Consider the following 57,671-nt stretch of genomic DNA (forward strand, 5'->3'; position numbering starts at 1 on the left):
TAAATCCGGTTTCATCCGGTTTGTAGTCAACCGGATTTCAGATTTGATCTTCTCTGACGATGCTACTTCCACTTTCGCGGCCAGCACGCGGAGAGTATTTCTGTTCGCCCAGCGCATTACGTGCTTTGCTTAGGTAGCGAGTGTATGTCGCAAAGGCGGGGAGGCTATAGTCTGCCAGACCGAGCGCATCTTCGCAGCCGTGTTCTTTTAGCCAATCGTATGCAGGTCGATCTTCCAACTGCTGTTCCTTTTTACTTTCAGCAAACTTGAAGGATGCATAGGCACTGCGAACAGCCGGGGTAAGCGAATCCAAAATTACTTCGCGTTGTGTGTCAGTCTCTTTGGGAGGATCCGCTGGAGGCACTTCAATCGACTCAACTGGCTCCTGCCTAGTAGTGATAGAACTAGAGTTGCCTTGCCGCTCTCTACGCAATCGCTCGACATTGTTTCTTGGGTGCGTTTCGCCCATCATCGTAATCAGTGCGGCAGCATCGTCACGCGACAGACCGCCCGAAACAAGCGTGCCAGCAATTGCTAAGGCGATACCGCGCGACATGGGATCTTGCTTGACCTCGTTACTCTCAGGCAGCCACGCTAACCACTGCGAAGCCCCGGCTAGCCTTCCCGTTTCCACCAGTCGATTGACGGCATCGACCACCCGGGCAGCGTCACGCGACCACAGCTCACCATCCAAAGCGTTCCAGGCCGCGTCGTAGGGCTGCACGATCGTTTCGTAGCGATCGTCCGATTCGCGCTCTTTCCGAGCCCTATCTTCGCTCCGTGCTTGCTGTTCGGCTGATAGGATTTGCAAAGCGTTGGAATGTTCGTTGGTAGGATGCCCGCCTATTTCGGCAAGCCAGCTACTAAGTAGATCGATGGCAACAATCGATGCTTGCCAGATATTCTCGATCCACGCATACCAAAAATTAGGCGGATTGCCGACGTGGTCAATCAACTCATTGAACATACCCCCGAGCGCGTCTGACGCTGGCGGGCTGTCATCCCAGTGAGCTAGGGGCAGTCTTTTGTTCAGGTGCCAGGTCTTACGTCCAATCACTAGCCCCGACGCGTTATCGGCTTGGAAACCTAACTCGAAAACTACGTTCGTCCATAAATCTTGGATTGGGCAACTCTGATAGCCGTACGGCCAAGTTTTCCAAATGCGTTTGCGTATCGTCTTAGGCAAGCTTTGAACAATCTGCCCTAGCTGATTGGAAGCATCCCAATACTCAGCCAAGCTTTCGGAATAGCTCACTTCAGAACTGCCAGGAAACTGAACGCCGTAAGGGTAGTATTCTCGCTGAGCACCGGGGTAATCAATCTGCGGCTGCCCCTGCGAGTCCAGCAATGGAACTCCGTTGGAGTCTTCTCGTAACTTGGCTTTCCAGGAGGGACCGCCGCCGACGGTGAGCATGTGCTTGCCTTGCGCCTTCGGTACTTCTGGCAGATAGGGCTTCGCTTTCGATCCCGTTTTCGTGCGATGAACAAGTAAGACTGAGATGCTACGGAATTTTTGTGCGGCAGCCTCCAAGCGTCGGCAATTCCTCAGTAGCGATGGAATCAATAGCGGATTGATTGCCGGTTCACCCTGGGAGTCATGCTCTGGAGAAACAACAGATTGGGTGGTTTCTGTCTGGTTTTCTTGCGTGTCACTAGCCGCCGTATTTGCTGGGGCGAGCCAATCGGCCAGTTCCAGCACACTTTCCCCGGTGGGTTCGCTGTTCAGTGATCGTAGAATGTCGTCGTGAGCAAAGCTGCCGTGTCCCAACTGCTTAGCGATCGCCATTACGAAACCATCATCGGCATAAAGTTCGCCACGAATCTGGGAGCTTTCAATAGCCTGTAGCACAAGCCGCTCTGCCCTATCGCGGTATCCGTTCCGCCGCTTGTCCCACTGCGTTTTCTTATTAAGCAACTCAATTTTCATAAATCCCGACGGCCAAACCGGCTCGTCTCGAAAGTCTTCAACCCACTGGCTGCCCACTTCGCGTAGCTGCTCAATCGGGTTGGCATCCGAGTCGAGCAATCCGTCCACGCTTGGTCCTAATGGTCCACTCTGACTGCTGAAGAACATCGCTGTATCGATGCATCGCTGGAATGTTTCAAGCGGAGCGTCACGCCTGAACATCGCTTCCGAGATATTGCCTTGGTGGCTGTTGATGAGGTTCTCACTGAACTTGCATTGCTGGACGACAAAACGCCAGAAAACGGCAACCAGCCCGTAACCCGCCTGCGGTGGCGAGACTATCGGCTTCGCACGTTTAAGAGTGTTGGTCAAATGAGCGTAGGCGGCTTGGTACGAAGTCTGTTCGTAGTTGCCCTGCTGCTGGCCTGCCCGCAGGACAGCCACAAGATCGTCCAAAGGGGACCGAATCGCACTAGCGATGAACAGCGGGGAAGGCTTTTCAGGCCACTCTGGTTCTTCGACAATCTCTATCTGATCTACGAACGACATCGAAACCGATTCCCGTAGCCGGTGTGCAAGAATCCCGAATTGAAAACAGCGGGGAAAGCGGTCGGGAAACCACGGTTCGGGCCGTCGCCCTATCCCCGTCGTCGTGTAGTGTACCGCTGTTTAGCAACGTGAGTCTAGCCAAGGCGTTCGAGGGCCGCCGTCGTCGCCCAAAACGATAGCTCTAATTCGCGGGATAGTGTGCGCAGCGTCGGCTATGGTCCGCACGCCAAGCACGTGTAGGAATCGACCCGCCCCCCCGTCGATGTCGCGCCAGAGAGTTGGTTCCCGCAGCACTTCAATGGGGTAGCGAGCCGTAGCTGGCCAGCGGAGGACCCTAATGCCATCTAGGTGGAACCTATTTGTCGTTTCGCATTCTTCTGTCCAGTCTGAATCCCTTGACCAGCCAGGAAGGACCCGCGATCGATGCAAACCGACATTCTATCCCAGAGAATGAGCAGGTGAGGGAAGTGACTAGCTAGCTCCCCAGTCGAACGGTTCCGCAGCGTTTGCCTCTGCAAACAGATACGCTTGCCGCAGTGCTTCGTATTCACTTTGAGCCCGCTTCTCGCAGATCTGCCCGTCACGTTCCAAGGTGCAACACCAGCCAGTTCGCCCGCGTTGGAGAATGACAGAGAAGCCTTGTTGCTCGATCATCTGTTGGAAGTCCATGCCCGCTAGAGTAGCGGCTGGAATCTCTCTGTCACGCTACCAGGCTATCTTGTGCCGTGCGCAAAAAACCTGCATCAACTCGCCAGGTCACGGGCCTATTATAATGAGGACCCTCCCCAGCGAGATTTGATATGTGAGGGGCGTTAGACTGCCAAAGCCCCGTGCGTAGCACGTTGGCCGGAAGGGACCCGACCGGTTCACGGGTTAAAGTACAGCTCATGGCAAAGCATCTCTAACTCTACTTCGTTCACGAGGTCGTCATCCACCACGGGGCCTAGGCGGGCCGTGTACCACGCATCCAGCACGCCACGGGCAAAGAACAGTAGCCGCTTGCCGTCTCGCTTCACGTGCTGCTCTGTCGCGTGTCGTCGCACTTCACGATCGAAGTAGTTGACGGTCACGTCCAGTACGCCGGCCATCGCTTGTTTGGTCAGCCACGCATCGGGCCGTGTGGGTTTCTTCGGATCTGCCATGTTCCTACTACTCGCTTGTCTTGTTGATGACCCTAAAAAATTCCCTGCGTAAGAAAACGCCTCGATCGCTACTGGCGTAGCCCCTGTGGGAGTACCCCCGGGAGAACCTAGATACCGGGGGGCTAACCCGTCTCGCTAACGGGTTCAGTAAGCAGTGCCGCCAATTGCTGCGTCTGTTCTGCTGTCAGTCGCTGCCGCAGTTCCGTACCGAATAGCCCCAACGCGGCGCGATTTGCGTCGCATTCTGCGTCGCCCTGTTGAGAATTGCCACTCTTTCCCGCGTTTTCCGAGAGTCGTTCGAGTCCGGTCTCGGCTACTTACTGTGTAACGACTTACGGCGATTTGACGGCATTTCAAATAGGTACTCCAAAACTCGCTCGGAACGAATTCGGAACAACCGGGCGTTCATGTGGCATTCGTATCGATGGTCTCTCGCTGTTGTGAAACCTAGGATTCTCTTGCTCAATCGCAGTGGTGCGTGCGGCGAGAGAATTCTACCATGGCAAGCGTTCACAAAGACCTGAAGTCGCCTAACTACAGCGTACGATTTCGCTATGATGGTCGAAATGTAAATCGAACTCTAGGCACGTCGGACAAAGGCAAGGCGGCTGGCATCTGTTCTCGTATCGAAGAAACGCTTCGCCTTCTTGAAAGCGGACGAATCAATGTTCCCCTTGGCGTCGAACCTCTGACTTTCATCTTCTCTGATGGAAAGGCCACCGAGAGAACTGCTACCAGGAAATCGCTGGGACTCACCGAGTTCTACAAAACCTACAAAGAACAGCTCCCAGAGGGACGCAAAGAGCCGACGACTTTAGAAGGGGAGGGAATCCACCTCAAACATCTTAAGCGACACCTGGGGCCTCACAGGAAAGTTCAGGCTATCTCGAAGGCGGACCTGCAAAACTATGTGACAAAGCGGCTCAAGGATAGACATCACGACAAGCCTATTCAGCCTGACACGGTTCGCAAGGAACTAGTGACATTCCGCATGCTTTGGAACTGGGGTGTGAACGAAGGACTTCTCATGGGAGTTTCGCCAACTAAGCACGTCGTGCTACCCCTCACTGATGAAAAGCCACCGTTCATGACCCGCACTGAAATCGAAGTTATTTTTTCTCGCGGCGGTCTCAGTAAGCGAGAAAAGATGCAGCTTTGGGAATCGGTGTATTTGGGAACCTCGGAGATCAACCAAGTTCTAGAGCATATTCGCAAGTCGGCTCGCTATCCGTTTATCTATGCGATGATGGTCTTTGTCGCCCATACTTCAGCTCGTCGTAGTGAAATGGTGCGTTCACAAATGGATGACATCGACTTCAATTCAAGAACGATTGCTATTCGGGAAAAAAAGAAAAGCCGAACGAAAGCCATGACTTACCGTCGCGTCGATATGAGCCCGCTGCTTTTCCAAGTCATGCAAGAATGGATTGAAAACCATCCCGGTGGACAACACACATTCTGCCAATTGCGTGGCTTTCATAAGGTGTCTCAGCTTACGGCAAGGCAAGCGCATTACCACTTAGAGAAAACGTTATCGAAGAGTGATTGGCAGTCGATTTCGGGATTTCATGTCTTTCGGCACTCGTTTGCTCCCAATCTCGCAGCAGCCGGAGTCGGTCAGCGTGTCATAGACGAGTTTATGGGGCATCAGATCGAAGAAATGCGACGCCGCTATCGACACCTGTTCCCAGCTCAGCGAAGGGCCGCAATAGAATCGATCTTCGGAAGCGACAGTGACGCTGTATCGTTCACGAAAGCAGGGTAGGGGAAACGCAGGACTAACAACTGTGTTTTGAATCTAGTGGTTTCAACTTTCTTGACTCTTTACTTGGATGGAAATTGCACTGTGTTTGCGTTGGAAATCGCTTGTCTCACTGCGTTTAAGGCCGAGTAGTATGGAAATCCTGCGGTGCTTGAATTGTATCCGCAGGTGAGTTGCGTGGCCAGTAACTGCCCCAATTCTGCCCCCAGTTTCTGAATGCACGAAAAGCAGAACAGTTCTCTGTGCTTGGCGTTTACGGCTGGTTTCTGCCACTCACGAAAACCCTTTCCAACGAGAATAGTCGAGTAGCTCAGAAATCTCCTGAACTACCAATTCGCAGGGCGCTGGCAGGAGGGTGAAATATTGCGACAAAGCTGCTCCAGTTGATGAGCAATCTGTTGGATCTGTTCGGCCGAGTAGACGGCTTGGCCTTTCAGGAAAAGACCCTCGGCTCGGAACGGATTGATCACCCGCACGTCGCACTGCCCCGTGCGCTGGATATACCAACCGGGATAAGCGAGTACCGGATTCACTTTGACTTGCCAGCCTACAGCACTGCTCAAGTAGTGGTAGAGCCAGCGTGCTTCACCTCGTACTTGGTCACCCGGGAGTGGAAATACACCGTTGGGAAAATGCAACTTCTCGGTTGTGAAGTCCACTTCGAGATTGGCCTTGCCCGCCCCTTTCTCAGGCTTACCTCGCATTTTTGTATTGATCGAGTAAACACCGGTCGGGCTCACGACCACATGATCGATATTTCCATGATCGCAGGGAAGATCGTGGTAGACCCGGCAACCGGTGAGCATGAGCTGGTTGAGTTCTTCACCAACGAACATCTCGCCATCCAGACCAATTTGCAACCGATGCACCTTACTTAGAACTAGATAAGAATTGTGACCCAAGAACGTCGCTGCAAGTAGCGTCAATAGTCCATAGCTCACATCGTGCCACCACGCGGCCGGCCCATCTGCTGGAGCGTTCACGAAATACATTGCTACCATCGCGAAGGGGAGTATCAGCAGCATGGCCAGGTACCCGCTCCAATCGAGTTCTAATTCGCTGAGTTTCAGACGTAGGCTATGGCCGGGTGGTCTTAACAAATCTCTTGTTAGAGGAGTAAACCTTCCGCTTTGTTGAATTGCCCGTTGACGCAGTTTCACAATCACAAAGATCAGAAAAAACGAGAGTAGCAAGCAGGCCAAGGGAAAGAAGACAGCTACAATGAATTGCTTGAGAAGTGGCATCGGTATGGCGCAGAGAAGTGGGCTCGGTTGTTGGGATCAGGTCAATCGAGAATTGCAATGATGGTTCGCACTGGGTGATTTACCCTTTTTCTGTCGAAACATATCTGCTCAATCTGCTCATGGTACGATTCACGAATGACATTATTACAGGTAATAAACAGATCGTCCACGACGGCCTGTTCTGAAGTCGCTGCCTTGGTGGGAAGCTCCAGTTTTGCAACGGGCGAACTTATCCTACCGGCGCAGGTGGAGATCACCGAGGCGTGTCAGTTCCGTTAGTCAACGCGAGTCAACAACATCAGACGAAAATCCATTACTTTTGATCCGGCAATCTCAAGAGCACGTAATTGAAGCGTGCCCTCGCCTTGCTTTAGTTGGATCTTGCCGAGGACCTTGCGATTGAAATTCTTCACATAAGATTCCTTCCGTTTGAAGCGATCGTGCTCCATGCCCATTAGCGGTGGATCATGAGGCTCTGTGATTTTCCCGGTGAGCACATTGCCACGAAAGCTCAGTTCTATGGTTGATCCGATGTCGGCTTTCGGGCAAGTGTAGAAGAGCTCTACGAGATAAGTTCCGGTTTCCCCCACTTCACAGTTCCACGTAATGGAATCGTCCAGGCTGGTCCAATTCTGAAAGTAGGAGTCGTTGGGAAAACGGTTGGAACGAGTAATATTTCCGTGACCGATACCATCTCGTGCTGGGATTTGCGTGAATATCGAATCCGAGTGGCCAATGACGAATGGACGGTCGTCAAATTCCTTGCCATAATTCACTAGCATCTCTGATCGGAATTTGTCGGCGACCTTTCTCATTGCATCAGCGATTTCTGGCACTTTGTTATTGACAGCCTTTGTCTGTCCGGGATCTTCCGCAATGTCATAGAGCCTGCCTTCGTGATCTAATCGGTGCCGTTGTGTTCTGACGGAAACCTTCCCCTTCCAATGATGCACCAGCGTCCTCTCTTTCCAGTCACTGGAATTACCGTAAAGCAGTGGTGCCAAGCTTACCCCGGCCAGCGGCATTTTTTCAGCGACCTCAACACCGGCCATCTCCGCCAGCGTCGGCATCAAATCTAATACTGAGCAAATCTGCGGAATCTTCGTGCCGGCTTCTATTCTTGCTGGCCAGCGCACAAAAAGCGGCGAACGCACACCGCCCTCATCGGTCGCGCCCTTGCGGCCGCGCATTCCGCCATTCCAGCGATCGCCATTTGGGCCATTGTCGCTTAAGTAGAGTACGATCGTATTGTGCGCCAGCCTCAGTTCGTCGATCTTTGCGAGCAAACGTCCAACATTCCAATCGATATTCTCACACATCGCCAGCGCCGCGCGAGTGTGATCCACCTTCTCGAATTCTCTCTTGGGGTGATCCTGCGTCAGTTCCAAATCCTTGAACTTATTCCACCAACGATCGGGGACCTGCATCGGAGAGTGCGGAGTGTTGTACGGTAGGTAGACAAAGAATGGCTCATCCTGATGCTGCTCGATATACTTCATAGCTCGCTCAGTAAAGTCATCGACAACAAAGCCGTTGCCCTCAATGATTTGTCCGTTATGTTCGAGAATCGGGCTGAAGTAGTTGCCCCAGTGGCCGGAGCAGAAGCCATAGAATTCATCAAATCCGCGTGCGTTAGGATGGTATGGGTATTGCATGCCGCTATGCCACTTGCCAAATGCCGCTGTCTTGTAACCAGCGCGTTTGAATAATTCGCCGATCATCATTTTGTCAGGGTTGACCCGTTCGCCGCCTGCTGAGGTGTCGTAGACGCCACAGCGGGTATGATGCTGCCCGGTGAGAAACTCGGCGCGTGTCGGCGAACAGACCGGGCTAACGTAGAAACGATCGAACCTCGCGCCTTCCTGCGCCATGCGGTCGATGTTTGAAGTACTGAGCGCCTTATTGCCGTGAATACTAAGGTCGCCCCACCCCTGGTCGTCGGTCAAGATCACAATAATGTTCGGCTTGTCTGCAGCCAGTACTGTGCCGTGGGCCAAGGCTCCGACCAGCAATATTGAGTACCATTTCATGAAACTCTTGCTCATTCTATATGTTCGTGCTTCTGACCTGCGAATCAGTCCCCTAAGGAACAATCTCCTGCGAGTCGTGTTGTCGAAATGGTTCTTAGTCCCGTTCGGCAAGGCAACCGTCCATTTGACATCCAACGGTGCTTTCATGTGCTTAGCCAGTGGCTGACTCACCTAATCAGATTGGCCTTGTGCTGATAGACGAACTACTCAGCAGCCTAGTACTGTTCCGTTTCCAACCTTGGCGATGATTTTCTCTACACGCTAGGCCGTAAGAGTTACTTTCTTAGTCGGCGGGTTAAAAGCTGTAGCCACTCGCAACCCGATTTAGTGCTGCTAATGAACTATCTTTTCAAGCTAGGACTAGAGGGAGTCTGCGAATGGTGAGGCTGTGGCCGTACGCGTGGCACGGTGGCTGCCGTCAGCACGCGCACTTGGTTGATTTGATCGGAACCGGCAGTCAGCCTAAGCGTTAACCGTTTGGAGTTCTGCGAAATCTGGCATGCGTGTTTAGTGATTGCATTTGGTAGGGCGATTCGTTGTGGGGGTGAATCAACCGACGAAAAGACAGGCTCCGCGAATGCGAGATAATCGCTCTCTTTGAGGCGTTCAGGCGACGAGAGGATTCCAACGATGGGGTCTTTGAAATCTAGGACTACCTCAATCGACATTTGCTCCGGCGAGTCAGGCGGGTCGAAATGCACGAGAAAGCTATGAGCAACTTGACCCGCTGGAAGCTTTTTCAAAGGGAATGCTCTCCTGTTTGCGTCATGGCCGGGCATACTCACTCCGTCCGATAGAATCGGCGTTTCGAGCGTGGCATATTGTCGCTCCACGAACACTGTTGCCCGATCAGCATGCTCAAATTGCCCCTCGACAATTTGGTAGCGATCTTCGTAGTCCACCTCTCCCAGACTATTGATTACAACTTCGCTAGGTTCCGCTGTCACTTCAACATCAGCCTCGACCTGTGCGTTTCGAATGGGGAAGATGCGAGATTCGAAGTCAGCGCCCTGTTTGCTTCGCTCGCAACTACTCAACCACTCGTCAAGGCGATCTCGAAGCACCTTGCGCTTTATTTGGGCTTCACGTGTCGGGCCTTCCCGTAGAAGGTCGCATTGCTCGGTAGGATCATCCAAGATGTCGTACAGTTCGTAACTCTCACCTTTGTCGGTTGAGATTAACTTGTGCTGATTATCCATTGCCATGCGGTGTGTTCGAAATGCAGAGCAAAACAGATAGTCTGGCGGACGTTCATCAGCTTCCTGATCGATTATCGGTAACAGAGACTTGCCATCGATCGGACGGTCATCGGGCATCGCAACTCCCCAAGCCTCAAGCATGGTCGGCAATAGATCGTTTGTAGTCCCCATGGCCATGCTTACGTAGCCGGAGGTCGTACGCCCTGTCCATTCCAGCAACGTCGGCACGCGGATACCGCCTTCATAGAGCGATCTCTTCTTGCCGCGGAGGCCGCCAGTTGAGCCGATCTTTGGATCCTGCGGACCATTGTCTGAGGTAAAAACAATCAGTGTTTGCCTATCGATCCCCAACTGCTTCACACGCTCGCGAATCTTTCCAATCTGCCGATCCATCTGGGTAATCGCTTCGCAGTAGCGTCGACGGGTCGGTGAAAGTCCCAATCCGTCGTAGCTCGCATCGGGCGTTTCCATCAACGGAATATGAGGCGTAGAAAACCACACTGTAGCAAGAAATGGTCTAGGGTCGGCAGACGCGGCATCCAGGAAATGCAAGAACTGGTTTGCGATGATTTCCGACTCGTGGCGGTCATCAACACGCAGGTCATTTGGTACGCGAGTAGTAAGCAGAGCGTCACTCGGGCCAGTGAAGTAGGCTGCTTGAACGACTCGATGGTGAGGGAATACATCGTATGGATCGTAGGTTGGCATCCAGTTCTCGGATGAAAACACCGTGTCGTATCCATTGCACCAAGGTGGCGAGTAGTCTTGCGAGTTACCAACACGACCTCGCCGCATGTCGTAGGTGTGCTTGGTGAGCGATCCCACATGCCACTTGCCAAAGTGACCGGTCATGTATCCGAGCGATTTGGCAATTTCTGCAATCGTCAATTCTCGATTCCGAATTTTGCCGTGGTCGCCATGCATCTGAGGTCCGTTGATGCCGTGTCGTGCCCCGTGCCGACCAGAAAGCATGCTGGCCCTCGTTGGACTACAGACAGGCGACGCCGCGTAGAAACGATCAAACCGCATGCCTGCGGCGGACATTTTCGCCAAGTTCGGTGTTTTTAAAATGGGATCGCCTGAGTAAGTATTCCCAGCAGATCGGTTCATAGGATACTCGACGTCCCCCCATCCCAGGTCGTCAGCCATCAGTACGATCACGTTCGGCGTCATCGAATAGCCCGGATAGACCAATATTCCCAATACTGCAAAACTATAGAGATAGGATTTCATTGACTTAGATACATTCCCTTCGCAGGTCTTGCAGCATTTCGGCCTGTTCGGTTTGCTCGTCTCCGAGATATCCGAAGCTGAATGCCTCTATCTCCATCTACGGGAGTAATTTCCTCACCCAAAACAGTGCCGTTCTCGATATCGTCTCCTAATGACTCCTTGTCCGAAGTGACTCTTATCCGGTAGAGGCCGGTCTGGACGCCACGAACGATGCCGCGGAGTTCGCTTGGTGTATCGGACTCGCTTAACCCCAACACCGCCCTTCCGTTATGGTCGGTAGTTCCAGTCGCAGGTGCTAAGGAAGCCTCCATGGACTGCTCTGGAACCAGTGTGATGAGTGCGTTTCGAAGAGGTCGCCCGTCGAGCATCACATTTGCATGGAGTTGGAAGATTCCAATACGATCCGAATAGATGTTGGTTAAACGCCGGCTGATTTCCTGTTTATCGATGCTGCCGTTGCCGTCCTGATCATACTTGCGTTTGCTGCTTGCTATGGCTGGACAGTTGGATACTTCGTCGTCGGAAAGGGAACCGTCAGAGTTCTCGTCGTACTGATCCATCAAATTCTGTGCAACTTCGTCCGGAACAACTTCTGGCGCATCAACTCTAGATGGACCGGACGAGCAACCGGTAGCAATGACAACACAGATAGTCGCCAACCATCTAATGAGCATCTTGTAAGAGTTTTTGGATCGATACATCCAATTAACACTGCATGCTGGCTCAGAGTCCACTGACTACCTCCTCTCCATTTCGCGATCCAATCGCGACATAAACGGCTTCTTCAACATCGTAACTTACGAAGCGAATTCCACCGTCGATAAACGCCATTTGCAGACCGCCAGGGTGAGCGCTTCCAAACCTTCTGCGAAGATCCGCACCTGGTCGATCCTGCGCAGGCGGCCAGAAATCGGGATGGGTCGATCGATACAGATCGGAGTCGACTCCACAGAACGGATTTTGGTTATCGCCAATATCCTCACCATTCTCGTACATATCAGGGTTCACAAACTTCTCGCCTATTATTAGCGTGTGGCTCGTGCCATCCGTTATTTGCCGGAGTTCAACGGCACTGCGTTGGTGGATCACACCATTTCGTTCTGCATCAATATTTCGCCAGCTAAATCCCTCGCTAGCCGCATAACTTTTTGGGAACGGCGCATTGGATGACCATGGAAGGCTTCCACGGTTTCCTGCGTAGTCGCTCCTTGCGGATTCATTGATTTGCGTCCCGTACTTCCTGTAGTTGTAAGTATCAGGAACAGTAATTGGACTACGACGTGATGGGCAGTAAAGGGACGCTACATTGGATTTCGCGAGAACCCTCGTCGCGTCAACTCGATCTTGGCCATCAGTCCCTGCGCCTAGATCGAAAAGTGACTGATTTTCTACGTAGGGCAGAATCGTGAAGCGCCATCCCCCTGGCTGATCTGGGCCAAATCCGCGGTCCGCATCGCCAATCCATCCGTAACTCCAGCCACCCGTTGGTAGGTGCCCCAAAGCTGATTCGTGGTTCAAACACCCAATCGACAACTGCTTGAGATTGTTCTGGCATTGCGTGCGGCGAGCAGACTCCCGAGCAGCTTGCACGGCCGGTAACAACAGAGAGACTAGAACGCCAATGATGGCGATCACGACGAGCAGTTCTACTAGAGTAAACGCTCGATCAAGTCGAATTGGCTTACGGCTTGTGACTTGCATTGTGCCTCCGAGTGGATTTATCAATCCCGAAACCTCTCGCGATCGCAACAGCCCTTGCAAGCTGACTATTCGTAAACGATTCATCGATAAGTTCCGAACGGGTAGGATTGCTGCGTCAATTTGAGCGCAAGCGATTCAGTAGAATTTCAAAACACGGTGGCTCATTCAAACGAACGCTGAACGGAAGAGCTGCTCCATACGGTGGCGAGTGTATTTGTCGCTTTCGAAGTGATTCGCGTTCATCACAGACGAGCAGCTTAGTTAAGTCGATCGCTCGCATGACCTTAGAAAAGACTTGAATTTCCTCTTGGAGTATTGATCAAGGTGCTAAAAGTTTAATGGAGAGGGATTGCAATGATCCCATAGGTTCCAAAGTCCTCCTTCGCATTCCGAGCCCCGAGCGTTAGCGAACTTGGACAGCTTACTTTTCGTCTCCAAACGGAAAACGTAGCGTCAATGCGACGTCCCGGGCCCTTACCTAACCTCATTCGTGAATTGCCGCTAGCTGGTTTCGCATTTGATCTTTTTCTCGTACGATCAAGCCCAACCGTATGGACAGTTTTCTCGAAGTCGCGTAGTAGCCAATCAGGAGGGTTGTCTAATTGATTCAATAGTAGAAAGACAAAACACGGGCGTGCCAGTCGCACTTCGACAAGTAGTCTGCGATTAAGTTTGTCGTCAAATGGCACCTTGACGTAGTCACCACCGACGAGAAAGCTTGGTAGCCCAGACTTGCTGACGCCGTTCCACTCGTAGCCTCTGTCAGTAGCCGTCGGTGCGTCTTCTCTGAATCCACCAGGCACCACTTCATATACCAGGCCGCTGTTGGACGACACACCCGAAATGGTCATCCCGACGCCGCTACTGTACTTCTCAAGCTGAGCGACATTATCAAGCGGGATTCGAGCCATGACGGTCTGCCCATCACTTCCCTTAACAGCGCGGGCTGCCTGGTTTTCGACCAGGACGCATTGCTCCATTCCCGAGGTGGTGTTCTTGGCGTAAAGCTGAACACTACCTCTTGCTACAGCAACATCAGTCGATTGATCTCGTCGGACTGTGACACCAAACTCTGTTCCAAGATCCTGGACATCAATCAGGGGTGTTTCTACCACGAAGCCAGGTTGCGAAACCTCCGCAGACATTGTGCCATTCCAAACACGACACCGGTCCGTTCCGAGCACGCTTAGCCGAGCTGGAGCGTGAGCAGTTCCGATAGTACCGTCGCCGAAGCGCAGCTCAACAGTACCATCGTCGATGTGTACACGCTCGCCAGGGCTTATCTGGTCGCCAACAAATAGCCGTCGACCAACTCCACTGTCTGACCGGATAAGCGCTTGATACGAAGCGGCTGTAATGACCGCGCCAAGCGGACTCTGGCGAGTCCTTAAAAACAGACCAAGAACACCACACAACGTCGCGAGAAGTAGTACGCACGCCACGGGAACTCGGGCGTTACTGAGCCACCTAAGCCCACCCCGCATGAACCCGTCGCTAGGCAACTCTATTCGCCTGACTCGCTGCCCCATCTGAGAAAAAAGTGCCATCAGAAAGAGGACGCAGGAGTTGGCATAAGTGGTAACCCGACGTCGATAAGTCGGGACGTTCGAAGTGGCGTGTTGCTCCAGGGCACGATTGGCGACCTTCTGTGGGATTTCTTTTAACTGGGCTTTGCAACTCGCACTTGCATGGGCATCCCCTACAGGGCATTCAGACGCGGCGTCTGCTTGACTTGCAGCAGCAAGTGTGATGACTCGAAGAGCCACGCTGTCGTAAGCGTACGAAGCGAAAACTTCCGCTGCGTCGTCACTCGACACGAGCAGCTCTTGCAGTTCTTCGCGCTCTTCACCCGAGACAACTCCATCAAACAACTTGCAAGTAAGCGTCAGGCAGCGATCAGCTTCAGCGTTGGTGTTTTTAGATTCCATCGATTCCATATGCCAAGTTTCTGTCATTTGTTTGTAAACGTCACTGCATCCTTAACTTTGAAGTGACACACTTTGTCAACGCTCTACGTAACCGCCACAACATCTGATGCAAGGAGTTGGCAGTCCGATTCATTTCGGTGGCGATTGTAACAATCGATGCCTCGGCCATGTACCGACGCTCAATCAGATTGCGATGCTCTCTTGGTAATCCTTCAACGCACTCTTGCAGTGCAGCAATCCGCTCGCTGCTTGTCACGTCTCCTTCCAACAACTTGGCCTCAACACGCTCTAAAGCGTCTCCACTTAGCAGCATCTCCTGTCGTCCAACTCGGCGACGATGCCCGAGCACCTCGTAGCGCGCAATCGCGAACGCCCAACTCGTGAAATCAGTTCCACGCTCGAACTTCGAGAATTGATCCCATAGCTTAAGCCTCGTTTCCTGCATCAAATCATCAGCAGACGCAATACGCCCTGTAGCGCTCAAGAAAAACGCCAGCAGGCGTCGCTCGCAAACGCTCAAAAGCCGCAAGAACTCACTTGTATCCTCCGGCGACATGCAACGCCTTTGATTGCTTGTGGAAGGTGGTTGAGCAGGGGGATGTGTACGTGCAGATGAATTCATCGGTGAGGGGGTACCATAGCCAGAAGCCACAACAAGTAGCACACAAGAGATAAGCGCTTTCGCAACCTAATCTTACGCGCAAATTATTGCTTCCCCCAAAATATTCTTTTTACCTTGAAATATACGCAACTATGCAAGTTCGCCGCTGCAGGACTGCGTAGAACCGATAGTCACGAAGAAGTTATCTGCGGAAACGCCGCGGACGGGGCTATTTCGATTCCATGCTCAATTGTTTGAATCTCGAAGACTGCACGATTTCATACCTGCAAGTAGAGTAAAGAAGCACTCCACATCGCTTTCATCCTTGCACTAGCGACCGAAAATAGTCCGAGAAACTGAAAAATGGCCCGTAAGTTTTAGCCATTCCAGCGCTTCTCCTAAGTGACAGAAGATATTTCTCGTTTGAAAGCTCCCTGGTTGAGTGAGGTCAGTCAACTCCGCAATGTCAATAATGTTGAGGAAGTAGATACTATCGGACTGTATCACTCGATGTTGTCAATCAACGACATAACGACAGGTCGTGGCCAACCGACGCTGAAACTTTTCTTTTATTCTATGGAGACGAAAGTGATTAAATGCTATCGATTCACAGCTGCATTGCTTTCTGCTGTGACAGCAAGTCAAGTATTCGCACAGACCGCTAGTTTCGATTTCGGAAGGGACGAAGAGCCAACTGCCTTTCAGCAAGTTGGTTGGACGCAGTTTGAAGTGGAACCTTCGCCAGTAAATGGGTCACGGACTTCCCCGCCAGACGCAACTACCGGCTGGACGGTCACAGGCAATCCAAACGAGTACTTCACTCCCAATGCCCCCAGGAATCGCGACCCTTTACTCGCTACGCAAGGTGGAACGTTCACGCTTGCCGATGTGTACGTCGATTTCCTGACAGGTCAGGAGAGCCTTGCGATCGTCGATCTGACTCCGGGCGAAACGTACGATGTTCAGTTCATCATGTATGACGCCGATGGAAGCGATGGCCGTACTCAAACGGTATTCGACGTCACCAACGGTGCCAACGACTTACTCGGTACGTCTACAGGTCCCGGCGGGGGGCTTAGCCTGAATAGCGATCTGGATTTCTCGGTTGTTGGGACAGGGCTTTCGCCCGACAGCAATGGCGAGCTTCATTTCTTATTCGAGAACAGCGAAACGGGCAACCGGTCGCTGGTAAACGGCGTGGTGGTAACTGGAGTTACAAGTTTGCAGACATCGAGCTTCGATCTTGGAGTTGAAGACGACAACAGCGCATTTCAGCAATCCGGATGGACACAATTCGAACTGCTCGGAGGTGCCGATGGACCGCAAACCTCCCCGGTTGATGCAGAGACGGGTTGGTCGCTTCAATTCGCTCCTCCGATAGCTCAAGATGAGCTAGCTGGCCGAAATCGTGACCCGCTGGATGCAACAACTGGTGGGACGCTTACGCTTGATGATGTCTATATCGACTTCGTCACTGGACTCGAAACATTGTCGATCAACAATCTGGACCCAGCCAAGCAGTACGACGTCCAGCTGATCATGTTCGACGACAATGCGAGCGACGGTCGTACGCAAACGGTCACAAACATCACCGACAGTGCAAGCGACCTACTCGGCACAGGCACAGGTCCCGGCGGCGGGTCGAGCTTGACGAGCGATCTCGATTTTTCAGTCTTCGGGACTGGGCTATCACCTGACAGCAATGGCGATCTTACTTTCTTATTCGCCAATAGCGATACGGTAGATCGGTCGCTGGTGAACGGACTGATTATCACCGAAGTCGAGTCCCTCGCCTCTGCAGACTTCGACGGTAACGAGGATGTTGATGGCGCGGACTTACTGACTTGGCAACAAGGCTTAGGGTTGGCGGGACAGACTGATAACACAAACGGCGACGCCAACGGCGACGGCGATATCGATAATGCTGACTTAATCATCTGGCAAAATCAGTATGGCACGAGTCCTGGAACGCAGTCTGCGTTCACTGTCGTGCCCGAACCTTCCTCCCTTGCACTGTGCATCGTGGTGGGGATGACTGTGGCGGGCTTAAGAAACCGCAGGGAATGACAAAGGCTCTTTGGCCGCGGTCGGCGAGTCTAGGGCAGTTGCTCGCCGTCCGCTGCCGGTCGGCTCGGAATTGTAGTGTCATGGGTGAGCTTCAATTGCAGGGTTAACTCATGCGTCGGCACTTGTCTGCATTGAGGACAAGTTGCCCGCAACCATTACCTTGGTTCCGAAAACCGAGTTGAGTTGATTGGGCTGAGTGCGTTCTTGCGTCATTGTACTTATTCATTTTCATTACTACAAAAAGGGGAGGCTAATGATGTTAGTTAGAAATACAGTATGTTGCGCGTTGGCAATTGGTATCGGGCTATTGAGCAGCAAAGGACTTGCCCAAACATCGAGGTACGATTTTGGTCGGTCGGACGATAATGCTGCCTATGAACAATCTGGATGGACTTTGTTCGAGCTCGATAGGAACGGTCCTCCCTCCCCACAAACATCGGAGACAGACGCCTCAACGGGTTGGGCAGTGACACTGGAAACCGCAGATCCTGATGACATAAATGGTCGCAATCGCGATCCGTTGGATGCTGTAACTGGCGGGACTTTTACGCTGGACGATGTTTACGTCGACTTCCTCGTAGGTTGGGAAACTTTGTCGATCAACAATCTGGACCCGACCAAGCAGTATGATGTCCAATTGATCATGTTCGATGACAACCAGGACGACGGTCGTACGCAAACGGTCTCCAATATCACCGATGGCGTAAGCGACCTCCTTGGTACTTCCCCCGGACCCGGCGGTGGGTCGAGCCTGATGAGCGATCTCGATTATTCGATCTTCGGGATTGGGCTATCACCTGACGGCAATGGCGACCTTACTTTTTTGTTCGCCAATAGCGATACGGTCAACAAGTCGCTGGTGAATGGACTGATCGTCACGCAAGTGCCGGAGCCAACGTCGATCGTACTCCTTGGACTGGGAGGAACGTTAATCTTTCTGGCTCGCCGAGCACATTGACGCTGTGTACGTTTGCAATCCGACCCCAACGGCTGTGGTGATGGTGTAGATCAATCATCGCCACGGCCTTACTTTACACCTTAGACTGCGTCCAAAATGAATTTGTCTGACCGGATACGCCTTCCTACACACTGCATGCGGCATTTCTGTGTTCTCACAAATTTCCTGAGAGGTCCCTTGCCGACCCCAGACCTGCGCTTGCTTCGCTTTGCCGCGATCAGAAATTGCCGATTCGTGATGTTTGCTGTTGCCCTAGTGCCGATCTTGGCAAGGGCGGAGAAAGTCAACGTTTTCTTGATCGGCGGACAGTCCAATGCCGATGGTCGTGCGGCAATCAGCGGGCTTCCAACCGAGCTACAAGCCGTGCAAGGGGATATCGCTATTCATTGGGCTACCGCCGGTAATGGTTCTAGTAGTCTCAATCAGTCGGGGTACAGTTTACTAATGCCTGGATTCTCTAATTCGTCAGGCAGCTTTGGCCCAGAGGTGACCTTCGGCCGAGCAATGGCAGATTTCTACGCGGATCGCGGAGAGCACGTCGCTCTCATCAAACACGCCCAGGGGGGGACGGGGCTAGAGACCCATTGGCAGGCGGGTGGCGACGCAACCCAAGACAATGATGGTTTCGTCTATCGCCTATTTCAGGAAGTCGTCGATACGGGCATGACAAACATCCAATCCGCCTTCCCGCCTGAGGGAGGGGGGCAAATTGAGGTCTCGATTGAGGGCATGATCTGGATGCAAGGCGAAAAAGATTCCAACACAACGGAATCCGCGTTGCATTACCAAGCAAACCTGACGGAGTTCATCGGCGATGTTCGGAGTACCTACGGCACGGAATTACCCTTTGTGCTCGGCCAGCTTTCCGCAAATCAGATCGGTACGGGAGGTGGTGCGACCAACCGTGAGCTAGTTAGATCGGCGCAAGGCACTGTCGCGACCGCGTTGTCAGCTACCGAAATGGTCGTTACGGACACATTCGGGCTAAAGGCAGACAACCTTCATTTCAGCGCGTCTGGCCAGCACGATCTAGGCTTTGCATTTGCGAGCCAAATGCAGAGCCTGTTGTCAGCCACCAATGACTTCAAGTCAGCGAGTTTCGATTTTGGTGTATCGGCAGACGGTAACGCTTATGAACAAGCTGGATGGACTTTGCTCGAACTCCCTCAAAGCGGTGCTCCATCCCCACAATTATCTGCTGCAGACGCCTCTACGGGCTGGACGGTTATGCTCGAAACCGCAAAACCGGACGACCTGCGTGGCCGAAATCGTGACCCGCTGGATGCAACAACTGGTGGGACGCTTACGCTTGATGATGTCTATATCGACTTCGTCACTGGACTCGAAACATTGTCGATCAACAATCTGGACCCAGCCAAGCAGTACGACGTCCAGCTGATCATGTTCGACGACAATGCGAGCGACGGTCGTACGCAAACGGTCACAAACATCACCGACAGTGCAAGCGACCTACTCGGCACAGGCACAGGTCCCGGCGGCGGGTCGAGCTTGACGAGCGATCTCGATTTTTCAGTCTTCGGGACTGGGCTATCACCTGACAGCAATGGCGATCTTACTTTCTTATTCGCCAATAGCGATACGGTAGATCGGTCGCTGGTGAACGGACTGATTATCACCGAAGTCGAGTCCCTCGCCTCTGCAGACTTCGACGGTAACGAGGATGTTGATGGCGCGGACTTACTGACTTGGCAACAAGGCTTAGGGTTGGCGGGACAGACTGATAACACAAACGGCGACGCCAACGGCGACGGCGATATCGATAATGCTGACTTAATCATCTGGCAAAATCAGTATGGCACGAGTCCTGGAACGCAGTCTGCGTTCACTGTCGTGCCCGAACCTTCCTCCCTTGCACTGTGCATCGTGGTGGGGATGACTCTCGTATACCGTCGAGCGTCGAGCGCCGAGTTCGGGTAATTACTGCTGATAACACTTCCTCCAAGGGTACCCGTTTGTATTATTCCTGATCCATGACTAATCCTTTTTTTGTTCGCAGTGCAATCCTGCGTAACAACTTTGCAGGATGCCACCCACACCTTTTCCTACTACAGTCTGACTTAACATGAGACACAAACTAACTCGCCAGGGACTACACCATCCACAGTCGCGTTCCTTTCGGTTCATCGAAACTTCCTGCGCTCGGAAGTTGTGCGTCGAGCAATTGGAAGATCGCCGCATGCTGGCGGTACTGGATGTTAACTCGATGGCGGACAACATCACGTCAGATACTGAACTCACGATCCGAGAATCAACGCTCTTGATCAATAATGCCGGCGATTCCAATGCGGCACTGGGGCGTGCGCTGACCGCGGGTGAGTTGGCACAAATCGACGCATCAACCGACGCGTTCGGAACAAACGACACGATCACCTTCGACACCAACCTGGACGGAGGCGTGATCCGATTGGCCGGATCACAACTTGACATCAGCACGCCGACCACGATCGACGGTGCTGACTTAGGGATCACGATCACAGCCGACGCAAATGGCGACGACGTGCTGGTGCCGGGGACGAACATCACCGATGTGACGGCTTCCGACGGCCTGCTGGGCGACAACAGCCGGGTACTGCAGATCACCAGCGGCGGTGCGGACACTACGCTGATTGGCCTGACGATTACGGGGGGACACTTGACTGGCACCAATGGCGAGGGCGGTGGCATTAGGGCTACCTCACCGCTGACCTTGACCACCAGCACCGTTAGCGGAAACTCGACCGCCACCTACAATGGTTCTGGCGGCGGGATTAAGGCCAACGACCTCACAGTCACCAGTAGCACGGTCAGTGGGAACTCCATCACCGGCCGCTACAGTTACGGTGGCGGGATACGCGCTACCAACCTCACGCTCACCAACAGCACGGTCAGCGGAAACTCCACTGCGGGCAATTATGGTCATGGCGGCGGGATACGCACTACCAACGCTACGCTCACCAACAGTACGGTCAGCGGAAACTTCACCACCGGGATCTCGGCCGACGCCGGCGGGATACACGCCAACGACCTCACGGTCACCAATAGCACCGTCAGCGGGAATTCGACAGTCGGCGCCTTCGCCTCGGCTGGTGGGATGCGAGTCTTAAACGTCACACTCACCAACAGCCTGGTGACCGGCAACGTGGCGGGCAACGCCATCTCTGATCAAATCCATGCCGTCTACTCGGTCACCCGACAGGGCGGAACCATCGAAGGCGACACACTCCGCGATGGCAGCATCGAGGTGCAGTCCGGCGTGACCGCTGCCGACATCTTTGACGCGACCACCGAAGTGATTGACGGCAACGGTAACCCGACCGGCGTCTTCACTGGCGTGCTCGATGATAATGGGGGGGCGACGGCGACAGTTGCGATTCTCCCCAACGGCCTCGCATTCGATACCGGCGACGCCACAATCGGCACGCCCATGGCGTTCGATCAACGGGGGACGCCATTTGTCCGTATCGCCGGTGCTGACATTGACATCGGAGCGTTCGAGCTACAATTGCCGGTATTCACCTCTCCCGACGCTGCCGACGTGCCTGACAATACGCTGCTCGTGCACACTCTCTCAGTGATCGCAGGGGTTGGTCAACTGGTCGATTTCCGTTTACTCGACCAGGTGCCGGTGGGCGATTTAGGACCCGGACAGTCACTGGAAATTGGCGAATCGATTTCGTCGCCCGACGGCATGTCAACCCTTTACATGCAGGCCGATGGCAACCTAGTTGCCAGCCAGAACGGCGTGCCGACCTGGGCTTCAAAGACCAATGGCACCGGCGCGGTTTTTGCCAACATGCAACTTGACGGCAATCTGGTGGTTCGCACCGCCGATGGAACTGCGGTCTACGCTTCGGGCTCCGTTGGAAACATCGCCTCATTCGCCCGTTTGCGGCTGGATGACTCGGGCATTCCTAAGATTGTCCGCGTTGACGGAGAGATCCTGTGGCAAGGAATGCTCGGTAACACGAACGGCGCAGGCACGGTATTTTCTCCTGAAGAGCTTGATCCGGCTTTCACTAAGGCCGTCGATACCGATCTTTTCCAGATCGCAGGTAGCGATCAACTACAGTTTGTCAGCGCACCGGACTTTGAGATGCCGGCCGATGGCAACATGGACAATATCTATGAAGTCACGGTGTTGGCAGACGGCGGCAATGACGGCGTGATCCCGCAGACAATTCTTGTGACGGTAACAAACGTGGTGGAAGTGGGAGACGCTGATTTTGACAACGACGACGATATCGACGGTGCTGACTTCCTCGCCTGGCAGCGCGGCTTCGGTACGGAAGCCCCTAACGCAACCAAGAGCGACGGTGATGCTGACAACGATACCGACGTCGATGGCAACGACCTTAGCATCTGGGAGTTGCAATTCGGTGAGCCTGCGCCGCTGGCATCTGCTTTGAGCACTTCAATCAGTAGAACAATCGCTATGGAGAGACAAGCGGAGGACGCAGTGTTGAACGAGGAGTTAGTCGATGCCGCGATTACGCTCAATCATTTCCACCGATTGGGCATTAGCAAGACGTCTCAAGTTGTCCTTAAACCGACCGTATCGGAACACCTATTCGTTCGCGCGGTGCCGCAACCTTCGTTGTCAACAAGTAGCAAACTAAGCTACGTCAATTCGGTCCCTATCGGTGAACTCGAGAACGACGCCAAGGAGCATAGTTGGCTGGCGGAAGAACTTTTGGAAGCAGTTTTTGGTCAGTAGGCTGCGGCGGACAGTGGGCATCAATGCAAACACCTCGTGCGTTTTCTACTTACATCGAATCGCTCCGTATAGTCAATCTTACGTGAATTGCCAACCAGGCCAGTTGGTGCAGGAGACGTTCTTCGAGGCGAGTAAAGTGTGAATCGTTTGTTCTAATTGACAAAAAGCACAGTTGCTGAGACCAACGAGTTAGCTCCTGTCTTGATGTCAGCCTGACCACCTCAATCTGTTACGCAAAGACGTGGGCAGCTAGAATAGATGCATCACCCCGTCTCCCAACGTTACTCGAATATTAGTAGCTGGTTACTGCAATCGGGTTGTAGGGAGTTCGCAATCTACCTTTAAGAACGATTTACCCAAAGGCGTTCTCACTAAATCGAGACACTCACAACCTGTAGAATTGCATAGATCGTAGCATCCAGAAGTCGTGGCCCATTTTCTAGCAGACACAGCAACCATGAATACAAATTTTAAAGGTAGTGTTTTAGTCATTCTCGCAACGGGATGGCTCGCCCTTGGGGGCACTGCTCTAGCGGAGCAATCGCTGCCCAACATTCTTTGGCTATCAGCCGAAGACATCAGTCCGCATCTGGGTTGCTATGGCGACCCGCACGCCATCACGCCGCATCTCGATCAATTGGCAACGCAGGGTGTGCGTTACACTCACGCGTTCACGACCGCGGGGGTTTGTGCCCCATGTCGCAGCGGGATTATCACCGGCATGTACCAGACAACGCTCGGGACCCAACACATGCGTTGCCAAGCGACATTGCCGAGTCACATCCAGCCGTTCCCCGCCTATCTGCGCGAAGCAGGCTACTACTGCACGAACAACTCGAAGCAGGACTACCAATTCATTACGCCACCTGAAACCTGGGACAAGTCCTCGTCTAACGCACATTGGCGCGGACGGAACCCGGAGCAGCCTTTCTTTGCGGTATTCAATTTCTCGGGCTGCCATGAAGGCGGCATCGCGCGTGACAAAAAGTACGAACAGGTCACTGCCAACCTCCGCCCCGAGCAACGGCAGGACGCCGCCAAGCTCACTACGCTCCCGCCCTACTACCCCGACACACCGATCACTCGCGAAGATTGGAAACGCAATTACGAGTTGATCACTGCGATGGATGCCTGGGCGGGGAAGCTCATCGCACAACTGAAAGACGATGGTCTCTATGAAGACACGATTATCATGTTCTGGTCTGATCACGGCGTGGGGCTGCCTCGGGCGAAGCGCTGGTTGTACGACTCTGGAACGCACGTGCCGTTGATTGCACGCATCCCCGAAAAATTCCGAACCGGCGAGCAGGACGCACCAGGCACCGTTGTCGAGGATCTAGTGAGCTCCATCGACTTTGGTCCGACGGTACTGAACCTAGCCGGATTGGAAGTGCCCACGTACATGCAGGGCCAACCGTTTTTGGGCAAGAGTTTGCCGCAGCCACGTAATTACGTTTATGGTGCACGAGATCGCATGGATGAACGCTACGACATCATTCGCATGGTTCGCGACAAGCGATACAAGTACTTGCGAAACTATGAGCCACAGAAGCCGTATTACCAGTGGATGGAAACGCCCGAAAAGGGAGCGACCATGCGAGAACTGCGTCGCGTTCACGCTGAGGGCAAGTTGCCTGAAGCAGCAGAGCTGTTTTTTGCAAAGACCAAGCCGGCTGAGGAACTCTACGATACTACGAATGATCCCCACGAGCTCAATAATCTCGCTGGCGACCCACACCACTCCGACGTGCTGCAACGTTTGCGAGCGGCTCAGTTGGCATGGGCCGAATCAACTCTGGACCTCGGCCTAGTCGCTGAGCCGATTCTCGCCACCCGCGAACAGCAGATCAGCAGCCGCTACGAAATGTTGCGCCAAGCAAACGGAGCGGAATTAGCTGCCCGCATTCGTCAGGCAGCCGTCGCGGCATCGCTAGGCGAGTCGGCAAAGGCAAACCTCGCTATTGCAGCGATCGACGCTGATCCGGCAGTCCGCTACTGGGGAGCCATCGGTCTGGGCAATCTGAGCCAAACCGATGACGAGATTCGTGGCCAGCTTAAACGGCTGCTCGACGACCCGTCAAACGCTGTTCGCTTAGCTGCGGCACGTGGGCTTTGCCGAACAGGGAGTTCCTCAACTGCTCTGAATAGATTGGCCGAAGTGCTCACTGAAGGCTCGCAGTGGGAGCGGTTGCAAGCGGCCATCGCGCTGGACGAGCTAGACCAGCAGGCCGCTGCTGTAGTGGAACCTATGCGAGCCGCGCTCACACCGCGAACAGAGCTCTACTCCAAGGGAAAATATACAGTCCGAGTGATCCATCGAGCGCTAGCTGAACTTGAACCCGAAGCACCCTAATCCACGAGCAGATCCATGAAGCTTGCCCACGAACACACTTCACTTTCAAATGACTACGTTTCTGCCGTTCAAATAGGTTGTCATTTGAAAACATCTTGCTTTGCAGCGCAGAGGCATCGTCGATATTGCACTTGCAGTAGTCTTGTTGACGTCTTCACTCTCTAGAATCGTCTACAAGCTACCCCTCGGTGGGATAGAACTGGAGAAGTAGAATCTGGCGTGTACTCGCATCGGATGATTTCACCGACGTGGGATCTGCGCGCTGCTTCATGCCGCAGCAGACGTCATCTCCGCATGATGAATTTGATTCGCTAAGCCACTGAAAACCAAAACTGCAGCGAAGTCAGAGCGATCTCATTCTCTCAGTGTGTTTGAACCTGTTACGTGGACTATGTCATGCTTAGACATCGTTACGTGCAATAGTGGTCATAGATCTGACAGTGGGTACTGCAGTTCGCTTCGGTAGTTGGCCAGCTAGCCAAGAAACAGTTCTTCTGGGTCGATTAGCGATACGTGCTAAAGGCCGGACATGCGTGTGAACGCCACCTTCAGCGTCCGCCGCTTGGTGGTTTCAGTTGAGCAAATCGAGTGCTACCCTGCCTGGTGTTCGTCCAATCTCGGAGCAGGTGGAGTGAATTGTTTCGACGTCGTAAGTATTGAAAGTGGCCCCTCGGACACGGTGTCCGGGGTAGTCCTCTTCCGTAAGTTCCACAGCGTATCGCTAGCCCAAGCTTGTTGGTTCACTAACAATAAGCGAGTCACTTCTAAAAGCGGTCGCCATAGGCGATCCGTTTTCCGTTGTTGTACAGCACCCGAGCGTAGGCGATCTGACAGGCTCGTTCGATGCGCGAGATTTGAGCCCAAGTTACCCCGGGGTCTTTCCCATCCAATCGCCATTGCGTGGATTCACCGGGTGGTGGTTCGTTTGCGATCGACTCCATTTCGGCCAGATCTTCGGTCGTGAGGTAGCTCTTCCACCCCTCCTTAAACCCGGCTGGCCAGCGGTGGATGTGCCACTGAACAACGCGTCTCTTCTCTTCGTCGGAAAGCCAACTCTCGTCCACCACGAGTGGCTGATACCCATGGAGCGACAGCCCATAAGATTTAGGTTTCATGGCAACCTCTTTCAACTTCCTGTGTCATTTCAGGTTCGCCAGCAGCGCATCGCTACGGACTGCAGTTTGGTACGTGCGCGAAGCTGCTTGGTATCGCGACTCAGCCTGCTTCAGGACCTTTTGGACCGCAGGCGAGTCGAGGTCATCGATGTGTCTGAGCTCTAAGACTTGGACGAAGAGCCAGTACATGACCAGCCGGGACGCAGTCATCTGCGTGCACAGCGAGTTGCTCTCGTTGGCTAGCTGACGCCGCATTTCTGAATTCCGTTTCAGGAGCGACTCTAGTCTTAGCGGAGACTCCGTACCGCACAGCGACATTCTTTTTCTCAACGGTACGAGAGATATCTCCAAGTCGTTGCCACATGTAAGGTGCTTCATCCAGCTTGGCCCTAGCAAGTCCAAGGAGCCAGCCTCGCCAGTGAGCACAGTATCTGACAGTTTCTTAAGCTGCCTATACTCCCTCTGATCTTCCCGTACAGTCCGATAGGTAGATCGACGGGGGGGTGAGTCGCCCTGTTTCTCCTGTAGTCCTCCAGATGACTCTGCCCGCCTTGACGCGGAATATTGCTCGAAAGGTGACTATTTACTAAAAGATTCTGTTTTACTTTTCAGGCTTTCCATAGTGGTGGAACCTCCATTGTCCATGATGTCGGTTCGCTCCGTTGGCAGCCAGATCTGCGAATAGAAGCCGGTCAGTAGCATGAGCGAGCTCGTCTAGGAGTTGGTGGATTGGCTTCAACGCTTCGAGCTGCTCTTGCTGGATACGCTTCTGTGCGGCCAATTACTGACGGCGTTGCTCATCTTCTGCGGCAGCACGCTCGGCTGCCTCACCGCTACCTAAGTATTCCTTCACTGTGCGTCCGTCGACACGGCGTCCACGGTAGTAGTAGCGATTGTTGTTGCCGCGATTTTCCCAGGCCATTTAGAACCTCCTCTGCTGCCTTCATTGTGCAACAAATCGCCCCTGGCCCCAAGATTAGATTCGGTGGCATCGCCAGGCGGAGGGGGCAAGATGAAGGTAACCCGTGCCATGATCGAATAGCGCAGACGTCAAAACGAATGCGTGGAACTAATTTGAATGGACCGCAGGAACGAGTGATTGCGCAACTAGGCAACCTCAAACGACACCGGCAGGTGAGGTCAATATCTCGTTAGACGGCAAACTTCCTGCCGCCAGTCATATCGAGTCACAGCTTCAGCAATGCAGTTCAGCAACGCCGTCCACGTGTCAGGCGAGACTCCCCAACACACCTCGTTGATCGGACCGTGGGCTGTTCTTGCTGAGTCATGTGGGCATTTAGACTCTTCGACGCTGGCAGCCATGATGCTGGCTGCGGGGGGAGTACTCGGCAAATAGCTACATTGCCGCCTCCTAACGCTTGCTTAAAGATATCGGAAGCCGTGCCTTGGACCAGAGCACGAACCGCCGAACACTTAGCCCTCGCGCGAACATTCATGTCTACTGCATTGAGTCCAGTAATTACTCGTCGGCGGCCAAAAAGTGTAATAACAAAGCCCTCATCGTGAGCCTGTGCAAGCAATCACGGCATATCCACTAGTGAGAGACTTGGGGCCGGTCTTGAATGCTTCCTTGCAGGTGAGTCGTAGCAGCATAATAATAATTGAGGAGTTCTTGCCGATTCACGTCCACCCATCAGCCTCAACCCCAGCCTCAACATGGTTCACGCACTCCAAAATGTCTCACACGTGACCATGGTAGTGCGTGTGCTCTGCCTTGCTTGTTGTCTCTCACACCCATTGCTATCCGGTAAATTCTCCAGGGCCGACGAACTCAGGGACCTTCAGGCAGAGGCCGTGTACACTAAAAAATGTGCGGCTGCACACTGGGGGCCAATCGCGGGACAATACAGCTCCTGGAAATCGCACACGAACCGGCTCATCCCGGTCTACACTTTTGGCACCAAGGGTGGCGGCGATGGTATCGACCTTTCCAACTACACCGGCGAGAACAGTCTTTACGGCGATCGCTCGCAACTCCAACGACTCTATCGCTCCAACATCGAAGATTCGCTCGACCCCGCTGCGCCCTACATGGATCAGACCAACATTTTTGATCTACAACTTGCAGCGCTCAACGCCGGCCGCAAACACATCTTCATCGTGGTATTCGACGGGATGGATTGGCAGACGACACGGGCCGCGTCGATCTGGAATTTACAACAGGTTGTCTATGACGAAGGACGAGGCCTTGGCACACACTTTCAAGAGTACCAAGCCTGTGGAACCACTCAGTTCGGCTGGATGGTCACCAGCGCGTTTCGAGACGGCATCCAAGTGGACGTCAACAAACAGCGCGTCAAGAATCCTGGTGGCGGCTTGCCTGGCGGCTACAGTGCCAAGATTGCAGGTTACTACCCTTGGAGTACACCGACCCTCCCCAAGTATCTCGTGGCTCAGGCCAATGATGACGATGACCGAGGCGTACGCCACGCATACACCGATTCCGCATCCTCCGCCACCAGCATGTTCTGCGGCGTAAAAACCTACAACGGCGCAATCGGTATAGATGCTGATGGACGACCCGCAATTAGCATTGCCCACCTCGCACAAGCCGATGGCTATCTTGTCGGAGCGGTAACGAGTGTCCCCATCTGCCACGCAACACCGGCCTCGACCTACAGCCACAACGTCAGCCGCAACGACTACCAAGACCTCTCCCGAGACCTACTCGGGCTGCCGTCAGTCAGCCACCCTGACAAACCATTGCAGGGACTCGACGTACTGATCGGCTGCGGCTACGGAGTCACAGAAAAACACGATAGCAGCCAGGGAGAGAACTTTGTGCCCGGCAATAAATACCTTACGCAACAAGACCTACATGAAAGTTCTATCTCCAACGGCGGCCGCTACCTGGTTTCCCAACGCACTGACGGAACAGCGGGGGGCGAAGCACTAAAGAACGCCGCCAAAAACGCGGCCGAAAGTGGCGTTCGGTTGATCGGCTACTACGGTCTCTTCGGGCACAGTGACTCCTGCAACGGCAACCTCCCTTACGCCACTGGTGACGGCCACTTCGACCCGGCACCAGGCATCGACGGCAAAACAATTGAGTACACGGAAGCTGAGCTAAACGAGAACCCCACCCTGGCTGAAATGACCACCGCCGCCATCACCGTTCTCTCGGCCAAGGACAGCCCCTTTTGGCTAATGGTCGAACCAGGCGACGTCGACAAGGCCAACCACTCCAACAATCTGGACGCTTCGATTGGAGCCGTAAACAGCGGTGATACAGCCGTCCGAGTCATCACCGACTGGGTAGAGCAACACAGTGACTGGCAGGAGTCCCTACTGATTGTCACAGCTGACCACGGCCACTACCTCACCCTCGACCAACCAGAACTTCTCCTCCGACCGAACAAGAATACCAGCCAAGACAGTTCGCCGTAGCGCCTCGAGCTCAATTGGTTTGTCTCAGAAAACATCTACAAGGGAAGCGTCTGACTTGGCCAATTTGATCAAAATCAGCGCAGGCAATCGTCGCACTGATTCTCGAATTGGCAAGTCATTCAATCGGATGTCGAAGGAGATTTCGATCTCCGCGTAGCAAAACGGTGCGACATGGGAATCGATTGAACTCATCGCCATCAAGCAGCAAGCCTATCGCAATGCTTGAGTACGCCACCGCCCGTGGTGTTCAAGAAGTTTTTGTCGCGTCAGAAACACCCTTGCCACACTGGCAATTGCACCCAAAAGCCACACCACGCAACACGACTGCCCGTTGCGCCACATATGCGCCACAATCGTGTATCGGGGGGAGTGTTCTAGCGCTAGAAAAGGGGCAGGCAAGTGCCAAAACCCCTTGTTTTACAGAGTACCGGAGGGGGGACTTGAACCCCCACGAGGTTGCCCTCACTGGATTTTGAATCCAAATGTCTCAACTTTCTTGACTCTTCACATGGATGGGATTTGCATTGTGTTTGCGTTGGAAACCGTTTGCTTCACAGCATATAAGGGCGAGTAGTAAGTAACACTCGTCTCATTTGAGTTGTATCCGTGTGGGGCTCGCACGGCCAGCAACTGCCTCAATTTTGCCCCCAGTTTTAGGCTCGCTTCAACGTCCCGACTCACTTCGTGCCCAGCTTCTTGAGTGCTTTGCTCAACGGTAAGAAATGTGATTTGGGAACGCGCGTGAGTGGCAAGAAATTAAAATGGTCATAGAATTCCGCTGCGCTTTTGTCCTTGGCGTCAATCACGATAGCAAGTGCTACAATCTCGGGTCGGCCGTTTTGGCAATCGCGTCCGCCAATAAGCTGCCGCCTAAGTCTTGGCCCTGATAGTATACGTCCACCGCCAAGCGTCCCAATCGTACGATCGGCACTTGCGGGTAGCGAGGCGGCTTCTTCGCGACGCTCTTAGGAATATCTGGCAACTGAACGCTGCTCATCGAGAGAGTGTAGTACCCCGCAATGCGATCATCCTGTTGGTTGATGGCAAAAACAGGTCGTGTTGTCTCGCTTCACATCCTAGCTGACCTGCGTGTGGAAGTAAGCGTTCAGCTCCGGCACTCCGCAGACGAAGGCTAAGTGGTCTTGCTTGCCTAATAGCTCAAGCTGAAACGCACCTGTACTCATGAAAGGTCAGCAGACGCCCGCGGTTCTTTATCGCCTTGCGCAGTACACGGGCCACCGATGGTGGATTGATGAGCGCTTCGGCGAACCGCTTTTGTTCCGCTAGTGATAGTCGGATTCTATGACTGCGAGCAATCGCTTCCTCAGCGGCCTCCCGGGCAGAAGCGACCACGAAATCGCTAAGCGTTTGGCCTTGTAAGTCGGCAGCCTCCTTGAGCAAAGTATGGATTGCGGCAGGAAGACGCGATCCCAGTCTGGATGTCTTCCCAGTGTTGGCTTTTTTAGCTTCGAGCATCATAGGGCTCCCTTCTCTACTGTTACCATACGGCATGCTGCCGTGCACAATCAGCTTTTTTCTGACACTGTTGGCTTGGTCGTCGTGCACACAAGAAGTGATGCAAGACGTTGCTGGCGGGGAAGCATTCTTGTTTCCGCAATGCCATAGTGACAACGCTGATTGGCGGTTTGGATCGACTGCGCTGCTGAATAACCAGGACTTGTTGACTTTTCTAGCGCCTGCATTTGATCCGAAGAGACCAGTGAAAAACCATGGTTGGATTACTCGGTAGAGTCAAGCCGCGTAGCATGCCTCATGATGGTCCAAAACTGATGCAATCAGCCGAGAATCGGTGGCGAGCCTTCAACGGCTTAGTCTGCCTGCCGGAGGTGATTGATGGAGTTAAATTCATCGACGAAGTTAAGCAAAGCAAGGATGCCGCCTGAAATTCTCATACACAGGTTCTTGCGATATCTCGCACGCTAGGACAGCTGCCTGGTGGGCCGTGCTCACTTGGAAAAATAGGCAAATTCTCATGCAAACAGCCCCTCTTGAGGCAGGCTAGCTGAGCGAAGCCATCCGCAAACACTAAACCGCAGCTCGAAAGCACGCTAAGTTTAGCGCGGTTGGTTTTTTCGATAGCGACACGGCTATGATTGTCCTAACCCACACACCCATTTGCATGCAGATTGAATCTTCGGTAGAGGCAGGGATCATAATCTCAAATGCTGATTTCGATGGACGTCATCCGATGAGCACTGCTCGCAGATTCAGTGCCCCAATCGCTGGGTGCAAGCGGCGATGTTAGTCAGGTGGGGGCACGGCCAATTGAGTTGTTATTTGCACATTAAGCAGCTATTTTACCATATTGCTGGCTTTTCCCAGCAATGTGGTTGACTAGCTGAAATCACCCAACTAGATTGCCACTAGAGCCACTCGGTCGACATCTCATCGGATTTAATTCCGCACACTCATCGGAAACGGAGCCTATTATGGGCCACCCCATGCAACTTTCTAATACGAAGCCGAAAATTGTGCGAGTCAGAGATTATGTTCTGGGCGAGCTGGCAAATGGCAGCCTGTCCGATGGCGATGCTCTGCCGAGCGTAAGCGAATTGGCTAAGAAGCTGGAAGTCGGAGCTCATTCGGTCCGTGAAGCGATCGGTGAATTGGATCGATCAGGCATTGTTCAGAGAATCCAGGGCAAGGGTACCTTTGTGAGCCAACAGAGGGGGGCAGATGCCGATCCCGGCAAAAAGTTGAGCGTCTATGCACTGGTGTTGCCCGAGAAAATCCTTTCTGGTCTGTACCCTTCGGTCATCAGGGGCTTTGGTCAGGAGGCTAGAGCGTCACGCCGAGAACCGCTCATGGCGGAAACCCAAGGTGACCTGGGGGCACAAGGTGATGTGATGTTGCGATTGTTGAGCAGAAAGGTCTCGGGGGTAGCAATCGTGCCTGCGTACGAACCGATGCCCGATCACCAGCTTGAGGTTCTTCAAGAGCACAATATTCCTGTCGTATTTTGTCATCGACACACCGCACGCTTAGACGCGCCATTGGTCACTTGGTCGGGCGAGCAAGTGGGCCGAATAGCCGCAGAGACGCTGGCCGATCTGGGACACACAAGAATTGCATTGCTCTCTTCCGCTCTTTGTGACCCTGTGCCGGACTATGTTCAGGGGATGCGGTCAGAACTATCGAGTCGCGGAATCGCGTTTTCAGACCAGCAAGTCGTTGTCGGTAAAAAGACCCTTCATCACTCAACCGAACAGGATTGGAAAGAGTTGTTGAGCTTTGTATTGGATGCACCCGATCGAGCGACAGCCGTTTTCTGCGCTGACGACTTCATTTCGGAACATCTCTATCTTGCGGCCATGGATCGAAGGATTCGTGTCCCAGAAGATCTTACGATCGTCGGATTCGGCCCGAAGTGGCGGGACGGCGCCATGCGGAACAGGCTGGCGGCAGTATGCATCGATGAGGTCGAACTTGGATGTCAGACCGTGCGGCTACTGAATGAAATGCAAAAAGGCATTCGTCCGATCAACAGTAACGAGGTAGTCACTATGCCTTTGGGACTATTCGAAGGAAGTTCTCTGGGGCCACCCGCTCCGTAATCGTATCGATCCTGGCATAGTCAGAAGCTTCGCTAGTATGAAACTTGCATCACTTACTGCTGCTGCACAGTGAGTAGTTTGGTTACGTGATTGAATTCAAAAACAAGAGGGGACATGCGGATGAAAATTTCCAAACTGATATTAGCATTTTCGGCAATGTTGGCTCTGACCACGGGCATTGCACAGGCGTATACGGTCACCCATAGCACGCAGGGAGTTTTGTTCTCAGACGACATGGAAGGTGCCTTCAGTGCTGAAATCGGTACCTGGGGAACGACGAACGATGGGGCCAACTTATTGTCGCTTTCGAGTATGAATACCGGTCCAACGGTAGACGGACCGGCAGGGGCTGCTTTGGGCAATGATTACTTGCAACTCACGCGCCCTTCGAGTCCCTCCAAGGAAAGATTTCAGGAGGCCATTTTTACCGAATCGGTCAGCACTGGAACACTTGACATCGCGTTCTCGTACTGGATCGACAACCGCTGGGGGCAGGTGGTGACACTTGATGACGCCGTCGGCACAAACCCTGGTTTGACTGGCAATCTTGCCAGCGTTCTCTGGGGGGGGCCAAATACGCCAGGCGGTGGTAGTGACACCGTCTGGTCCGACTGGGCTAACGCCGGCTTAACGGATGCTTTGCTCTCGCCAGCTCAGTGGAACCTGTTCGAAATGCACGTCGATCTGGATGTGAACACCTACCAGATTTCAGTGAACGGTATTCCAGGTGCCGTAGTGAATACGCCTTCGGGAACGGTCAGCAGGATTGGCATTGAGTTTCAGGATTTCGACAAGACCCTTTTCTTGGACGCCCCTATTGAGGCGCCGCCAATCGATCCGAATCGAACGTGGGCGAACACCGCTAGTGGTGATTGGAATGTTAGTACCAATTGGGATGTTGGGGTAGTTCCGAATGCGAACAACGTATCCGCCATTTTTGATTCCGCAGTTACCTCACCGGCGACGGTCTATACCAATTCAGCGGTTACCGTGGAGTCGATCCAGTTTGGCACCTTGGACGACAGCGGGGAAACCCAATCTTACGCGATCGTCGGGCAAGGTAGCGTCACTCTGGACAGCAGCGCCAACACTCCCAGCATCAACGTGATTGACGGCACGCACCAGTTCCAGGCGGAGGTCAATTTACTCGACTCGACTGACGTAAGCGTGGCAGCCGGTGCGTCGCTGGCGTTCAACAACGCGCTGAACTTGAATGCTAATACCCTGACCAAAACCGGCACTGGCACACTGAGCATTAACAACCAGATTGGAGTTGGGGGGGGGGTGGTTACTGCGCTCGCGGGCGTGATCGGCGGATCGGGTACGATCAGTGGCGACCTGAATAGCGATGGTGCGACAGTCGCCCCAGGTAATAGCCACGGCAAGCTAACCGTCGCTGGCGACTACCTGCAAACGGACGGTTCGCTTGAGATCGAGATCAATGGCGCGAGTGCCGACGACATTTCCGGAAATCGACAATACGACTTGCTCAGCGTGGGCGGCAGCTTGACCCTAAGCGGTGGATCGCTTGACATCGTGATGGGATTCCTGCCCACCGTTGGCGATACATTTGACATTCTAGACTTCAGCTCTATCGACTTGTCGGGCGCGACGTTGAATCTGGGCACGCCCGGTACGGATTTGCTCTGGGACAGCTCGCGGTTAGCTGTCGACGGTTCGTTGACGGTGATTGCTAGCTTGTTGGGTGATTTTGACGCTGACAGCGATGTTGACGGCGGAGACTTTTTGACCTGGCAACGCGGTCTTGGGACGACTTACCTGGCGAGCGATCTAACGAAATGGCAGAACAACTACGGCCGGGTGGTGGGCAATAGCCTGTCATCAGCCACAACCGTGCCTGAACCAATCTCAGCCAGTTTGCTTATCATCTCCCTGGGGGCGTTGGGCTTGAGTGATCGCCGTCGAAAATGAGTATTTGGTTGAGCGGTGAGCAATTGTTTCATAGCTTCGCTAGGACCCATGATTTTGTTACATGATTGATTTCAACACTAAGAGGGGACATGCGGATGAAAATTTCCAAACTGATACTAGCATTTTCGGCAATGTTGGCTCTGACCATGGGCATTGCACAAGCGTATACGGTCACCCATAGCACGCAGGGAGTTCTGTTCTCAGACGATATGGAAGGTGCCTTCAGTGCTGAAATCGGTACTTGGGGAACGACGAACGATGGGGCCAACTTATTGTCGCTTTCGAGTATGAATACCGGTTCAACGTTCGGGGGACCTGCAGAGGCTGCTTTGGGCAATGATTACTTACAACTTACACGTCCTTCGAGTCCCTCTAAGGAAAGATTTCAGGAGGCCATTTTTACGGAATCCGTCAGTACCGGAACGCTGGATATCGCGTTCTCGTACTGGATCAACAATCCCTGGGGTGGGATCGTGACGCTTGACGACGCCGTCGGCGCAAACCCTGGATTGGCTGACAATCTTGCCACTATTATGTGGGCGGGCTCCTCGGCGCCCGGCGGTGGGACTGACACCGTCTGGTACGATTGGAGCAACTCCAGCTTAACGGATGCTGTGATCTCTGCAGCTCAGTGGAACCTCTTCGAAATGCACGTCGATCTAGACGCAAACACTTACCAGATCTCAGTGAATGGTGCTGCCGGAGCCTTAGTCAGTACGCCTTCTGGGACGGTCAGCAGGATTGGCCTTGAGTTTCAGACTTTTGACACAACGCTCTTCTTGGACGCTCCTCTTCAAACGCCACCAATCGAACCAACTCGAATATGGACCAACAGTGCCAGCGGCGATTGGAATGCAAACTCCAATTGGAACAGTGGGGTGGCTCCGAACTCAAGCACTGGAAACGCTATTTTCGGCTCCGCAATTTCTTCACCAGCAACGGTCTTCACCAACTCAGCGGTGACCGTCGAGTCAATCCAGTTTGGCACCTTGGACGATAGCGGGGCCACCCAATCTTACGCGATCGCTGGGCAGGGCAGCGTAAGTCTGGCCAGCACTCCCAGCATCAACGTGATTGACGGCACGCACCAGTTTCAGACGGTGGTTAATTTACTCGGCTCGACTGACGTAAGCGTGGCGGCCGGTGCGTCGCTGGCGTTTAACAACGCCCTGAACTTGAACGCGAATACCCTGACCAAGACCGGTGCTGGCACACTGAGCATCAACAACCAGCTAAGCAGTGTGGGGGGCGAAATTTCCGCCCTCGCTGGTGTGATCAGCGGATCGGGTTCGATCACTAGTAACCTGAATAACGATGGAGCGACGGTCGCCCCAGGCAACAGTCCTGGCATGCTCAGCGTTGACGGCAATTACACACAAACAGCCGGTTCACTCTCGCTCGAAATTGGCGGCACCAATGATGGCTCGGTCGCAGGAGTTCGAGAATTTGACCAACTCAATGTAATCGACGATTTGACTATTAGCGGCGGTTCGCTTGTTGTATCGATGATCAACGGATTCGTTCCCAAGCCGGGCGACAAGTTCGACATCTTGAACTTTACCACAGCCGACTTGTCGGGCGCGACTTTAAATTTAGGCACGCCCGGTGCGGATCTGCTTTGGGACAGTTCGCAGTTGGCAGTCGATGGTTCGCTCACGGTGATTGCAGCAGCAGTGCCTGAGCCCTTGTCAGCCAGTCTTATGGTCATCGCTTGGAGCGCGTTTGCCCTAGTTAGTCGCCAGCGAAATGAGCGTTTGTGAAATTGCAAATGAGCCAGAGATATTCCGCTATCGGAGTCACAATCAGTAAGTCAACGTGCTCAAGCATGTGCGTCGGCCTGCTAATGTTTTTTAGAGAAGGAAACAGGGCAGTTCCCCTAAGAGCGGTCGGCAGAAATGCAGACCGCTCTGCCGGGTTCTCCACGAAAGACCAGCTCGACGCACAGGCCGAACTTCAACGCTTCGTCGAGCATTATCAGGAGGAAACGCTTATGCTCGCAACCTAGGCCGAAATCTTCCAAGAATTTACTGAAGATGTGCTTCTTATCCATGAAAAGCTTCTTATCTATTAAAAGGAGGGCTAGTGATGAAACTTGCACGAGTGATGGTGATTCTGTTGGCGCCCGTACTAATGCTTGCGGTTACGTCAAGCGCGTGGGGCACTGTGCTATTAAGCCATTCCGGAGCCAATGATCCTTTTTTTGAAGGATGGGATGAAATCATCGATGCGGGGGCAACCGTCGCGCCAGTCATCGATGACATGGGTTCCGGACTCGACGCCTGGGAAGTTAAAAATTCCTCCGGCACCGGCAAAGGATACTACTCAGGGAATGCGGCGCTGGATGCTTCAGCACTGGCCGATATTGCTACCGGTGGCTGGTCGATGCGTGCGACTTTGCGAGTGGATGACGTAATAGCCAACGGTTATGACGAGTCGCTGTCTCCCGCCCCAGGGTTACACGTCAGGCTGGTTGAAGAGGAACACTGGATGTATTTGTTTCTCTCGACTGACAGCAGCGGCAATCCGATCGCCCAATTGAAGGGTGGCGCCGGACTTTTAAATGTGTCGGACGAGATCAACATCAGCGGCAGCGGCTACCATACTTATGAAATGCGATCGCAGCCGATGACCACGCTTGCTGATTTTTATATCGACGGCACGAAGGTGATCAGCGATTTTGAAATCGGTAACACGGTCGATTACGGAAATAGAATCGAGTGGGGGAATCCGTCTACTGGTGCAGACGGCGCCGGCTACTGGAACAGTCTCGAGTTTGAGACGGCTCCTGCTCCGATTGTTGTCTCCGGCGACTTCGATGGCGATGACGACGTCGATGGCGCCGACTTCCTGGTTTGGCAAGAAGACTTGGGCGATGAATCGAGTCTATCGACTTGGCAAACCAACTATGGTTCTGGGGTAGGGCTGAGCGTCGCTGCATCGGCCGTGCCGGAGCCGTCCAGCTTAGCTCTATTGATTCTCACTGGGCTGAGTTGCCTTGCTCCTCGCAAGTGCCGGTCGAATTCTTAGTTGGATGAAAGACAGCCTAATTACCGCTATCTCCATCATTGGCGGAATAGAGTCACAACGGAGATGGTGGACGCTGCAACAACTTTTTGGGGGCAGGCCAAGGTGGGCAACTGATCGATTTTCTATTCCGATTCTTTAGTTAAAAGGGGAGCTAGTGATGAAACTTGCACGAACGATAGGGCTGCTGTTGCTGCCCGTGGCAATGCTTGCGGTTACGCCAACCGCGTGGGGTGCCTTAATCTTGAGCCACTCCGGAGCGAATGATCCAGCGACGGAAGGGTTTGCTGCAACTGTCGATGCTGGGGCAACCGTCGCGCCAGTCATCAATGACATGGGTTCCGGACTCGACGCCTGGGAAGTTAAGAATTCCTCCGGCACCGGCAAAGGATACTACTCGGGGACTGCGGCGCTGGATGCTTCAGCGCTGGCCGATATTGCTACCGGTGGCTGGTCGATGCGGGCGACTTTGCGAGTGGATGACGTAATAGCCAACGGTTATGACGAATCGCTGTCTCCCGCCCCAGGGTTACACGTCAGGCTGGTTGAAGAGGAACACTGGATGTATTTGTTTCTCTCGACTGACAGCAGCGGCAATCCGATCGCCCAATTGAAGGGTGGCGCCGGACTTTTAAATGTGTCGGACGAGATCAACATCAGCGGCAGCGGCTACCATACTTATGAAATGCGATCGCAGCCGATGACCACGCTTGCTGATTTTTATATCGACGGCACGAAGGTGATCAGCGATTTTGAAATCGGCAACACGGTCGATTACGGAAATAGAATCGAGTGGGGGAGTGCGTCTACTGGTGCAGACGGCGCCGGCTACTGGAACAGTCTCGAGTTTGAGACGTCCCCGGCTCCGATTCCGGAGCCTTCGGCACTGGCGATTCTGCTACTAGGTTCCGTGCCTGTGGCTCTCAAGCGGGGACGCCGTCTGGAGAGTTGAATTGTGTGCGAAGCGTCCTCGCATAGCCTAGAGATGCTTTGCGAGCGATCAATCGCAGGTGCATAGCAAGAGAAACAGGCGTCACCTTTTTTTGAGGTGGCGCCGTTTCTCGGCATGCCGCAGTGCATTGCTTGGTGGAGCGCTGCTTGATGGAATGATGCGATTAGGAACACGAGTAGAATTTCTTTTAGGGGAAACTGATGCTGATATCGAGAAGCGTACGTTTTATTGGCCTGATCACGTTGAGCCTGGTTCTTGTGTCCGGAACCATTCGAACTACCCAAGCTCAAACCTTGCCGAGAGTGCTGATGATCGGCGACTCGATTATGCAGGGGTACTTCCACCGATCTCAAATAGAGTTGGCGGGCCAGTTCGTACTATTTCAACCTGACCCTGGTTCCGGCGACACCGATCGTGCCACGGTCTATATGCAAGATTGGCTCGACGATGGTCCCTGGGACGTGATCCACTTTAACTGGGGACTGCACGACCTCTACACTCAGAACGTGAATCACCCGGGCGTTAATGCGATTCCCATCGAGGATTACGAATCGAATCTTCGATCCCTAGTACCCCAGATGGTGGCCAGCGGTGCCGATTTGGTATGGGCCAACACCACCCCGGGGGTCGATCCGTTGTTCCCCGTCAACGATGTCCTGGCCTACAACGCCGTGGCCGCGCAGGTCATGAGCGAGTACGATATTCCGATCAACGATCTGCACGGGTTACTTGAGCCCGTTCAGGAGACTTATCAAGCGACACCGGGCAATATCCACTACAATACGGCTGGTTCCGCGCTCATGGCCGAGCAGGTGGCCGCCTCGATCTTGAGCGTCCACGATCCGGGTAGTGAACCTGGTCCGGGCTCGTGCGGAGCCCTCTTGTGTCATTCCGGAGCCAATGATCCGTTCTTGGAAGGATGGCTTAGCACGATCGAGGCTGGGGCAACCGTGGCACCAGTCATCGATGACATGGGCTCCGGACTCGACGCTTGGGAAGTTAAAAATTCCTCCGGCACCGGCAAAGGATACTACTCGGGGGCTGCGTCGCTGGATGCTACAGCGCTGGCCGATATTGCTACCGGTGGCTGGTCGATGCGGGCGACTTTGCGAGTGGATGACGTAATAGCCAACGGCTATGACGAATCGCTGTCTCCAGCCCCAGGGTTACACGTCAGGCTGGTTGAAGAGGAACACTGGATGTATTTGTTTCTCTCGACTGACAGCAGCGGCAATCCGATCGCCCAATTGAAGGGTGGCGCCGGCCTTGCGAATGTGTCGGACGAGATCCCCATCAGCGGCAGCGGCTACCATACTTATGAAATGCGATCGCAGCCGATGACCACGCTTGCTGATTTTTATATCGACGGCACGAAGGTGATCAGCGATTTTGAAATCGGCAACACGGTCGATTACGGGAATAGAATCGATTGGGGGAGTGCGTCTACTGGTGCAGACGGCGCCGGTTACTGGAACAGCGTCCAGTTTACAACGGCCCCGGGTTCGGAGTTTGTCCCTGGCGACTTCGACGACGATGACGATGTCGACGGTGCTGACTTTTTGGTTTGGCAACGAGACCTGGGCGATGATCCGAGCATGTTGAGCTGGGAAACCAACTATGGTTTTGCAGCAGGCGCGTCTGCCGGCGCAATGACCGTGCCGGAACCGTCCGGTTTCGTTTTATTGATTCTCACAGGTTTGGGTTGCCTTGCTTTTCGCAAACAGGAGACCAACGATGATTCCAAGACGTAGCAGCCACCACGTAGAGCTTCCTGTTCGAGATCGAAGAAAAACCAGCCGTCCCGAGCAGCACATTGCTTGCTTCTCTCGGCCTCGACAAGGTTTCACACTGGTTGAGCTCTTGGTGGTGATTGCAATCATCGGAGTGCTCGTGGGGCTGTTGCTACCCGCTGTGCAAGCAGCGCGTGAAGCGGCGCGACGGATGCAATGTGCGAACAATCTCAAGCAAATCGGCCTCGCCCTGCAGAATCACGACAGCTCGCACGGCGAGTTCCCCAAAGGCGTGCAGTCCGGTCCGGCTCTTTCCTCGAGCCACAACCCGGTTCGGACGGGCACAAACTGGAAAACGTTTATCCTTCCGTTTTTGGAACAAGGAGCCCTCTACGATCAACTCGATCTCGACTTCGAACGCGCGGTATTCGCCCCCGACTGGTTCGGCAATGAGGTGCTCGAGAACAAGGTAGTCTCAGCCTACAATTGCCCCTCCAGTGGGGCAGATCCGTTGCTCGATGGGGATTTTGGAGCCAGCCCAACAACTGATGAGGAGGGGGCTCAAAAGCACGACTACGTGGGGATTGCAGGCGCCTATCGCGATCCGGCACAACGTAGAGAAGTCTGTGCCAATGCAAACTATGGGCCGATTTGTAACAACGGCGCGTTGCTCGTGAACGAAAGTAGGGCCATGCGGGGTATCACCGATGGGACCTCCAACGCGATCTTGGTCTCTGAGCAGTCAGGCATGATCGCAGTTCTCGACAACGGTTCGATGGTCAAGCATCACGTCCGCAACAACTACGCTGGCGGTTGGGGCGGTGCCTTTAAAGACTCCACGGTGGAAAACCTGAGCTCAGGCCAATATCACCATGGCTTGACCACCGTCCGGTGGGCGCTCAACGCTCCCACGGCCGTCATTGGATCCAGCGACGCTGCCTATAGAAACAACACCGTGCTCAATTCGAACCACCCGGGCATTGTACAAGTAGCGTATGCGGATGGCAGCGTTCAAACGCTCAATGATGGCATGGAGCTGGAGACCTTGCTCCAGCTATGTACGGTGGACGATGGCTTAGTGGACAACTTACCCTAATCGGTCCTCGGGGGCCTCACAAACACTAGGACAAGTTCGGTAGGAAATAAATCATGCTGAGTACAAGAGTGCAGGTGTTTCTCGGACTTGTTGCTTGCGTGTGTGGAGGGTGCGGACCCCAGGGACCACCGATGGGCTCGATCTCAGGAACAGTGACCTACGAAGAGCAACCGCTCAAGGCCGGGGTCGTCACGTTTGTTAATGAGAAGATCGGGACCGGATCGAGCGCCGAGCTCGACAGTTCGGGCAACTACCATATTCCTTCGCTTCAAGTCGGAGAGTACACCGTGGCCGTTCATAACTGGCCACCGCCGCCTGGAGGCAAGTTCGTGAAACTCAACATCCCGCATAAGTTCCAGGACCTTGAAACTAGTGGGTTAACTAAGAGCGTTGAGGAAGGCGAAAACAAAGCCGACTTCAGCCTCTAACTCCCGCTGATGGGATGTATTTCAGTCTGGAGTGGTCCCAGACTCAACCCAACTGGGACATGTTCAAACGCCTTTACTTTTGGAAACCGGTAACAAAATGATAACTGCTAAAATCCTCCCCAGAAATATACCCTTGATTCTCGTTACAGCGCTCCTGAGCGCTAGCGGGACGACGGCAGCTAATTCTGCTGAACAAATTGAAATCGGCGATCGCAACCAGATTTTTATTGACGGTCGTTTTCTCGATGCAACTAAGAACGTGCGTATTGAGGTCTGTCGTCCGATCAAAACAAACGAAAAATGCCTCACGGGTAGTTTGGGAGGATACTCTTCAATTATTAAACCGGACGAGAACTATCGCTGGTACAGTGCGTTGACCAAGGATGGGATCAACTGGCGGCGTGTGGGGGGAAGTGTCAAACCTGAGTCGGATGACATACTCGGCGCTGTTTTCACCGGTGCCACCGTCTTTGCCGATCCCAAGGCTCCGCCGGAAGAACGCTACAAACTTTTCGATGGTATGAAAAACTCATTGCGGGCTTCCAGCGATGGTATCCACTGGAAGAAGCACGGTGAGAATATCTTTCCAGCTAAAGCTTGCTACCCACGCGGTATGGACAGTCATAATGTCTGTTTCTACGACACACGGATCAACAAGTACGTTGCCTACGTACGAATTAATAAAGTGTTCGAGTGCCCTCCTGAGCGGATTCCCTACTATGGCAAGCTTGGAAAGCAACGATACGGCGGAGAAAATAAATACTCACGCCGAACCATCGGACGCGCGGTGAGTGATGATCCGACAAAGTTCCCGATGCCTGAAGTTGTTTTGGAACCTGATGATCAGGATCCAAATTTCGGCGGGGTCAAGGTGATGGACTTTTATTGTCCACAAGTCGTGCAGTACCCAAATGCACAGGACGCTTACTTTCTGTTCAACTGTCGCTATCGTTCCTATGAAGATTGGTACCTTCCGATTGACATGTCGCCTTTCCAGAGAGGCGCCAAAACCGGTACTTACAATTGCGGCGTAGAAGACATCGAGCTGGACGCTAGTCGCGATGGTATCAAATGGAATCGCTACGACCGTAAGCCGTGGATCCCACAAGGGAAGCCCGGAAGCTTCGACGCGCTAACGATGTACATGTCCCGCGGGATGCACATCGTAGGCGATGAAATCTGGATGTACTATATCGGCATTGACGATCCACATACCGGCGAGAAGGAAGCGATGAAGAAAGCGACTCTCAGCCGGGTGGTACTGAGGAAAGATGGCTTTACTTGTGTCGAAGCTGATTACGCAGGCGGAGAATTCACCACGCCGCCACTCAAGTTCGATGGCAAAACGTTGCAGTTGAATATCGAAACTTCAGCGATTGGCCTGGCGCGGGTTGAAATCCAAGATGCCAGCGGCAATCCGTTGCCGGGCTTCGCTCTGGAAGACTGCGACCGGATTCACACGGCGAATTCCACCAGTCAGACAATCGCCTGGAACGAAAACTCAGATGTATCGAGTCTGGCTGGCCAGCCGGTTCGCCTGCGATTCGAGTTGCAATATGGCACGAAACTCTACGCTTTTCGTTTTGCAAATTCGGAGTCACAGCCTCAAAAATAGAGATGAACACTATTCGTCGAAGTTCGATGGAAACGACCATGGTTCCATTGAAGGCAACCTGCGGCGGCAAATTGAAAGATCAAGCACTACACAATCAGCGGATGGAGTCGCGACATCGGACGAAACCCACCTAAACTTCGCGGAATAAGTGCTGCTTCCAGGTGCGTATTTGTTGCGGCAAAACGGTTGACTAGTTTGAAACACCCTTACATACTACCAATTGCGGCCAGTCGGCCGACACTCATCGGATTAAATGATTCAATATCATCGGATAACAGAAGCCTTCTACTGGAATTCCAACTCCGAAGAGTTCGTTGCCGTTTATCCGCCCCGTACTCACGAAACAGTGGAACAAATCTTGGGGAGACAGGCCAAGGTGAGTAGATGATCAATTCCCGAATTTGCTGCTTTAACTGAATGGGAGCTAGTGATGAAACCTGCACGAACGATGGGGCTTATGTTAGTGCCCGTGGCATTGCTTGCGGTTACGTCAACCGCGTGGAGTGCCGTGATATTAAGTCATTCTGGGGCGGACGATCCTTTTTTTGAAGGATGGGATGAAATCATCGATGCGGGGGCAACAGCGGGACCAGTCATCGATGACATGGGTTCCGGATTCGACGCCTGGGAAGTCAAGAATTCCTCCGGCACCGGTAAAGCAGGCTACTTTGGGACTGTGGCGCTGGATGCTACAGCGCTGGCCGATATTGCTACTGGAGGCTGGTCGGTGCGAGCCAATTTGCGCATCGACGACACAACAGCAAATGGCTTTGACGAACTGCTGGCTCCTGCTCCGGGGTTCATCATGAGGCTTGATGAAGCCGATCACTGGGTGCTCTTACAGCTAACGACTGACAGCAGCGGCAATCCGATCGCCCAATTGAAGGGCGGCACCGGACTTCAGAATGTGTCGGACGAGATCAACATCAGCGGTAGCGGCTACCACACCTATGACTTGCGATCGCAGCCGATGACCACGCTCGCGGACTTGTATATCGACGGCTCGAAGGTAATCAGCGATTTTGACATCGAAAACACAGTCAGCTTTCCAGATCAATTTGTCTGGGGGAATTGGGCCACCGGTCTGTCCGGTGCCGGTTACTGGAACAGCCTCGAGCTTGAGACGGCTCCTGCTGTGATCATTGACCCCGTTGTGCCCGGCGATTTCGACGACGATGACGACGTCGACGGAGCCGACTTCCTGGTTTGGCAACGAGATCTGGGCGATGAGTCGAGTCTGTCGACCTGGCAAACCAACTATGGTTCTGGGGTAGGGCTGAGCGTCGCTGCATCGGCCGTGCCGGAACCGTCGAGCTTCGTATTATTGATTCTCACTGGGCTGGGCTGCCTTGCTCCTCGCAAGCACCCCTCAATTTCATAGCGGGTTGCAACACCTCACGTGGAGCGATATCTCCACCGATTGCGAGATAGAATCGCCACTGAGATGATTCAACGCGAATTCCCAATTCTTGTCCATCACGCCAAGCTCATCGGATAATAGGAGTCGATTCTGCGGCGCTGAGTGAGGCTGAATGGGAGAAATTGCCTATCTTCGCGAATAAGGCCGAGACGTGCCGAGGAATTGCGAAAGCATTGCCACTCTCTTAATTCCTTTTTTTGCGGCAAAACTGTTGACTGGTAGAAAACACCCTACCATACTACCCGATACGGCCAGTGGGCTGAAACTCATCGGATTAAATACGACACTATCATCGGATGACTTAAGCCTTTTTAGCCTTTTGCTGGGTCGCTCAAGTGAAGTCTCGTGCTGGAATGCCAGCCCCCAAAGACTTCGCCGTCGCGTACCCAACCCGTACTTCTATAGACACTGCAACAAATCTGGGGGCAGGCCAAGGTGGGCAACTGATCGATTTCTCTATTCCGATTCTTTAGTTAAAAGGGGAGCTAGTGATGAAACTTAAACGAACGATAGGGCTGCTGTTGCTGCCCGTGGCAATGCTTGCGGTGACGTCAACCGCGTGGGGTACCTTGATCTTGAGCCATTCCGGAGCGAATGATCCAGCGACGGAAGGGTGGGCTCCAACTGTCGAAGCTGGGGCAACCGTGGCACCAGTCATCGATGACATGGGTTCCGGATTCGACGCATGGGAAGTTAAGAATTCCTCCGGCACTGGCAAAGTAGGCTACTTTGGACATGCAGCAGTGACCCCTGCAGTAGAGGCCGATATTGCTACCGGTGGTTGGTCGGTGCGAGCCAATTTGCGGGTCGATGACACGACAGCAAATGGTTATGACGAAGCGCTGGCGCCCGCCCCAGGATTCGTCATGAGGCTGGGTGCAATCGGGCACTGGGTGTTATTGGAGATGTCGACTGACAGCAGCGGCAATCCGACCGCCCGATTGAAGGGTGGCACCGGCCTTGGGAATGTGTCGGATATAATCACCACCAGCGGCAGCGGGTACCATACCTATGACTTGCGAACGCAGCCGATGACCTCGCTCGCGGATTTGTATATCGACGGCACGAAAGTGATCAGCGATTTCGACATCAATAACACGGCTACTTTCCCGAATCAATTCATCTGGGGGAATTGGGCCACTGGCTCTGACGGCGCCGGCTACTGGAACAGTCTCGAGTTTGAGACGTCCCCGGCTGCGGTTCCGGAGCCTTCAGGGTCGGCGATTCTACTATTAGGAGCCGTGTCACTGGCTCTCGAGCGCAGACGCCGTCTCAAGAGCTGATTCTTCTTGCGAGGCGGCATTGCACAGCCTAGTTATGCTTTGCGAGCGATCAATCGTAGGTGCATAGCAAGAGAAACAGGCGTCACCTTTCTCGAGGTGGCGCCGTTTCTCGGCATGCCGCAGTGCGCTGTTTGATGGAGTGATGCGATTAGGAACACGAGTAGACACTTTCATTCGGGGAAACTGATGCTGATATCGAGAAGCGTACGTTTTATTGGCCTGATCACGTTGAGCCTGGTTCTTGTGTCCGGAACCATTCGAACTACCCAAGCTCAAACCTTGCCGAGAGTGCTGATGATCGGCGACTCGATTATGCAGGGGTACTTCCACCGATCTCAAATAGAGTTGGCGGGCCAGTTCGTACTATTTCAACCTGACCCTGGTTCCGGCGACACCGATCGTGCCACGGTCTATATGCAAGATTGGCTCGACGATGGTCCCTGGGACGTGATCCACTTTAACTGGGGACTGCACGACCTCTACACTCAGAACGTGAATCACCCGGGCGTTAATGCGATTCCCATCGAGGATTACGAATCGAATCTTCGATCCCTAGTACCCCAGATGGTGGCCAGCGGTGCCGATTTGGTATGGGCCAACACCACCCCGGGGGTCGATCCGTTGTTCCCCGTCAACGATGTCCTGGCCTACAACGCCGTGGCCGCGCAGGTCATGAGCGAGTACGATATTCCGATCAACGATCTGCACGGGTTACTTGAGCCCGTTCAGGAGACTTATCAAGCGACACCGGGCAATATCCACTACAATACGGCCGGTTCCACCCTAATGGCCGGGCAGATAGCCACCTCGATCTTGAGTGTCCACGATCCGGGTGTCCTGCCTGGCCCGCCCCCGTGCGGTGGCCTCTTATGCCATACCGGTGCAAATGATCCATTCTTGGAAGGATGGCTTAGCACGATCGATGCGGGGGCAACCGAAGCACCAGTCATCGATGACATGGGCTCCGGACTCGACGCTTGGGAAGTTCAGAATTCCTCTGGCAGCGGCAAAGCAGGCTACTTTGGGACCGCGTCACTGGATGCTCAAGCCCTGGCCGATATTGCTACCGGCGGCTGGTCAATGCGGGCAAATGTGCGAGTCGACGATTTAATAGCCAACGGTTATGACGAAGCGCTGGCTCCCGCGCCAGGGTTCGCCGTCAGACTAGATGAAGCCGATCACTGGGCGATATTGTTTCTCTCGACAGACAGCAACGGCAATCCGATCGCCCAATTAAAGGGTGGCGCCGGCCTTGCAAATGTCTCGGACGAGATCCCCATCAGTGGCAGCGGCTACCACACGTATGAAGTGCGCTCGCAGCCGATGACTACGCTCGCGGATCTGTATATCGACGATACGAAGGTGATCAGCGATTTTGACATCGGCAACACGGTCGATTACGGAGATCAACTTGTCTGGGGAAATTGGGCCACCGGTTCAGACGGCGCCGGTTACTGGAACAGCGTCCAGTTTACAACGGCCCCGGGTTCGGAGTTTGTCCCTGGCGACTTCGACGACGATGACGATGTCGATGGTGCCGACTTTCTGGCTTGGCAACGAGACCTGGGCGATGATCCGAGCATGTTGAGCTGGGAAACCAACTATGGTTTTGCAGCAGGTGCGTCTGCCGGCGCAATGACCGTGCCGGAACCGTCCGGTTTCGTATTAATGATTCTCACAGGTTTGGGTTGCCTTGCTTTTCGCAAACAGGAGACCAACGATGATTCCAAGACGTAACAGCCACTACGTAAACCTGCCTGTTCGAGATCGAAGAAAAACCAGCCGTCCCGAGCAGCACATTGCTTGCTTCTCTCGGCCTCGACAAGGTTTCACACTGGTTGAACTCTTGGTGGTGATTGCAATCATCGGGGTGCTCGTGGGGCTGTTGCTACCCGCTGTGCAAGCAGCGCGTGAAGCGGCGCGACGCATGCAATGTGCGAACAATCTCAAGCAAATCGGCCTCGCCCTGCAGAATCACGACAGCTCGCACGGCGAGTTCCCCAAAGGCGTGCAGTCCGGTCCGGCTCTTTCCTCGAGTCACAACCCGGTTCGGACGGGCACAAACTGGAAAACGTTTATCCTTCCGTTTTTGGAACAAGGAGCCCTCTACGATCAACTCGATCTCGACTTCGAACGCGCGGTATTTACTCCCGACTGGTTCGGCAATGAGGTGCTCGAGAACAAGGTAGTCTCAGCCTACAATTGTCCCTCCAGTGGGGCAGATCCATTGCTCGATGGCGATTTTGGATCCAGCAAAAGTGATGGGGCTCAGAAACACGACTACGTGGGGATTGCGGGCGCCTATCGCGATCCGGCACAACGTAGAGAAGTCTGTGCCAATGCAAACTATGGGCCGATTTGTAACAACGGCGCGTTGCTCGTGAACGAAAGTAGGGCCATGCGGAGTATCACCGATGGGACCTCCAACGCGATCTTGGTCTCTGAGCAGTCAGGCATGATCGCAGTTCTCGACAACGGTTCGATGGTCAAGCATCACGTCCGCAACAACTACGCTGGCGGCTGGGGCGGTGCCTTTAAAGACTCCACGGTGGAAAACCTGAGCTCAGGCCAATATCACCATGGCTTAACCACCGTCCGGTGGGCGCTCAACGCTCCCACGGCCGTCATTGGATCCAGCGACGCTGCCTATAGAAACAACACCGTGCTCAATTCGAACCACCCGGGCATTGTACAAGTAGCGTATGCGGATGGCAGCGTTCAAACGCTCAATGATGGCATGGAGCTGGAGACCTTGCTCCAGCTATGTACGGTGGACGATGGCTTAGTGGACAACTTACCCTAATCGGTCCTCGGGGGCCTCACAAACACTAGGACAAGTTCGGTAGGAAATAAATCATGCTGAGTACAAGAGTGCAGGTGTTTCTCGGACTTGTTGCTTGCGTGTGTGGAGGGTGCGGACCCCAGGGACCACCGATGGGCTCGATCTCAGGAACAGTGACCTACGAAGAGCAACCGCTCAAGGCCGGGGTCGTCACGTTTGTTAATGAGAAGATCGGGACCGGATCGAGCGCCGAGCTCGACAGTTCGGGCAACTACCATATTCCTTCGCTTCAAGTCGGAGAGTACACCGTGGCCGTTCATAACTGGCCACCGCCGCCTGGAGGCAAGTTCGTGAAACTCAACATCCCCGAGAAGTTCCAGGACCTTGAAACTAGTGGGTTAACTAAGAGCGTTGAGGAAGGCGAAAACAAAGCCGACTTCAGCCTCTAACTCACGCTGATGAGATGTGCGAAGAGATTTAGGAAGACACCATTTTCAAGCCGTTAGCGTTTTTAGCGGCCTTGGTGATCTATTGGTGTGCTCAGAAAGTATTACGGGGAAGAAACGGACACCCCTCCACGACTAGCCCTCTCTACAAATCACAAAACCGAAAGAGACTAGACCAGTGCCTCGCCTTGAACATAGCAGAATTAATGCAGTGGCGACTACGCATGGGATCTTGTGCATTCTCTTCCTTGGAGTACCGAGCCATGTCCAAGGCGGAGAAGGATCGGACTGGAAAAAACCGTTTTCGCCAGATCCAGATACCGTCGTGCTCTACCATTTCGACGAGGGCAAAGGCGACGAAGCTCTCGACGCCTGCGGCGACGAGGCTTTAACGCTGCATGCCCACAAGACGGCTGCGTGGGGCTCGCATCCTGGTTTCGGAACCACGGCCCGCTTCGCACGTAGAGCGGACGATGGCGATCTTCGAGTAGGACCAACAAACAACGATAAGCTCGATCTGAGAACGTGCACCAAAGCCTGGACGATTGAGGCCTGGATCCGTTACACCGGCCCAGGAGGTCAGGAAGCAGGGGGACGAACGTACGCTAGTATCTGCAGCACCGACGACGAAGGTTTCGGGCTTCCGGGATGCGCACGTGGGGGTTGGACATTTTTCTTTAATGTGGGTAAAGGTGGCGTCGGCAATCTCAAGGACGGTTTGCTCCCAGCAGGAAGATTTATCGGAAGATCTAAAACAGCGGGAAATAGAGATACCAGTATCTTTCTCTTCCCTGAAAACTGGCCAAACAAAGTTAAGGAACGCCAAGTTACCGACCACGAATGGCACCACGTGGCGTGGCAGTTTCGCCACAGCGATCAAGTGAATAGCTTTTTTCTCGATGGATCACTTGTCGGTAGAGTATCCCTCTATGAAGATCTTAAGTCCCCTCGAATCATTGTGAATGACTTTGAGAACACCTGCTTACCGTTCGTGGTTGGCGGATGGATCCACTCTCAGGACCCACCTTTTTTCATAAAATCGGGGAATTTCGAAGGCGAAATCGACGAACTGCGGATATCGAAAATACTGCGTTATCCAATGGCTCAGGAACTGGCCATCATCCACCAGAAGCTACCTAAAGCTTGGCTCAATATTCCTTACTTGGCTAAACTGGAAACCGAGGCGCAACATGGCGCGGTTGTCTGGGAGTTGTTGGACGGGAAGCTGCCCGAAGGCCTTGAGCTCGACAAGAAGCAAGGCATTATCCAAGGCATTATCCAAGGCGATCCACAGGAAACAGTTGCAGATCGGTCTCTCACAATCGGAGCGACTGACGAAGCTGGGCAAACCGATAAGTACACTTTCTCGCTTTCGGTGGTACGTGGCCAAATGGTTACCGAATCGCTACCTGTTGCGTTTGTCGGCTTGCCCTATCAAGTCGCGATGAAGACGTCAAATATGGCTGCTCCGACGCAATGGAAAGTTATTTCTGGAGATTTGCCTCGTGGCGTTGCGTTCAGCAGTAGTACGGGCCAATTGGAAGGCGTTCCTACAGAGAAAGGTTTCTCACGGCTTGTAATCCAAGTTACCGACGCTAACGGGCTACAGGATCGATGCGAGTTGAAACTCTCGGTGCTCCCGCGGGAACTTCACGTGATCGAGGCGGACGAAAACACCGTCGTTCTCTACGACTGGCAGGGTCCGAACGGAAAACTCATCCGAGATGTCATGGGCGATGATGAACTGACCCTGACATGGACAAATATGGGAGGTGACAAGCGAGTTTCATGGCCGGGGAGAAAGGGAGTATTCCCGATGGACAACGGTCGCGGAGAGCATGGCTGGGCGACTAAAGGAAAAGGCATCCCAAAACTTGACTTGAAGACTTGTCAAGAAGAGTGGACCGTGGAAGCTTGGGTTCGACGAGCTGGGCCGATCTGTGCGTACGGTGAGAAGGTGGACACAAACCACCAGCCATTCGACTATGGCCACATCTGCGGTACGTACGACAACTCTAAACGCGGTGTCTGGGAACTCTATTTGTCGGACCACGATTCGGCCGACGGGAGCATGGCGCCTGGAGTCCACTTCCTCGGCGCCGAGCCTGACGAGGCGCTGATGGATCTACATCCTTGGAAACGTCCCGATGCTATCGTTGGCAGTCCGGAACAGGCAGGGATTCGAGACACCGAATGGCATCATGTTGCTTGGCAATACAGCTATGCGGAGGACTTGCATCAGCTATTTCTGGACGGGAGGCTAATCTGGCAGATGGAGAGCCCTGACGGAAGAAAGCTAATTAATAACCGCCAGCACGATGCGCAATTCAGTGTCAGCAGCCGGCTGAGGGGCTATTCCCGCTACGGGGGAGATTTCAATTTCCGCGGCTTCGGAAACTTCTTCGGGCAGATTGGCGAAATCAGAATCTCCAACAAGCGACGGTACTAGCTTCAATCCGCGCGTCGCAATCAACCGAAGGTGCCACAATATGTGTGACGGCGTGTGCAGACAACTTCAACATCGATACGAATGCCAATAGATTTGTAAAAGGAGATAAAAGTGACTTATTGCGATACTATCCATTGTGAGATCCGCGGAGTTCTCAAGAGCGGGGTACAGATGCTGTGCGGGATAAGCTGCAGTTGCGCACTAAGCCGAATAGCTGTGTGGCTTGTCATCGCAGGCTGCTGCAATACCTGCCTGGCCGGGGAGTTCGTCAATGTGACACTCCCCGCGGTTCCTGCTAGCGGGGGTACGTTGAAGAATGCCAAGGCTGCTTGGGCTGATTATGACAATGATGGTTGGGTTGATGTTAGCGTAGGCGGTACTTTGTTACGGAACAATAGGAACGGCACGTTTCACATTGTCCAGTCTACGGGTGGTGATTCAATTTGGGGTGATTACAACAACGACGGTCTCTTGGATTTATTCCAATACGCTGCGGTGGGAGGCAGCGGCGGCGTTGTGTGGCACAACATGAATGGGGAGAGTTTCGCCCCTGCGGCACCTCTGCCCGACATGCCTCCAAACTCGCGCGGAGCAACTTGGGGAGATTTCAATGGCGACAAGTACTTAGATCTCTATGTAGGTGGCTACGAGAACTTTCCCAGCGCTTACTATTCCGATGTGATATACACGAATAACCAAAACGGCACGTTCTCCCAGACGTGGGAGCAAGGCATTGATTCCCGGACAACTCCTGGCCGCCCTCGTCCGGCTCGTGGAGTGGCCACAGCCGATTGGGATCAGGACAACGATCTAGACATCTATGTATCCAATTATCGAATCGAGCCAAATGCCCTTTATCGCAACGACGGTAGCGGGACTTTCGTAGATGTTGCTAGCGCAAAAAATGCTCTAGCCACATCGCCCGGCTACTACGGCGGACATTCGATTGGATCCGCTTGGGGAGATTTCGACAACGACGGTCTGATTGATTTGTTTGCCGGCAATTTCTCTCATCCCGGCCAACCCCAGTCAAGGTTTCTCAAGAACAATGGTCCGGACGCCGATTTCACATTCACGGACAAGGGTACCGGGGGAGTATCTTATCAAGAGTCGTATGCTTCTCCCACCGTAGGAGACTTCGACAACGATGGCGATCTTGATCTCTATCTCACCACTGTGTACCCCATCGCCAGCGGCGGAGTGGCCAACTTTCCGACCTTGTATCGAAACGATGGAAATTTCAATTTTGTGGATGTAACCACCGAGTGGGGACTGCCCAAGTCAGGTTCCATTTCAACGTACCAAGCTGCATTTGCTGACTACGACAACGATGGTTATCTCGATCTTGTAACTGACGGCAAGCTTTATCGTAATACGGGTGGTGAAAATAACTTTCTTAAAGTGCGATTGCTCGGTGCTCCCCTTTTCGACGCTACGGCAATCGGCGCTCAAGTACGTATTGCTCTCGGCGACAAGATAATCACACGGCAGGTCGAAGGGGCTGTGGGTGAAGGGAACCAGAATGATCAAACTCTTCACTTTGGACTCGGCGACTACACCGGTTTGTTGAATATGCAAATTACTTGGCCAAACGGCGCCACGCAGTCTGTAGATGTGTCAGGCGTGGACCAAATTTTGACAGTTGCACCTACACCCTTTCATAACGCTACTTCGAACCCAGAGACATTCCAAGGTCATTCGAACGGCTCCGAACTGACGACGGCCGACGGCTGGTCATTGGATGAGGCGGGTGTCTTGTTCTCGCAGGTTGGCAATCACAGTGTCATCTCTTCAGACGGCAGTAACGCGTTAAAATTGGTTGACCCCAAAAACCAAAACACCACCTTGTATTGGCAAGAACCGATTCTGCAAGATCAACGCCAGACGCTTTCCTACGACTTTAAGCTGGTAGACACTCTCTCATTCCCAGAGCGTTCCCAGGTGAGCACAGGGAGTGGAGTTACCTTCCTAGTGACTGCGCGTCAGAACCATGAAGACCCCGCATTAAATGGAATAATCTTGGATGGGACGACTTCCGAGATGCTCTTGCCGGCAAATGAATTGCTTGATGACACTTGGTATACCGTCGAAGTTGACTTGGACTCCGATACCGATACTTTCCGAGCTCGTGTTGGGCTACAAGGTGGTTCTCTCGGCGAATGGTCACCAGTTTTGGACATGCTCAATGCCACCGACGGCTTGCCAATTAGATTCCTTGCTAACGACACGGTGCAGTATGACAATATTTCACTGAGTGCCGCGTCGCTTTCCACCACCGCATTACTTTCCGGCGATTTCAATAGTGACGGCATGGTCGACGGGGCGGATTTTCTCACTTGGCAGCGAGGGGATTCCCCTAGCCCGCTGAGTTCCGACGACTTGAGCGACTGGCAATCAAACTACGCCATGCCCTCGGGTAGCAGCCTAGTCACTGTGGTGCCGGAACCTGCGGTCCATTTATTGCTTGCCTTGCCTTTGTTTTTTCGACGGCGAGCGGGACTGCGCCAGTCTTGAAGTCGGACCTTCCCTCGGTTGTTGATGAGATATTGCATTTCATCGTACGTGACAGCTATTGCGATATCCGCGAGGATCTTCGTTGGCGTTTCCTCTGGTCGCTCAAATTAAACTAGTCGCAACACGATCACATGCAAACAAGGAAGAAGCAAGACTGAGAGTGCGAATCTTGAAGGTTATTGCCCAACTGCCACAACCGGTGGTACCACAGCGACCCCATCTACCTTCCTACTGATGGGGGGGGCACCTCAACGAACGGAAGGTCGCTTCCTTAGTGAAGAACCAAGTCAAATCAACAGAAAATTCTCAGAGAATTATTCATGAATCTTCAATGCACAATTGCTGGTCGCCTGCCTGCCATCCTTAATCAGATTGCATCCAACTGCCTCCTTACAATTGCTCTAATCGCTACCCCCTCGGCTTCTGCGTTTGCTGCCGAACCTCCAGCGCCATTTGGCCCACTGCCTTCGAAAGAACAGTTAAAATGGCATCAGTTGGAGTACTACGGTTTTTTGCACTTCACCGTTAATACTTTTACAGACAGGCAGTGGGGAGCGGGAGATGAATCCCCCGCTGTATTTACACCCAGCGAGCTTGACGTATCACAGTGGACTCGTGTTGCGAAATCTGCCGGTATGAAGGGCCTCATCCTTACCACCAAACATCATGATGGCTTCTGCCTATGGCCAAGCAAGTATACCGAGCATTCGATCAAGCATTCTCCCTACAGGGATGGTAAAGGGGATATTGTTAGGGAGCTCTCGAAGGCATGTGAAGAGGCTGGATTAAAGTTCGGAGTGTACTTATCCCCCTGGGACCGCAATCACGCGGACTACGGTAAGCCGGAGTACATCGACTACTATCGCAATCAGCTTCGGGAACTGTTGACCAACTACGGAGATATTGCCGAACTCTGGTTCGACGGCGCTAATGGGGGATCTGGATACTATGGAGGAGCCAACGAGGAGCGTCGAATTGATCGTGAATCCTACTACAAGTGGCCTGAGACGAACGCCCTTGCTTTGAAGCTGCAGCCGCAGGTGGTCATCTTCAGCGACGCGGGACCAGGGTGCCGCTGGGTTGGGAATGAAACGGGTCACGGCTCTAGCACGAACTGGGCAACGATGCGTCTCGATGGCATGTACCCAGGTGGCACGTACGGAGATCGCCTTACCCATGGTGATCGTGACGGAACACACTGGGTTCCGTCTGAAGTCGATGTCTCCATAAGACCGAGCTGGTTTTACCTAAAGCAGGAGGACGACAAGGTAAAAACGGTTGAGGAACTACTGGAAATTTACTACAGCAGTATCGGACAGGGCAGTAACTTATTGCTCAATATCCCGCCCGACCGGCGCGGGCTCATTCACGAAATCGACGAACAAAGGCTAACCAAATTTCACGAGGTTATTCAGCTTACGTTTGATGACGATCTTGCCAGAGACAAGCGGGCTACAGCAAGCAATACTCGTGGCAATGATGAGGCTTTCGGACCGCAACAGATTACTGACGGAGACCGAGAGACTTATTGGGCCACCGATGATGAGGTCACTGAAGCTGAGTTGACGGTGGAATTAGGCAAGGCAATCCCCTTTGACCGAATTCGCATGCAGGAATTTATCTCGTTGGGTCAGCGCATTGAGAAGTTTAGTATTGATGTCCGGGTAGCTGGGAAGTGGCAGGAAGTGGGCTCTGGAAATACGATTGGCGTCAGGCGAATCCTGCGACTGCCTCTGGTAACGGGAGATGCGGTTAGACTACGCATCGAATCTTCACGTGCATGCCCGACTATCTCAACTTTAGAGGTTTACCGATCGCCACCGAATCTCGGTACAACCGACGCTGGCAATTGAGCGTCACTTCAACGCTCGTCCGAACCACCTCATCGACATGACCGCGAACCTTCGACTGATCGACTGCGATTACGTCTCAGGTTTCACTTTTCATCGTGGCAGCCTCCTTCGCTTGGTCCATATTGAACTCTCTCAAAAAGCAATTCCTACCAAGCAGGGGCCGCCCATTGAAGTGCGCAACAATTAGGACGTTACACCCTGTCAATCGCTGTCTATCTTCACATCATTGAATAAGAATGGGTTGTCACTACGTCTCAGGTCCTTGCCGCTGGCAGTGGTCACATTTCTGAGAATGACTTCCTTCGTTCTGACGTGGGGAAATGTTTCATGGTAGAAATCGTCGGTCATCTGAGGATTGAAATCACTAAAAATGACGGGGCCCCGGTAATCTTCGGTATGATTAGAGTCATCGATACGAAGGTTTTTGATGGTTATCCGTTCAGGCATATAGCAGGTATAGCCGAAGTCATGCTGACCGGAATTGGAGCCGCCGATCAGGCTAGCGCTCGTCGTGCTACTTGCGGCGGGCACGACGAAAGTGCAGTTGCGGATAACAACTTCTCCCTGCCACGTGCTGCCATAATCGCTGCGAAGATTGACAAAGGTCCTGCCGTAGAGAGTGGATTCCTCCACGGTTAAGACCCCCGTGCCTATGGCACTGA

General features: G+C 53.4%; 44 protein-coding genes (1 of these 44 cut by a window edge). 25 read left to right on the forward strand and 19 right to left on the reverse strand.

From position 1 onward, the window contains the following. Positions 1-37 precede the first annotated feature (37 nt). The 3 genes from HG15A2_RS06825 to HG15A2_RS06835 all read right to left on the reverse strand — a co-directional run bounded on the left by HG15A2_RS06825 (position 38) and on the right by HG15A2_RS06835 (position 3,597). Positions 38-2,455: a hypothetical protein gene (locus tag HG15A2_RS06825; protein ID WP_145059090.1), complete on the reverse strand. Its 2,418-nt coding sequence runs from the start codon at positions 2,453-2,455 to the stop codon at positions 38-40. A 471-nt stretch (positions 2,456-2,926) separates the two neighbouring features. Next, positions 2,927-3,124: a hypothetical protein gene (locus tag HG15A2_RS06830; RefSeq protein WP_218932367.1), complete on the reverse strand. Its 198-nt coding sequence runs from the start codon at positions 3,122-3,124 to the stop codon at positions 2,927-2,929. A 197-nt stretch (positions 3,125-3,321) separates the two neighbouring features. Continuing rightward, positions 3,322-3,597, reverse strand: coding sequence for a hypothetical protein (locus HG15A2_RS06835; RefSeq protein WP_145059094.1), 276 nt, complete (start codon positions 3,595-3,597; stop codon positions 3,322-3,324). A gap of 499 nt (positions 3,598-4,096) precedes the next feature. Here HG15A2_RS06835 and HG15A2_RS06840 point away from each other — a divergent pair, with 499 nt between their 5' ends. Beyond that, on the forward strand, positions 4,097-5,362 hold the full coding sequence (locus HG15A2_RS06840) for a site-specific integrase (protein WP_145059096.1): 1,266 nt from the start codon (positions 4,097-4,099) through the stop codon (positions 5,360-5,362). Between the two features lie 323 nt (positions 5,363-5,685). Here the strand turns inward: HG15A2_RS06840 and HG15A2_RS06845 are convergent, their stop codons facing one another. The 7 genes from HG15A2_RS06845 to HG15A2_RS06875 form a co-directional block, all read right to left on the reverse strand. Beyond that, positions 5,686-6,603 (reverse strand): nuclease-related domain-containing protein, encoded by a 918-nt coding sequence (locus tag HG15A2_RS06845; protein ID WP_145059098.1) that lies wholly within the window; start codon positions 6,601-6,603, stop codon positions 5,686-5,688. A 275-nt stretch (positions 6,604-6,878) separates the two neighbouring features. Next, positions 6,879-8,648, reverse strand: a complete 1,770-nt coding sequence (locus tag HG15A2_RS06850) for an arylsulfatase (RefSeq protein WP_218932368.1) — start codon at positions 8,646-8,648, stop codon at positions 6,879-6,881. Positions 8,649-8,974: 326 nt separating this feature from the next. Further along, complete coding sequence (locus HG15A2_RS06855; protein WP_145059102.1) at positions 8,975-11,065, reverse strand: sulfatase family protein; 2,091 nt, start codon at positions 11,063-11,065, stop codon at positions 8,975-8,977. Next, positions 11,062-11,766 (reverse strand): EF-hand domain-containing protein, encoded by a 705-nt coding sequence (locus HG15A2_RS06860; protein ID WP_145059104.1) that lies wholly within the window; start codon positions 11,764-11,766, stop codon positions 11,062-11,064. The genes HG15A2_RS06855 and HG15A2_RS06860 overlap by 4 nt, the downstream gene beginning before the upstream one ends. A gap of 22 nt (positions 11,767-11,788) precedes the next feature. Then, on the reverse strand, positions 11,789-12,850 hold the full coding sequence (locus tag HG15A2_RS06865; protein WP_145059106.1) for a DUF1559 domain-containing protein: 1,062 nt from the start codon (positions 12,848-12,850) through the stop codon (positions 11,789-11,791). A 251-nt stretch (positions 12,851-13,101) separates the two neighbouring features. Then, the gene (locus HG15A2_RS06870; RefSeq protein ID WP_218932369.1) at positions 13,102-14,694 is read right to left on the reverse strand and encodes a FecR domain-containing protein; all 1,593 of its coding nucleotides are present in this window, start codon (positions 14,692-14,694) and stop codon (positions 13,102-13,104) included. Between the two features lie 40 nt (positions 14,695-14,734). Continuing rightward, the gene (locus tag HG15A2_RS06875; RefSeq protein ID WP_145059110.1) at positions 14,735-15,316 is read right to left on the reverse strand and encodes a sigma-70 family RNA polymerase sigma factor; all 582 of its coding nucleotides are present in this window, start codon (positions 15,314-15,316) and stop codon (positions 14,735-14,737) included. Between the two features lie 567 nt (positions 15,317-15,883). On the opposite strand from HG15A2_RS06875, the gene HG15A2_RS06880 reads away from it, so the two are divergent. The 5 genes from HG15A2_RS06880 (at position 15,884) to HG15A2_RS06900 (ending at position 25,387) form a co-directional block, all read left to right on the forward strand. Beyond that, complete coding sequence (locus HG15A2_RS06880; RefSeq protein ID WP_145059112.1) at positions 15,884-17,362, forward strand: hypothetical protein; 1,479 nt, start codon at positions 15,884-15,886, stop codon at positions 17,360-17,362. Between the two features lie 253 nt (positions 17,363-17,615). Beyond that, positions 17,616-18,320 carry a PEP-CTERM sorting domain-containing protein gene (locus tag HG15A2_RS06885; protein WP_145059114.1) on the forward strand — a complete coding sequence of 235 codons (705 nt, stop codon included), beginning with the start codon at positions 17,616-17,618 and terminating at the stop codon, positions 18,318-18,320. Between the two features lie 237 nt (positions 18,321-18,557). Next, entirely contained in the window at positions 18,558-20,258 is a 1,701-nt protein-coding gene (locus HG15A2_RS06890) for a sialate O-acetylesterase (protein WP_218932370.1), read from the forward strand. A 145-nt stretch (positions 20,259-20,403) separates the two neighbouring features. Then, positions 20,404-23,034, forward strand: a complete 2,631-nt coding sequence (locus HG15A2_RS06895) for a choice-of-anchor Q domain-containing protein (protein WP_145059118.1) — start codon at positions 20,404-20,406, stop codon at positions 23,032-23,034. Between the two features lie 457 nt (positions 23,035-23,491). Next, positions 23,492-25,387 (forward strand): sulfatase-like hydrolase/transferase, encoded by a 1,896-nt coding sequence (locus tag HG15A2_RS06900; RefSeq protein ID WP_145059120.1) that lies wholly within the window; start codon positions 23,492-23,494, stop codon positions 25,385-25,387. 764 nt (positions 25,388-26,151) lie between these two features. On the opposite strand, the gene HG15A2_RS06905 is transcribed toward HG15A2_RS06900, so the two are convergent. The 4 genes from HG15A2_RS06905 to HG15A2_RS25060 form a co-directional block, all read right to left on the reverse strand. Then, positions 26,152-26,502 (reverse strand): hypothetical protein, encoded by a 351-nt coding sequence (locus HG15A2_RS06905; protein WP_145059122.1) that lies wholly within the window; start codon positions 26,500-26,502, stop codon positions 26,152-26,154. Positions 26,503-26,526: 24 nt separating this feature from the next. Beyond that, on the reverse strand, positions 26,527-26,880 hold the full coding sequence (locus HG15A2_RS06910) for a hypothetical protein (RefSeq protein ID WP_145059124.1): 354 nt from the start codon (positions 26,878-26,880) through the stop codon (positions 26,527-26,529). A gap of 403 nt (positions 26,881-27,283) precedes the next feature. Next, positions 27,284-27,424 (reverse strand): hypothetical protein, encoded by a 141-nt coding sequence (locus HG15A2_RS23820; protein WP_218932371.1) that lies wholly within the window; start codon positions 27,422-27,424, stop codon positions 27,284-27,286. Between the two features lie 286 nt (positions 27,425-27,710). Then, positions 27,711-28,043, reverse strand: coding sequence for a DNA polymerase (locus HG15A2_RS25060; protein ID WP_145059126.1), 333 nt, complete (start codon positions 28,041-28,043; stop codon positions 27,711-27,713). 274 nt (positions 28,044-28,317) lie between these two features. Here HG15A2_RS25060 and HG15A2_RS06920 point away from each other — a divergent pair, with 274 nt between their 5' ends. Beyond that, complete coding sequence (locus HG15A2_RS06920; RefSeq protein ID WP_246117901.1) at positions 28,318-29,910, forward strand: alkaline phosphatase; 1,593 nt, start codon at positions 28,318-28,320, stop codon at positions 29,908-29,910. 677 nt (positions 29,911-30,587) lie between these two features. Here HG15A2_RS06920 and HG15A2_RS24785 read toward each other — a convergent pair. The 3 genes from HG15A2_RS24785 to HG15A2_RS06930 all read right to left on the reverse strand — a co-directional run bounded on the left by HG15A2_RS24785 (position 30,588) and on the right by HG15A2_RS06930 (position 31,386). Further along, complete coding sequence (locus HG15A2_RS24785; protein ID WP_261342155.1) at positions 30,588-30,716, reverse strand: hypothetical protein; 129 nt, start codon at positions 30,714-30,716, stop codon at positions 30,588-30,590. Positions 30,717-30,727: 11 nt separating this feature from the next. Next, complete coding sequence (locus tag HG15A2_RS23825; protein ID WP_218932372.1) at positions 30,728-30,907, reverse strand: hypothetical protein; 180 nt, start codon at positions 30,905-30,907, stop codon at positions 30,728-30,730. 161 nt (positions 30,908-31,068) lie between these two features. After that, positions 31,069-31,386 (reverse strand): type II toxin-antitoxin system TacA family antitoxin, encoded by a 318-nt coding sequence (locus tag HG15A2_RS06930; protein WP_145059127.1) that lies wholly within the window; start codon positions 31,384-31,386, stop codon positions 31,069-31,071. 254 nt (positions 31,387-31,640) lie between these two features. Here HG15A2_RS06930 and HG15A2_RS23830 point away from each other — a divergent pair, with 254 nt between their 5' ends. The 4 genes from HG15A2_RS23830 to HG15A2_RS06945 all read left to right on the forward strand — a co-directional run bounded on the left by HG15A2_RS23830 (position 31,641) and on the right by HG15A2_RS06945 (position 37,177). Then, positions 31,641-31,814: a hypothetical protein gene (locus HG15A2_RS23830; RefSeq protein ID WP_218932373.1), complete on the forward strand. Its 174-nt coding sequence runs from the start codon at positions 31,641-31,643 to the stop codon at positions 31,812-31,814. Positions 31,815-32,372: 558 nt separating this feature from the next. Further along, a complete protein-coding gene (locus tag HG15A2_RS06935; protein WP_218932374.1) occupies positions 32,373-33,485 on the forward strand; it encodes a GntR family transcriptional regulator in 1,113 nt (370 codons plus the stop codon). Between the two features lie 120 nt (positions 33,486-33,605). Next, the gene (locus tag HG15A2_RS06940; protein ID WP_145059132.1) at positions 33,606-35,417 is read left to right on the forward strand and encodes an autotransporter outer membrane beta-barrel domain-containing protein; all 1,812 of its coding nucleotides are present in this window, start codon (positions 33,606-33,608) and stop codon (positions 35,415-35,417) included. 95 nt (positions 35,418-35,512) lie between these two features. Beyond that, positions 35,513-37,177 (forward strand): autotransporter outer membrane beta-barrel domain-containing protein, encoded by a 1,665-nt coding sequence (locus HG15A2_RS06945; protein ID WP_145059134.1) that lies wholly within the window; start codon positions 35,513-35,515, stop codon positions 37,175-37,177. A 116-nt stretch (positions 37,178-37,293) separates the two neighbouring features. Here the strand turns inward: HG15A2_RS06945 and HG15A2_RS23835 are convergent, their stop codons facing one another. Continuing rightward, positions 37,294-37,467 carry a hypothetical protein gene (locus tag HG15A2_RS23835; RefSeq protein WP_218932375.1) on the reverse strand — a complete coding sequence of 58 codons (174 nt, stop codon included), beginning with the start codon at positions 37,465-37,467 and terminating at the stop codon, positions 37,294-37,296. A gap of 35 nt (positions 37,468-37,502) precedes the next feature. Here HG15A2_RS23835 and HG15A2_RS06950 point away from each other — a divergent pair, with 35 nt between their 5' ends. From HG15A2_RS06950 to HG15A2_RS07015, 14 genes are all read left to right on the forward strand, one after another. Further along, complete coding sequence (locus HG15A2_RS06950; protein ID WP_145059136.1) at positions 37,503-38,444, forward strand: PEP-CTERM sorting domain-containing protein; 942 nt, start codon at positions 37,503-37,505, stop codon at positions 38,442-38,444. Positions 38,445-38,601: 157 nt separating this feature from the next. Further along, positions 38,602-39,393, forward strand: coding sequence for a hypothetical protein (locus HG15A2_RS06955; RefSeq protein ID WP_145059138.1), 792 nt, complete (start codon positions 38,602-38,604; stop codon positions 39,391-39,393). Positions 39,394-39,593: 200 nt separating this feature from the next. Next, positions 39,594-41,144 carry an SGNH/GDSL hydrolase family protein gene (locus HG15A2_RS06960; RefSeq protein WP_145059140.1) on the forward strand — a complete coding sequence of 517 codons (1,551 nt, stop codon included), beginning with the start codon at positions 39,594-39,596 and terminating at the stop codon, positions 41,142-41,144. Next, complete coding sequence (locus tag HG15A2_RS06965; RefSeq protein WP_145059142.1) at positions 41,128-42,219, forward strand: DUF1559 domain-containing protein; 1,092 nt, start codon at positions 41,128-41,130, stop codon at positions 42,217-42,219. Before HG15A2_RS06960 ends, HG15A2_RS06965 begins: the two co-directional genes overlap by 17 nt. A 53-nt stretch (positions 42,220-42,272) precedes the next feature. After that, positions 42,273-42,647, forward strand: coding sequence for a carboxypeptidase-like regulatory domain-containing protein (locus HG15A2_RS06970; protein WP_145059144.1), 375 nt, complete (start codon positions 42,273-42,275; stop codon positions 42,645-42,647). Positions 42,648-42,726: 79 nt separating this feature from the next. After that, positions 42,727-44,262, forward strand: a complete 1,536-nt coding sequence (locus HG15A2_RS06975) for a glycoside hydrolase family protein (RefSeq protein ID WP_145059146.1) — start codon at positions 42,727-42,729, stop codon at positions 44,260-44,262. Positions 44,263-44,692: 430 nt separating this feature from the next. Next, on the forward strand, positions 44,693-45,643 hold the full coding sequence (locus HG15A2_RS06980) for a hypothetical protein (RefSeq protein WP_145059148.1): 951 nt from the start codon (positions 44,693-44,695) through the stop codon (positions 45,641-45,643). A 530-nt stretch (positions 45,644-46,173) separates the two neighbouring features. Further along, positions 46,174-46,965, forward strand: a complete 792-nt coding sequence (locus HG15A2_RS06985) for a hypothetical protein (protein ID WP_145059150.1) — start codon at positions 46,174-46,176, stop codon at positions 46,963-46,965. Between the two features lie 186 nt (positions 46,966-47,151). Then, positions 47,152-48,702 (forward strand): SGNH/GDSL hydrolase family protein, encoded by a 1,551-nt coding sequence (locus tag HG15A2_RS06990; protein ID WP_145059152.1) that lies wholly within the window; start codon positions 47,152-47,154, stop codon positions 48,700-48,702. Then, positions 48,686-49,768, forward strand: a complete 1,083-nt coding sequence (locus tag HG15A2_RS06995) for a DUF1559 domain-containing protein (RefSeq protein ID WP_145059154.1) — start codon at positions 48,686-48,688, stop codon at positions 49,766-49,768. Before HG15A2_RS06990 ends, HG15A2_RS06995 begins: the two co-directional genes overlap by 17 nt. Before the next feature lie 53 nt (positions 49,769-49,821). Beyond that, a complete protein-coding gene (locus HG15A2_RS07000) occupies positions 49,822-50,196 on the forward strand; it encodes a carboxypeptidase-like regulatory domain-containing protein (protein WP_145059156.1) in 375 nt (124 codons plus the stop codon). A 175-nt stretch (positions 50,197-50,371) separates the two neighbouring features. Further along, a complete protein-coding gene (locus HG15A2_RS07005) occupies positions 50,372-52,642 on the forward strand; it encodes a putative Ig domain-containing protein (RefSeq protein ID WP_145059158.1) in 2,271 nt (756 codons plus the stop codon). Positions 52,643-52,858: 216 nt separating this feature from the next. Next, positions 52,859-55,156, forward strand: coding sequence for a CRTAC1 family protein (locus HG15A2_RS07010; RefSeq protein ID WP_218932376.1), 2,298 nt, complete (start codon positions 52,859-52,861; stop codon positions 55,154-55,156). A gap of 320 nt (positions 55,157-55,476) precedes the next feature. Continuing rightward, positions 55,477-57,009 carry an alpha-L-fucosidase gene (locus tag HG15A2_RS07015; RefSeq protein WP_145059162.1) on the forward strand — a complete coding sequence of 511 codons (1,533 nt, stop codon included), beginning with the start codon at positions 55,477-55,479 and terminating at the stop codon, positions 57,007-57,009. 201 nt (positions 57,010-57,210) lie between these two features. Here the strand turns inward: HG15A2_RS07015 and HG15A2_RS07020 are convergent, their stop codons facing one another. Beyond that, positions 57,211-57,671 carry the 3' portion of a hypothetical protein gene (locus tag HG15A2_RS07020; protein ID WP_145059164.1) on the reverse strand. The gene runs 1,192 nt beyond the window's last position, so the window shows 461 of its 1,653 coding nt (coding positions 1,193-1,653); its start codon lies off the right edge, out of view — the gene reads right to left on this strand; it ends in the stop codon at positions 57,211-57,213.

It is taken from the genome of Adhaeretor mobilis (assembly GCF_007741515.1).
In the GTDB taxonomy this organism is placed as follows: domain Bacteria; phylum Planctomycetota; class Planctomycetia; order Pirellulales; family Lacipirellulaceae; genus Adhaeretor; species Adhaeretor mobilis.

Coding starts and splice junctions, on each gene's coding strand:
- HG15A2_RS06955 (WP_145059138.1), top strand. CDS start 38,602: ATGAAACTTGCACGAACGATAGGGCTGCTGTTGCTGCCCGTGGCAATG.
- HG15A2_RS06860 (WP_145059104.1), bottom strand. CDS start 11,766: ATGTATCGATCCAAAAACTCTTACAAGATGCTCATTAGATGGTTGGCG.
- HG15A2_RS23825 (WP_218932372.1), bottom strand. CDS start 30,907: ATGAGCAGCGTTCAGTTGCCAGATATTCCTAAGAGCGTCGCGAAGAAG.
- HG15A2_RS06840 (WP_145059096.1), top strand. CDS start 4,097: ATGGCAAGCGTTCACAAAGACCTGAAGTCGCCTAACTACAGCGTACGA.
- HG15A2_RS06900 (WP_145059120.1), top strand. CDS start 23,492: ATGAATACAAATTTTAAAGGTAGTGTTTTAGTCATTCTCGCAACGGGA.
- HG15A2_RS06990 (WP_145059152.1), top strand. CDS start 47,152: ATGCTGATATCGAGAAGCGTACGTTTTATTGGCCTGATCACGTTGAGC.
- HG15A2_RS06845 (WP_145059098.1), bottom strand. CDS start 6,603: ATGCCACTTCTCAAGCAATTCATTGTAGCTGTCTTCTTTCCCTTGGCC.
- HG15A2_RS06895 (WP_145059118.1), top strand. CDS start 20,404: ATGAGACACAAACTAACTCGCCAGGGACTACACCATCCACAGTCGCGT.
- HG15A2_RS06980 (WP_145059148.1), top strand. CDS start 44,693: ATGAAACCTGCACGAACGATGGGGCTTATGTTAGTGCCCGTGGCATTG.
- HG15A2_RS06875 (WP_145059110.1), bottom strand. CDS start 15,316: ATGAATTCATCTGCACGTACACATCCCCCTGCTCAACCACCTTCCACA.
- HG15A2_RS06850 (WP_218932368.1), bottom strand. CDS start 8,648: ATGAGCAAGAGTTTCATGAAATGGTACTCAATATTGCTGGTCGGAGCC.
- HG15A2_RS06945 (WP_145059134.1), top strand. CDS start 35,513: ATGAAAATTTCCAAACTGATACTAGCATTTTCGGCAATGTTGGCTCTG.
- HG15A2_RS06835 (WP_145059094.1), bottom strand. CDS start 3,597: ATGGCAGATCCGAAGAAACCCACACGGCCCGATGCGTGGCTGACCAAA.
- HG15A2_RS06965 (WP_145059142.1), top strand. CDS start 41,128: ATGATTCCAAGACGTAGCAGCCACCACGTAGAGCTTCCTGTTCGAGAT.
- HG15A2_RS06935 (WP_218932374.1), top strand. CDS start 32,373: ATGCAACTTTCTAATACGAAGCCGAAAATTGTGCGAGTCAGAGATTAT.
- HG15A2_RS06870 (WP_218932369.1), bottom strand. CDS start 14,694: ATGGAATCTAAAAACACCAACGCTGAAGCTGATCGCTGCCTGACGCTT.
- HG15A2_RS06905 (WP_145059122.1), bottom strand. CDS start 26,502: ATGAAACCTAAATCTTATGGGCTGTCGCTCCATGGGTATCAGCCACTC.
- HG15A2_RS06930 (WP_145059127.1), bottom strand. CDS start 31,386: ATGCTCGAAGCTAAAAAAGCCAACACTGGGAAGACATCCAGACTGGGA.
- HG15A2_RS06940 (WP_145059132.1), top strand. CDS start 33,606: ATGAAAATTTCCAAACTGATATTAGCATTTTCGGCAATGTTGGCTCTG.
- HG15A2_RS23830 (WP_218932373.1), top strand. CDS start 31,641: ATGGTTGGATTACTCGGTAGAGTCAAGCCGCGTAGCATGCCTCATGAT.
- HG15A2_RS06985 (WP_145059150.1), top strand. CDS start 46,174: ATGAAACTTAAACGAACGATAGGGCTGCTGTTGCTGCCCGTGGCAATG.
- HG15A2_RS06910 (WP_145059124.1), bottom strand. CDS start 26,880: ATGAAGCACCTTACATGTGGCAACGACTTGGAGATATCTCTCGTACCG.
- HG15A2_RS23820 (WP_218932371.1), bottom strand. CDS start 27,424: ATGGCCTGGGAAAATCGCGGCAACAACAATCGCTACTACTACCGTGGA.
- HG15A2_RS06865 (WP_145059106.1), bottom strand. CDS start 12,850: ATGAATCGTTTACGAATAGTCAGCTTGCAAGGGCTGTTGCGATCGCGA.
- HG15A2_RS06950 (WP_145059136.1), top strand. CDS start 37,503: ATGAAACTTGCACGAGTGATGGTGATTCTGTTGGCGCCCGTACTAATG.
- HG15A2_RS07015 (WP_145059162.1), top strand. CDS start 55,477: ATGAATCTTCAATGCACAATTGCTGGTCGCCTGCCTGCCATCCTTAAT.
- HG15A2_RS06995 (WP_145059154.1), top strand. CDS start 48,686: ATGATTCCAAGACGTAACAGCCACTACGTAAACCTGCCTGTTCGAGAT.
- HG15A2_RS06885 (WP_145059114.1), top strand. CDS start 17,616: ATGATGTTAGTTAGAAATACAGTATGTTGCGCGTTGGCAATTGGTATC.
- HG15A2_RS06960 (WP_145059140.1), top strand. CDS start 39,594: ATGCTGATATCGAGAAGCGTACGTTTTATTGGCCTGATCACGTTGAGC.
- HG15A2_RS06825 (WP_145059090.1), bottom strand. CDS start 2,455: ATGTCGTTCGTAGATCAGATAGAGATTGTCGAAGAACCAGAGTGGCCT.
- HG15A2_RS07000 (WP_145059156.1), top strand. CDS start 49,822: ATGCTGAGTACAAGAGTGCAGGTGTTTCTCGGACTTGTTGCTTGCGTG.
- HG15A2_RS06855 (WP_145059102.1), bottom strand. CDS start 11,065: ATGAAATCCTATCTCTATAGTTTTGCAGTATTGGGAATATTGGTCTAT.
- HG15A2_RS06830 (WP_218932367.1), bottom strand. CDS start 3,124: ATGGACTTCCAACAGATGATCGAGCAACAAGGCTTCTCTGTCATTCTC.
- HG15A2_RS23835 (WP_218932375.1), bottom strand. CDS start 37,467: ATGGATAAGAAGCACATCTTCAGTAAATTCTTGGAAGATTTCGGCCTA.
- HG15A2_RS06970 (WP_145059144.1), top strand. CDS start 42,273: ATGCTGAGTACAAGAGTGCAGGTGTTTCTCGGACTTGTTGCTTGCGTG.
- HG15A2_RS06890 (WP_218932370.1), top strand. CDS start 18,558: ATGTTTGCTGTTGCCCTAGTGCCGATCTTGGCAAGGGCGGAGAAAGTC.